Annotated in this window: 50 protein-coding genes and 1 rRNA gene (1 of these 51 running past the window's edge); 20 read left to right on the top strand and 31 right to left on the bottom strand. The window is 70.2% G+C overall.

Annotation, left to right across the window (positions count from 1 at the left end; translation table 11 throughout):
* The 4 genes in view from BGO45_RS00255 to BGO45_RS00240 are tightly spaced (at most 46 nt apart) and all read left to right on the top strand, a layout consistent with a single transcriptional unit that may run on beyond the window.
* Nucleotides 1-490, top strand: partial view of an iron-siderophore ABC transporter substrate-binding protein gene (locus BGO45_RS00255; protein WP_292689823.1) — the final stretch only. Its footprint begins 545 nt before the window's first position; the window shows 490 of its 1035 coding nt (coding positions 546-1035); the start codon falls outside the window, past its left edge; the stop codon is at nucleotides 488-490.
* A 25-nt stretch (nucleotides 491-515) separates the two neighbouring features.
* Entirely contained in the window at nucleotides 516-1562 is a 1047-nt protein-coding gene (locus tag BGO45_RS00250; protein ID WP_292689821.1) for an iron ABC transporter permease, read from the top strand.
* Nucleotides 1559-2617, top strand: a complete 1059-nt coding sequence (locus tag BGO45_RS00245; RefSeq protein WP_292689818.1) for an iron chelate uptake ABC transporter family permease subunit — start codon at nucleotides 1559-1561, stop codon at nucleotides 2615-2617. Before BGO45_RS00250 ends, BGO45_RS00245 begins: the two co-directional genes overlap by 4 nt.
* A 46-nt stretch (nucleotides 2618-2663) precedes the next feature.
* The gene (locus BGO45_RS00240) at nucleotides 2664-3488 is read left to right on the top strand and encodes an ABC transporter ATP-binding protein (protein ID WP_292689816.1); all 825 of its coding nucleotides are present in this window, start codon (nucleotides 2664-2666) and stop codon (nucleotides 3486-3488) included.
* A gap of 41 nt (nucleotides 3489-3529) precedes the next feature.
* Here the strand turns inward: BGO45_RS00240 and BGO45_RS00235 are convergent, their stop codons facing one another.
* The 8 genes from BGO45_RS00235 to sufB form a co-directional block, all read right to left on the bottom strand.
* Nucleotides 3530-4459 (bottom strand): siderophore-interacting protein, encoded by a 930-nt coding sequence (locus BGO45_RS00235; protein ID WP_292689814.1) that lies wholly within the window; start codon nucleotides 4457-4459, stop codon nucleotides 3530-3532.
* Between the two features lie 100 nt (nucleotides 4460-4559).
* Nucleotides 4560-5717 carry an aminotransferase class I/II-fold pyridoxal phosphate-dependent enzyme gene (locus BGO45_RS00230; RefSeq protein WP_292689812.1) on the bottom strand — a complete coding sequence of 386 codons (1158 nt, stop codon included), beginning with the start codon at nucleotides 5715-5717 and terminating at the stop codon, nucleotides 4560-4562.
* A 65-nt stretch (nucleotides 5718-5782) separates the two neighbouring features.
* A complete protein-coding gene (locus tag BGO45_RS00225; RefSeq protein WP_292689809.1) occupies nucleotides 5783-7381 on the bottom strand; it encodes a serine hydrolase in 1599 nt (532 codons plus the stop codon).
* Between the two features lie 82 nt (nucleotides 7382-7463).
* Entirely contained in the window at nucleotides 7464-7793 is a 330-nt protein-coding gene (locus tag BGO45_RS00220; RefSeq protein ID WP_013586729.1) for a metal-sulfur cluster assembly factor, read from the bottom strand.
* A gap of 9 nt (nucleotides 7794-7802) precedes the next feature.
* Nucleotides 7803-8573: a Fe-S cluster assembly ATPase SufC gene (gene sufC / locus BGO45_RS00215; RefSeq protein WP_063257896.1), complete on the bottom strand. Its 771-nt coding sequence runs from the start codon at nucleotides 8571-8573 to the stop codon at nucleotides 7803-7805.
* Between the two features lie 45 nt (nucleotides 8574-8618).
* Nucleotides 8619-8948, bottom strand: a complete 330-nt coding sequence (locus tag BGO45_RS00210) for a non-heme iron oxygenase ferredoxin subunit (RefSeq protein ID WP_076490599.1) — start codon at nucleotides 8946-8948, stop codon at nucleotides 8619-8621.
* The gene (gene sufD, locus BGO45_RS00205; RefSeq protein WP_292689796.1) at nucleotides 8945-10138 is read right to left on the bottom strand and encodes a Fe-S cluster assembly protein SufD; all 1194 of its coding nucleotides are present in this window, start codon (nucleotides 10136-10138) and stop codon (nucleotides 8945-8947) included. Before sufD ends, BGO45_RS00210 begins: the two co-directional genes overlap by 4 nt.
* Nucleotides 10139-11557 (bottom strand): Fe-S cluster assembly protein SufB, encoded by a 1419-nt coding sequence (gene sufB / locus BGO45_RS00200; RefSeq protein WP_292689794.1) that lies wholly within the window; start codon nucleotides 11555-11557, stop codon nucleotides 10139-10141.
* 257 nt (nucleotides 11558-11814) lie between these two features.
* Here sufB and BGO45_RS00195 point away from each other — a divergent pair, with 257 nt between their 5' ends.
* Together BGO45_RS00195 and BGO45_RS00190 are read left to right on the top strand one after the other, a co-directional pair.
* On the top strand, nucleotides 11815-12783 hold the full coding sequence (locus BGO45_RS00195; protein WP_292689792.1) for a COX15/CtaA family protein: 969 nt from the start codon (nucleotides 11815-11817) through the stop codon (nucleotides 12781-12783).
* A gap of 111 nt (nucleotides 12784-12894) precedes the next feature.
* The gene (locus BGO45_RS00190; RefSeq protein ID WP_292689790.1) at nucleotides 12895-13386 is read left to right on the top strand and encodes a dinucleotide-utilizing enzyme; all 492 of its coding nucleotides are present in this window, start codon (nucleotides 12895-12897) and stop codon (nucleotides 13384-13386) included.
* Nucleotides 13387-13453: 67 nt separating this feature from the next.
* On the opposite strand, the gene BGO45_RS00185 is transcribed toward BGO45_RS00190, so the two are convergent.
* Nucleotides 13454-14380, bottom strand: a complete 927-nt coding sequence (locus tag BGO45_RS00185) for a heme o synthase (RefSeq protein ID WP_292689788.1) — start codon at nucleotides 14378-14380, stop codon at nucleotides 13454-13456.
* 229 nt (nucleotides 14381-14609) lie between these two features.
* Between BGO45_RS00185 and tkt the strand changes: the two genes are divergently transcribed.
* From tkt to BGO45_RS00150, 7 genes are all read left to right on the top strand, one after another.
* A complete protein-coding gene (gene tkt / locus BGO45_RS00180; RefSeq protein WP_292692792.1) occupies nucleotides 14610-16709 on the top strand; it encodes a transketolase in 2100 nt (699 codons plus the stop codon).
* Between the two features lie 18 nt (nucleotides 16710-16727).
* Nucleotides 16728-17849, top strand: a complete 1122-nt coding sequence (gene tal / locus BGO45_RS00175; protein WP_292689786.1) for a transaldolase — start codon at nucleotides 16728-16730, stop codon at nucleotides 17847-17849.
* The gene (locus BGO45_RS00170; protein WP_292689784.1) at nucleotides 17846-19471 is read left to right on the top strand and encodes a glucose-6-phosphate isomerase; all 1626 of its coding nucleotides are present in this window, start codon (nucleotides 17846-17848) and stop codon (nucleotides 19469-19471) included. Before tal ends, BGO45_RS00170 begins: the two co-directional genes overlap by 4 nt.
* Nucleotides 19472-19475: 4 nt before the next feature.
* A complete protein-coding gene (zwf, locus tag BGO45_RS00165) occupies nucleotides 19476-21026 on the top strand; it encodes a glucose-6-phosphate dehydrogenase (protein ID WP_076490607.1) in 1551 nt (516 codons plus the stop codon).
* Complete coding sequence (locus BGO45_RS00160) at nucleotides 21023-21970, top strand: glucose-6-phosphate dehydrogenase assembly protein OpcA (RefSeq protein ID WP_076490608.1); 948 nt, start codon at nucleotides 21023-21025, stop codon at nucleotides 21968-21970. Before zwf ends, BGO45_RS00160 begins: the two co-directional genes overlap by 4 nt.
* Nucleotides 21967-22758 carry a 6-phosphogluconolactonase gene (gene pgl, locus BGO45_RS00155; protein ID WP_076490609.1) on the top strand — a complete coding sequence of 264 codons (792 nt, stop codon included), beginning with the start codon at nucleotides 21967-21969 and terminating at the stop codon, nucleotides 22756-22758. The genes BGO45_RS00160 and pgl overlap by 4 nt, the downstream gene beginning before the upstream one ends.
* A 187-nt stretch (nucleotides 22759-22945) precedes the next feature.
* Nucleotides 22946-25474: an AAA family ATPase gene (locus BGO45_RS00150; protein ID WP_292689776.1), complete on the top strand. Its 2529-nt coding sequence runs from the start codon at nucleotides 22946-22948 to the stop codon at nucleotides 25472-25474.
* Here BGO45_RS00150 and BGO45_RS00145 read toward each other — a convergent pair.
* Complete coding sequence (locus tag BGO45_RS00145; protein WP_292689774.1) at nucleotides 25427-26794, bottom strand: glycosyltransferase family 2 protein; 1368 nt, start codon at nucleotides 26792-26794, stop codon at nucleotides 25427-25429. The two genes, BGO45_RS00150 and BGO45_RS00145, sit on opposite strands and share 48 nt — an antisense overlap.
* A 288-nt stretch (nucleotides 26795-27082) precedes the next feature.
* Between BGO45_RS00145 and BGO45_RS00140 the strand changes: the two genes are divergently transcribed.
* Genes BGO45_RS00140 through BGO45_RS00120 form a run of 5 tightly spaced genes read left to right on the top strand, consistent with a single transcriptional unit; the run spans nucleotide 27083 to nucleotide 33510 of the window.
* Nucleotides 27083-28414 (top strand): nucleotide sugar dehydrogenase, encoded by a 1332-nt coding sequence (locus tag BGO45_RS00140; protein ID WP_292689773.1) that lies wholly within the window; start codon nucleotides 27083-27085, stop codon nucleotides 28412-28414.
* Nucleotides 28411-29475 carry an NAD(P)-dependent oxidoreductase gene (locus BGO45_RS00135; RefSeq protein ID WP_292689771.1) on the top strand — a complete coding sequence of 355 codons (1065 nt, stop codon included), beginning with the start codon at nucleotides 28411-28413 and terminating at the stop codon, nucleotides 29473-29475. Before BGO45_RS00140 ends, BGO45_RS00135 begins: the two co-directional genes overlap by 4 nt.
* Entirely contained in the window at nucleotides 29475-31277 is a 1803-nt protein-coding gene (glmS, locus tag BGO45_RS00130) for a glutamine--fructose-6-phosphate transaminase (isomerizing) (protein WP_292689770.1), read from the top strand. The genes BGO45_RS00135 and glmS overlap by 1 nt, the downstream gene beginning before the upstream one ends.
* 44 nt (nucleotides 31278-31321) lie before the next feature.
* Nucleotides 31322-32770, top strand: coding sequence for a polysaccharide deacetylase family protein (locus BGO45_RS00125; protein WP_292689769.1), 1449 nt, complete (start codon nucleotides 31322-31324; stop codon nucleotides 32768-32770).
* A complete protein-coding gene (locus tag BGO45_RS00120; RefSeq protein WP_292689768.1) occupies nucleotides 32767-33510 on the top strand; it encodes a hypothetical protein in 744 nt (247 codons plus the stop codon). The genes BGO45_RS00125 and BGO45_RS00120 overlap by 4 nt, the downstream gene beginning before the upstream one ends.
* Before the next feature lie 52 nt (nucleotides 33511-33562).
* Here BGO45_RS00120 and BGO45_RS00115 read toward each other — a convergent pair whose 3' ends face one another.
* The 11 genes from BGO45_RS00115 to BGO45_RS00065 all read right to left on the bottom strand — a co-directional run bounded on the left by BGO45_RS00115 (nucleotide 33563) and on the right by BGO45_RS00065 (nucleotide 45626).
* Nucleotides 33563-33916, bottom strand: coding sequence for an RNA polymerase-binding protein RbpA (locus tag BGO45_RS00115; protein ID WP_076490615.1), 354 nt, complete (start codon nucleotides 33914-33916; stop codon nucleotides 33563-33565).
* 1 nt (nucleotide 33917) lies between these two features.
* On the bottom strand, nucleotides 33918-34166 hold the full coding sequence (gene secG / locus BGO45_RS00110) for a preprotein translocase subunit SecG (RefSeq protein WP_063257885.1): 249 nt from the start codon (nucleotides 34164-34166) through the stop codon (nucleotides 33918-33920).
* Nucleotides 34167-34279: 113 nt separating this feature from the next.
* Nucleotides 34280-35068 carry a triose-phosphate isomerase gene (gene tpiA / locus BGO45_RS00105; RefSeq protein WP_292689762.1) on the bottom strand — a complete coding sequence of 263 codons (789 nt, stop codon included), beginning with the start codon at nucleotides 35066-35068 and terminating at the stop codon, nucleotides 34280-34282.
* Nucleotides 35059-36273 carry a phosphoglycerate kinase gene (pgk, locus tag BGO45_RS00100; protein ID WP_292689760.1) on the bottom strand — a complete coding sequence of 405 codons (1215 nt, stop codon included), beginning with the start codon at nucleotides 36271-36273 and terminating at the stop codon, nucleotides 35059-35061. The genes tpiA and pgk overlap by 10 nt, the downstream gene beginning before the upstream one ends.
* Before the next feature lie 6 nt (nucleotides 36274-36279).
* Nucleotides 36280-37290, bottom strand: coding sequence for a type I glyceraldehyde-3-phosphate dehydrogenase (gap, locus tag BGO45_RS00095; protein WP_292689758.1), 1011 nt, complete (start codon nucleotides 37288-37290; stop codon nucleotides 36280-36282).
* Nucleotides 37291-37394: 104 nt separating this feature from the next.
* Nucleotides 37395-38021, bottom strand: a complete 627-nt coding sequence (locus BGO45_RS00090) for a superoxide dismutase (protein ID WP_076490619.1) — start codon at nucleotides 38019-38021, stop codon at nucleotides 37395-37397.
* Between the two features lie 172 nt (nucleotides 38022-38193).
* A complete protein-coding gene (gene whiA, locus BGO45_RS00085; RefSeq protein WP_076490620.1) occupies nucleotides 38194-39171 on the bottom strand; it encodes a DNA-binding protein WhiA in 978 nt (325 codons plus the stop codon).
* An 83-nt stretch (nucleotides 39172-39254) separates the two neighbouring features.
* Nucleotides 39255-40133 (bottom strand): RNase adapter RapZ, encoded by an 879-nt coding sequence (gene rapZ, locus BGO45_RS00080; RefSeq protein WP_292689752.1) that lies wholly within the window; start codon nucleotides 40131-40133, stop codon nucleotides 39255-39257.
* A 28-nt stretch (nucleotides 40134-40161) separates the two neighbouring features.
* On the bottom strand, nucleotides 40162-42105 hold the full coding sequence (uvrC, locus tag BGO45_RS00075) for an excinuclease ABC subunit UvrC (RefSeq protein ID WP_292689750.1): 1944 nt from the start codon (nucleotides 42103-42105) through the stop codon (nucleotides 40162-40164).
* A gap of 3 nt (nucleotides 42106-42108) precedes the next feature.
* The gene (gene uvrA, locus BGO45_RS00070) at nucleotides 42109-45048 is read right to left on the bottom strand and encodes an excinuclease ABC subunit UvrA (RefSeq protein WP_292689748.1); all 2940 of its coding nucleotides are present in this window, start codon (nucleotides 45046-45048) and stop codon (nucleotides 42109-42111) included.
* A 143-nt stretch (nucleotides 45049-45191) separates the two neighbouring features.
* A complete protein-coding gene (locus tag BGO45_RS00065; protein WP_292689746.1) occupies nucleotides 45192-45626 on the bottom strand; it encodes a MarR family transcriptional regulator in 435 nt (144 codons plus the stop codon).
* Nucleotides 45627-45660: 34 nt separating this feature from the next.
* On the opposite strand from BGO45_RS00065, the gene BGO45_RS00060 reads away from it, so the two are divergent.
* Nucleotides 45661-45897, top strand: a complete 237-nt coding sequence (locus BGO45_RS00060) for a hypothetical protein (protein ID WP_076490624.1) — start codon at nucleotides 45661-45663, stop codon at nucleotides 45895-45897.
* 46 nt (nucleotides 45898-45943) lie between these two features.
* Here BGO45_RS00060 and BGO45_RS00055 read toward each other — a convergent pair whose 3' ends face one another.
* From BGO45_RS00055 to coaE, 3 genes are all read right to left on the bottom strand, one after another.
* The gene (locus BGO45_RS00055; RefSeq protein ID WP_292689741.1) at nucleotides 45944-46366 is read right to left on the bottom strand and encodes a VOC family protein; all 423 of its coding nucleotides are present in this window, start codon (nucleotides 46364-46366) and stop codon (nucleotides 45944-45946) included.
* Nucleotides 46367-46379: 13 nt separating this feature from the next.
* Nucleotides 46380-48449, bottom strand: a complete 2070-nt coding sequence (uvrB, locus tag BGO45_RS00050; protein WP_292689739.1) for an excinuclease ABC subunit UvrB — start codon at nucleotides 48447-48449, stop codon at nucleotides 46380-46382.
* A gap of 73 nt (nucleotides 48450-48522) precedes the next feature.
* Complete coding sequence (gene coaE / locus BGO45_RS00045; protein ID WP_292689737.1) at nucleotides 48523-49122, bottom strand: dephospho-CoA kinase; 600 nt, start codon at nucleotides 49120-49122, stop codon at nucleotides 48523-48525.
* Nucleotides 49123-49231: 109 nt separating this feature from the next.
* Between coaE and BGO45_RS00040 the strand changes: the two genes are divergently transcribed.
* Nucleotides 49232-49609 (top strand): response regulator, encoded by a 378-nt coding sequence (locus BGO45_RS00040; RefSeq protein ID WP_292689736.1) that lies wholly within the window; start codon nucleotides 49232-49234, stop codon nucleotides 49607-49609.
* 11 nt (nucleotides 49610-49620) lie between these two features.
* On the opposite strand, the gene BGO45_RS00035 is transcribed toward BGO45_RS00040, so the two are convergent.
* The 7 genes from BGO45_RS00035 to rrf form a co-directional block, all read right to left on the bottom strand.
* Complete coding sequence (locus BGO45_RS00035) at nucleotides 49621-50784, bottom strand: hypothetical protein (protein WP_292689734.1); 1164 nt, start codon at nucleotides 50782-50784, stop codon at nucleotides 49621-49623.
* Nucleotides 50766-52397 carry a cell wall metabolism sensor histidine kinase WalK gene (locus BGO45_RS00030; protein WP_292689732.1) on the bottom strand — a complete coding sequence of 544 codons (1632 nt, stop codon included), beginning with the start codon at nucleotides 52395-52397 and terminating at the stop codon, nucleotides 50766-50768. Before BGO45_RS00030 ends, BGO45_RS00035 begins: the two co-directional genes overlap by 19 nt.
* A gap of 110 nt (nucleotides 52398-52507) precedes the next feature.
* The gene (locus tag BGO45_RS00025; RefSeq protein ID WP_292689730.1) at nucleotides 52508-53188 is read right to left on the bottom strand and encodes a hypothetical protein; all 681 of its coding nucleotides are present in this window, start codon (nucleotides 53186-53188) and stop codon (nucleotides 52508-52510) included.
* A gap of 69 nt (nucleotides 53189-53257) precedes the next feature.
* Nucleotides 53258-53812: a GIY-YIG nuclease family protein gene (locus BGO45_RS00020; RefSeq protein ID WP_292689729.1), complete on the bottom strand. Its 555-nt coding sequence runs from the start codon at nucleotides 53810-53812 to the stop codon at nucleotides 53258-53260.
* A gap of 39 nt (nucleotides 53813-53851) precedes the next feature.
* Entirely contained in the window at nucleotides 53852-56158 is a 2307-nt protein-coding gene (gene treS, locus BGO45_RS00015) for a maltose alpha-D-glucosyltransferase (RefSeq protein WP_292689727.1), read from the bottom strand.
* Nucleotides 56159-56232: 74 nt separating this feature from the next.
* A complete protein-coding gene (locus BGO45_RS00010) occupies nucleotides 56233-57441 on the bottom strand; it encodes an MFS transporter (RefSeq protein ID WP_292689725.1) in 1209 nt (402 codons plus the stop codon).
* A gap of 155 nt (nucleotides 57442-57596) precedes the next feature.
* A 5S ribosomal RNA gene (gene rrf, locus BGO45_RS00005) occupies nucleotides 57597-57671 on the bottom strand; the annotation flags it as partial.

Below are 57671 nucleotides of genomic sequence, written 5' to 3'. Positions count from 1 at the left end.
GGCGCAGGACCTCATCGCCGACCTCGAGAAGCACGTCGCCGACGAGACCGCGAAGTACCCGGCGCTGGCGGGTATGAAGCAGATGTTCACGTACATCGACCCCACCGACCTCAGCACCGTCGGCTACTACTCGCTGAAGGACCCGCGGGCGATGTACCTGAGCGAGTTCGGAATGACGCCCTCGTCGGCGGTCGAGACCTCCAGCGCCGACGGCGAGACCTTCTGGTTCACCCAGAGCGCCGAGCAGATCGAGAACTTCTCCGACGTGAACACCCTCGTCGGCTACGGAACCGACGCCACGCTCGCCCAGCTCCAGGCGGACCCGCTGTGGTCGCGGATCCCCGCCATCGCTTCCGGCGCGGTCGTGATGCTGCCCGACGACACCTCGCTCGCGGCGGTCGCGAACCCCAGCCCGCTCTCGATCGGCACGCCGCTGGGCGACGAGTACATCGGCCTCGTCGGCGCCGCGGCCCAGAAGGCCGCGTCCTGATGCGAATCCCCCACCCGTCGACGCGATGACCGTCCTCGCTCCGACCCCGACCGCCCCCGGCGACGCCCGTCCGCGTCGCTGGGGGCGGCGCCGGGTCGTGGGCCTCGCGGCCCTGATCGTGGTGCTCGTGGTCGCCGCCGTGCTGTCGGTGACCTTCGGCGCACGCGATGTCGCGCCGGCGGACGTCTGGGCGGGACTCACCGGTTCCACCGACACCGCGTCGGCCGCGGCCGTCGCCAAACGGGTCCCCCGTACGCTGCTCGCCATCCTCGTGGGCGGCGCGCTCGCCGTCTCCGGGGCGGTCCTGCAGGGGGCCACGCGCAACCCGCTCGCCGACCCGCAGATCCTCGGCATCAACGGCGGGGCCGCTCTCGCGATCGTGACCGGAATCGCGTTCTTCGGTCTCGGTTCGGCCACCTCCTACGTATGGGTGGGGATGGCGGGGGCCGGAGCCGCCGCCGTCCTCGTCTACGCCATCGGCTCCCTCGGCCGCGGCGGCGCGACGCCCCTGCGGCTGGCACTCGCCGGTGCTGTGACCGCGGTCGCCTTCAGTTCGTTGACCAGTGCCATCCTGCTGCCGAACACCGCCGTGATGAACGTCTTCCGGTTCTGGCAGGTCGGCGGTGTGGGGGGCGCGACCCCCGAGACGATCCTGCAAGTCCTCCCGTTCCTGCTGGTGGGACTGCTCATCTGCCTCGCGAGCGCCTCCGCACTGAACACGCTGGCGCTCGGCGACGAGCTCGCCGCCGGGCTCGGCGCCCGCGTGCGCACCGCCCGCCTGGTCTCCTCCGCCGGCGCGGTGATCCTGTGCGGCGCGGCCACCGCCGTCGCCGGTCCGATCGGCTTCGTCGGCCTCGTCGTGCCGCACATGATCCGACTCGTCGTCGGCGTGGATCACCGCTGGCTCCTCCCGGTCTCCGCGCTCGGCGGTGCGGTCCTCCTCACCCTCGCCGACGTCGTCGGTCGCGTCGTCGCCCGTCCGGAGGAGATCGAGGTCGGCATCGTCACCGCGCTCCTGGGTGCGCCGTTCTTCATCGCCCTGGTGCGTCGGCAGAGGATGCGAGCCCTGTGAGCGCGATCCTGACCCCCGCCGCCCCCGCGGCCCTGGCATCCGTCTCGTCCGGTCGGCGCCGCCGCCGCCGGCGCTGGGCGCTGGTCACCGGCATCCTGGCGCTGCTCGTCGTCGCCGCGTTCGCGCTGTCGCTGATGCTCGGCCAGACCTTCTACTCCCCCGCCGAGGTGTGGGGCGTCCTCACCGGTCAGCGCGTCCCCGGCGCGTCCTTCACAGTGGGCGAGCTGCGGCTCCCCCGCGCCGCGACCGCACTGTTCACGGGACTCTGCTTCGGGATGGGGGGCGTCGTGTTCCAGACGATGCTGCGCAACGCCCTCGCGAGCCCGGACGTCATCGGGATCAACACCGGCGCGAGCGCCGCCGCCGTCATCGGCATTGTGGTGCTCGGTCTCGGCGAGACCACGGTGTCATTCCTGGCGATGGCCGCGGCTCTCGCCGCCGCCCTCGCGATCTACCTGCTCGCCTACCGGAACGGCGGGTCCGGGGCCCGGCTCATCCTCGTCGGCATCGGCGTCGCCGCGATGTGCCAGGCGGTGGTGTCGTACGTGATCGCCCGCGCCGCCGAGTACGACCTCCCCGCCGCGATGCGCTGGATCACCGGCAACCTCAACGACGCCACCTGGGCCCGTGCGCTCCCCGTCGTCGGCGCGGTGCTCGTGCTGGGGCCCGTGCTGCTGGTCCTGGCCCGGCGACTCGAGATCCTGCGCATGGGCGACGACACCGCCGCCGCCCTCGGCCTTCCCGTCGAACGCAGCAGGCTGCTGCTCATCGTCGCCGCGGTGGGTCTGCTGGCGTTCGGAACCGCGGCGGCGGGCCCGATCGCGTTCGTGTCGTTCCTGGCCGGACCGATCGCCGTCCGGATCCTCGGTCCCGTGGGCTCGCCCGTCCTCCCCGCCGGCCTCGTCGGCGCCCTCCTCGTCCTGGTGGCCGACTACTGCGCGCAGTATGCGTTCGGCACGCGACTCCCGGTCGGCGTCATCACCGGCGTGCTCGGTGCGCCCTACCTCATCTACCTGCTCGTGCGCAGCAGCCGAACCGGGGGGACCGCGCTATGACGACGCCCCCTCCCCTCACCCGCCCCGACGGAGAAGGACCCCGACGATGACCACCGAACGCACTCTCCACGCCGAGGGCGTCACCCTCGGCTACGGCGACCGCACCATCGTCGACACGCTCGACCTCCGCCTCCCCCCGGGGCGGGTGACCGCGATCGTCGGCGCGAACGCCTGCGGCAAGTCGACGCTGCTGAAGGCGATGGCGCGACTGCTCGCCCCGACGAGCGGTCACGTGCTCCTGGACGGCAAGGCCATCCACCGGATGCCGACGAAACAGGTCGCGCGCGTGCTGGGGCTCCTCCCCCAGTCACCGGTCGCGCCGGACGGCATCGCGGTGTCCGACCTCGTCAGCCGGGGACGGCACCCGCACCAGGGCGCCCTCGCCCGCTGGACGCGCGCCGACGACGCGGCCGTCGCGCGGGCGCTGGAGGCCACCGACACCGCGCACCTGGCCGACCGGCACGTCGACGAGCTCAGCGGCGGACAGCGCCAGCGCGTGTGGATCGCGATGGCACTCGCCCAGGAGACCGACGTCCTCCTGCTGGACGAGCCCACGACGTTCCTCGACATCAGCCACCAGATCGACGTGCTCGACCTGCTGACCGACCTGAACCGCGAACGCGGGACCACGGTCGCGATGGTGCTGCACGATCTCAACCTCGCCGCACGGTACGCCGACCATCTCGTCGCGATGGCCGGGGGACGGGTGATCGCCGCCGGAGACCCCGGCGAGGTCATCACGGAGCAGACGGTGCGGGACGTGTTCGGCCTGGACAGCCGCGTGGTCCCCGACCCGCTCACCGGCCGCCCCATGGTGATCCCGATCGGTCGCCACCACACGGTCGTCGAGCCGGAGCAGGCCCGCGCCTGAGAGCAGCCCCGGCGACGCCCGGGACGGGCGTCGGGCCGGCCTCACTCGGTGCGTTCGACCTGTCCGGCGCGCCAGTAGCCCATGAACGCGACGCGCTTGCGGTCCACACCGGAGCCCTGGACGAGGAGCCGTCGCAGCACTTTCACGGTCTGCGACTCCCCCGCGATCCACGCGTAGAACTCGCCCTCGGCGTCGGCGGGGCTGTCCCACAGCAGCTCCACATCGACGTCGATGTCGTCGAGCTCCTGGGGGCGCGGCGCCGCGGCCCGCGCGAGCACGTCGCGGGAGGCCGTGGTCCAGGCTTCGACCGCCTCGATGAGGGCCTCGCCGTGTGGGCGGGCATCCCGCGCGAGCCACTGCACGCGCGCACTGTCGGCGGCCAGGGGAAGCGCGTCGTCTTCGCCGGGGACTTCGATGAACGCGTCCGCGACGATCCCGGGGGCCAGGCCCTCGAGGATCGCGCAGATCGCCGGAGCGGCGGTCTCGTCACCGGCGAGGAGCAGGCGCTGAGCGGTGCCGGGGTGGAAGTCGATGCCCTGCGCGGACTCGGCGCTTCGGGCGTCGGGCCCGACGACGAGGATCCGGTCTCCGATCGTCGCGGCTTCGGCCCAGGCTCCGGCGGGACCGGCGTCGTGGTGGAGGACGAAGTCGATGTCGAGCTCGAGCGCCTCGGGGTCGATCCGTCGCACGGTGTAGGTGCGGAACGGCATCCGCTCCTCGTCGGGGAGGTCGCGCCAACGCGCGTACCACTCGCCGTTGTCGATGGCGGCGGGATCGGTCTGCCCGATGTCGCACAGGGTGCCGTCGGGACCGGGGAGCACGATCTTCACGCGCTGGTCACGGCGGTCGGTGCCGAAGACGTCGAAGTCGGGTGACGTGAAGGTGATGCGCGCGAAGTGCGGAGACAGTCGACGGGCCCCCTTCACCACGGCGACGTACGGGCGGTAGGCGGGACGCGTGGCTGTCTTCACCGGATAAGGATATCCTTACCTATCCTTGGATGCCACGTGGCCCGTCACGGAACCTTCGCCGCCGAGCCGTTCACGGCCGCCGCAGCCGTCCCCCTCGAGCTCAGCGGACCAGCCGGCCGATCCGCTCGATCGCCTCGCGCAGAACCTCCGGGGCACAGCCCACGTTGATGCGCACGTGACCCACACCCTCCGCACCGAACAGCGGGCCGTGATGCAGCGCGACCTTCGCCTCGCGCCGTACGAACGGCGCCGGGTTGTCGCCCCAGCCGTAGGCGGAGACATCGACCCACGCGAGGAACCCCGCCTCGGGCACACGGTACCGCGCGAGCGGAAGGTGCTCGGCGAGCAGGTCGGCGAGCAGCCGACGGTTGTCGTCCAGCGCCACGAGGAGCTGTGCGAGCCACGCATCGCTCTCCGGGGCGAACGCGGCGCGGTTGGCGATGACCCCGAACAGCCCCGCCCGCCACTCGACCTCCCACGGCAGCGCCCGCACGACGGCAGCGGTCTCATCCGACCCCGTCACGATGACCGCGCACTTGAGACCGGCGAGGTTGTAGGTCTTGCTCGCGCTCGTCACGGTGTACCCGACGGCTGCCGCTTCGGGGGCGGCGTCCAGGAAGGGGGTGAACACCGCCGGCGCGTGGGTCAGCGGCGCGTGGATCTCGTCGCTGACGACCGTGGCGCCGTAGCGGTGCGCGAGTCGCGCGAGCCCGGCGAGCGACTCGCGGGTGTGGACGGTGCCGGTCGGGTTGTGCGGGTTGCACAGCAGCACGGCGCGGGCTCCGGATGCCAGCGCCTCGGCGATCCCGTCGAGATCGAGCTCCCACCGCTCCCCCGTGCCGCGTAGCGGGACGCGCTCGACGACCGCACCCGCCTCTTCCACCGTGTCGTAGAACGGCGGGTACACCGGCGGCGTCACCACCACCCGGTCCCCCGGCGAGCTCACGGCGCGGAGGACCTCGACGACGCCCATCATGACGTCGCCGGTCCAGCGGATGCGCGCGGGGTCGGGTCGCCACCCCCACCGGCGCTCGGCGAAATCCGCGAAGTCGAGGTCGATGCCCGGCCGCGGCGGCGTGTATCCCGTGTCGCCGATCTCGACCGCGCGCGCGAGAGCGGCGGTGATCGCCGGGGCGAGCGCGAAGTCCGTCTCGGCGACGAACATCGGGATCACGTCGTCCCCGTACGATCTCCACTTCGTGCTCGAACGCTGACGCAGCAGTTCGAGCGGCAGGGCCTGCAGGGGGGCGACGCTCATGACCTCGACGCTACCCAATCGGTCGCGCGCGTTCACGGGCGCCGACACGGCGCGTCACGCGCGCGTCACCGACGGAACGTCCCCATCCCGTGGGCGTCGAAGTACTCCAGCACGAGGCTGCCGTCGGCGCCGAACGTCGCCTGCGACACCGTTCCCTCGGTCGCGTTCTCCCCGGTGGGCGTGAAGGTGAAGACGTCACCGTTCCACGGCGAGAGGTCCCAGTTCCCGGTCGGCCCGAGCGCGAGGTGCAGGCGGTCTCCCCGCACCGTGACGGTCGCGTCGCCGAAGTAGTCGTTGCGGTACACGCCCGCGTAGCTCCCGAGCGACGCCGGGGGCGTGGCATCCGCCGGCCGGCTCTTTCCCGCCAGGTCGCCCATCGGCTGCGACATCCGCGCGAACACGCCCGTGTAGAGCGCGAGCCAGTCGCGTCGCTGCGCACCGTACTGCGCGATGTCGGCGAACCGGCCGGCGATCCCCTCGGCGACGCCGTTCGCCTCACCGTTCGACAACACCACGATGCCGAGATCGGCTTCGGGAAGCATCTTGACGGTCGTACCCGTCCCCAGCCGGAAAGCGCCCGAGTGGTTGACGTCGACGAGCCCGCCCGCGGTCGTCGTGACGTTGAATCCGTAGCCGTAGAACCCCGCCCGCTCGCCCATCGTGGACTCCGCCGGGTCGCGCCCCGTCATGATCTGCGGCGTGACCGCCGGCAGGAGCGCGGCGCGGCTGACGAACGGATCATCGCCCTCCCCCGCCGCCAGCACCATCGCGACCCACTTCGCCATGTCGGTCGCGCTCGAGCTGACGCCCCCGGCCGGCGACTGGGCGTCAGGCTGGCGCTGATCGGGCGTCACGACCCACTGTCCGTTCTGGCGGAAGTGGCCCACCGCGCGGTCGTCCCGAGCCGCAAAGTCGGCGTAGCGCGACGAGGTGGATGTCATCCCCAAGGGCTCGTACAGCAGGCGTTCCGAGAGACTCGCCCAGTCCTGCCCCGCGGCGGCCGCCACCGATTCGGCGCCCGCCGTGATGTCGAAGTTGCCGTACGCGTACTGCGTCCGGAAGCCGTCGATCGGCACGAGACGGAGACGGTCCAGCACCTGCGTCCGGTCGTAGCCGATCTCCTCCAGCTCGTCACCGGCGTGCTCGTACAGGCCGGACCGGTGGGCGTACAGGTCGGCGATCGTGAGGTTCTGCGTCACCCACGGGTCCGACAACGCGAACGAGGGCAGGTTCTTCTGCACCGGCGTGTCCCAGGTGACCAGACCCTCGTCGATGGCGCGGGCCACCACCGTCGCACCGATCGACTTGGAAACGGATGCCATCGCGAACACGGTGTCCTCATCCACCGGCTCACCGGTGTCGAGATCGCGCACCCCGTAGCCGCGCGCGAAGACCGTCTTCCCCCCATGGACCACGGCCACGGCCACACCGGGTGTACCGGTGGCATCCATCGCCGCCGCCACCGAGGCGTCGATGTCGGACACCGCCGCGTCGATCGTGGCCGGGGTCACCTGCGCCAGGGCATCCACACGCGGGTCGTCGGCGATCGGTCCCGCGGTCGCCGCCGCGGGCGGCACGGGATCGGGAGTACAACCGGATGCCACCGGGATCATCGCCAGGACAAGAGTCAGACCCGCGGCCGTTCGGGCACCACGCGCGCGCATGCGCCCAGATTCCCAGGACGACCACGGCCCCGGCAATCGCCGGGGCCGTGGTGTTGTCGGATCGATACCGACGGAATCGTCGTCAGATCGCGAAACCGAGGGCGCGCATCATGTCGCGGCCGTCGTCGGTGATCCGTTCCGGACCCCACGGCGGCATCCAGACCCAGTTGATGCGGAAGCGGTCCACGACGTTGTCGAGGGCCTGGGCCGTCTGCTCCTCGAGGACGTCGGTGAGGGGGCAACCCGCCGACGTCAGGGTCATGTGGATGACGAGCGCGTCGTTCTCGTCGTCCCACGCGAGGTCGTAGATGAGGCCAAGGTCGACGACGTTGATCCCCAGCTCGGGGTCCATGACGTCTTTGAGGGCCTCGGTGACCTCGTCGTACTTCTCGGGAGCGAGCGTTGCGGTCATGTAACGATCTTACGCGTCGACCGGCGCACCGGCCTCGAGGAAACGGTCGTAACCCTCTTCCTCGAGGCGGTCGGCGAGCTCGGGGCCGCCCTCTTCGACGATCCGGCCCTTGACGACGACGTGGACGAAGTCGGGACGGATGTAGCGGAGGATGCGGGTGTAGTGGGTGATGAGGAGCACACCGAGATCGGTGTTCTCCTTGGCCCGGTTCACGCCCTCCGACACGATCTTGAGCGCGTCGACGTCGAGGCCCGAGTCGGTCTCGTCGAGCACCGCGATCTTGGGCTTGAGCAGCTCGAGCTGGAGGATCTCGTGACGCTTCTTCTCGCCGCCGGAGAAACCCTCGTTGACGTTGCGCTGGGCGAACTTGGCATCCATCCGCAGGTTTTCCATGGCGCCCTTGACGTCCTTGGTCCACGTGCGGATCGCCGGCGCCTCGCCGTCGATCGCGGTCTTGGCGGTGCGCAGGAAGTTCGTCACGGTGACGCCGGGGATCTCCACCGGGTACTGCATCGCGAGGAAGAGACCGGCACGCGCCCGCTCGTCGACGCTCATCTCGAGGACGTCCTCACCGTCGAGGGTGATGGAGCCGCTCGTGACGGTGTACTTCGGGTGACCGGCGATCGTGTACGCCAGGGTCGACTTGCCGGAGCCGTTGGGGCCCATGATGGCGTGGGTCTCGCCGGTGCGCAGCGTCAGCGTCACACCGTTGAGGATCGGGGTCGTGCCGGCATCCGTCTCGACCGTCACGTGGAGGTCGCGGATCTCGAGGACAGACATGGTGTTCCTTACTCGGTAGTTCGGGGAGTCGTGGGGGCGTGACCGTCAGGCCGACGCCTTGGTCACGGCGGGGTCGATGAGCACGTCGTCGCCGTCGATCACGACCTCGTACACGGGAACCGGCTCGAAGGCCGGAAGGTTCAGGGGGTGGCCGGTCCGCAGCGAGAACGCGGATCCATGCGCCCAGCACTCGAGCGTCTCGCCCTCGACGAAACCGTCGGAGAGCGAGATGTCGCCGTGCGTGCAGACGTCGCCGATGGCGTGGACCTCGCCGTTGCCGTCGAGCACGACCGCCATCGCGACGCCGTCCACCTCGACCCGGCGGGCCTCGTCCTGCACGAGCTCGCTGAGCCCGCAGACCCGGGAGGCGCTCACGCCGCGGCTCCCTCGGCCAGCTCGCGCTCGATCGCCTCGATCAGCTCGGTCTCCAGCTCCGGGATGCCGATGCGCTGGACGATCTCGCTGAGGAACCCGAGGACCACGAGGCGCCGCGCCTCGTCCTCGGCGATACCGCGGGCCTGCAGGTAGAAGAGCTGCTCGTCGTCGAAACGACCGGTCGCGCTGGCGTGTCCGGCGCCCTGGATGTCGCCGGTCTCGATCTCGAGGTTCGGGATCGAGTCGGCGCGGGCGCCGTCGGTGAGCACGAGGTTGCGGTTCGCCTCATAGGAGTCGGTGCCGGTGGCATCCGGTCCGATGAGGACGTCGCCGATCCAGACGCTGCGCGCGCTCTCGCCCTGCAGCGCACCCTTGTAGAGCACGTCGCCGACGGTGTGCGGGCCCTTGTGGTGCAGGTAGACCTGCGACTCGAGGTGCTGACCGGCGTCGGCGAACGACAGGCCGTACAGGCGCCCCTCGGCGCCGGGACCGGCCAGCTCCACCGACGGGTTGACGCGCACGACCCCGCCGCCGAAGCTCACCACGACGTGGGTCAGCTTCGCGTCGCGGTCCACGCGCGCCTGGTGCGACGAGGCGTGCACCGCGTCGTCGTCCCAGCGCTGCACCGAGACGACCGTGAGGTCGGCGCCGTCGCGGACGAGGATCTCGACGTTCTGCGCGTGCTGGACGCTGCCCTCGTGACGGAGCACGACCGTGCCGCGCGAGTTCGGCTGCGCCTCGATCACGACGTGGGCGTGCGCGAGGCCGCCGGTACCGGTGAGGCGGACGACGATGGGCTCGTCGAGCTCGACGTTCGCGGGGATCCGCAGCAGGGGCGCCTCGGGCTCGTGCGTCCACGCCAGTGCGGCCGGCAGATCCTCGGGGCGGAAGTGCTCGCCACGGGGAGCCTGGCCGGCCGCCAGGCGCAGCTGCTCGACCTCGGCGGGCGCGCTCACGTCGACGCGCATGATGCCCTCGGGGCCCGCCTGGTCCACGAACAGCGGGGCGAGGCGGCTGATCGGGCTCAGCTTCCAGTTGACCTCACGGCCGGTGGGCGTACCGAAGTCGGCGGGATCGAACGAGGTCGGGCGCTCCGACCGCGTCTGGACGGGAACGACGGATGCCACGAGGGCGGCAGGGTCGGTATGACCCTCCGCCGCAGCGGCGGGGGTCTGGGTCGCAGTCGACATTTAGCCTACGGATCCTTCCATGCCCATCTCGATGAGCTTGTTGAGTTCGAGGGCGTACTCCATGGGGAGCTCGCGGGCGATCGGCTCGATGAAGCCGCGCACGATCATCGCCATGGCTTCGTCTTCCGGGAGCCCACGGGACTGCAGGTAGAACAGCTGCTCCTCGCTGACCTTCGAGACGGTGGCCTCGTGGCCGAGCTGGACGTCGTCCACGCGGATGTCGATCGCGGGGTACGTGTCGGAGCGAGAGATCGTGTCGACCAGCAGCGCATCGCACCGCACGGTGTTCGCCGAGTGGTGGGCGTTGGCGTCCACCCGGACCTCGCCGCGATATCCGGCGCGACCGCCACCGCGGGCGATGGACTTCGACACGATCGAGGACTGCGTGTACGGCGCCATGTGGATCATCTTCGCGCCGGCGTCCTGGTGCTGTCCGGGACCCGCGAAGGCGACCGAGAGCGTTTCGCCCTTGGCGTGCTCGCCCATCAGGTAGATCGACGGGTACTTCATCGTCACCTTGGAGCCGATGTTGCCGTCGACCCACTCCATCGTCGCGCCCTCGTGCGCGACCGCGCGCTTGGTGACGAGGTTGTAGACGTTGTTCGACCAGTTCTGGATCGTCGTGTAGCGCACGCGGGCGTTCTTCTTCACGATGATCTCGACCACGGCCGAGTGGAGCGAATCGCTCTTGTAGATCGGGGCGGTGCAGCCCTCGATGTAGTGCACGTAGCTGTCTTCGTCCGCGATGATCAGGGTCCGCTCGAACTGACCCATGTTCTCGGTGTTGATGCGGAAGTACGCCTGGAGCGGGATCTCGACGTGCACGCCCTTGGGGACGTAGACGAAGGAGCCGCCCGACCACACGGCCGTGTTGAGCGCGGCGAACTTGTTGTCGCCGGCCGGGATGACCGTGCCGAAGTACTCCTCGAAGAACTCGGGGTGCTCCTTGAGCGCGGTGTCCGTGTCCATGAAGATGACACCCTGCTGCTCGAGGTCCTCCCGGATCTGGTGGTAGACGACCTCGGACTCGTACTGCGCGGCCACACCGGCGACGAGACGCTGACGCTCCGCCTCGGGGATGCCGAGCTTCTCGTACGTGTTCCGGATCTCCTCGGGGAGGTCCTCCCACGACTGCGCCTGCTTCTCGGTCGAGCGCACGAAGTACTTGATGTTGTCGAAGTCGATCTCCGACAGGTCGGCACCCCACGTGGGCATGGGCTTGCGGCCGAAGAGCTGATAGCCCTTGAGGCGCGTCTTCAGCATCCAATCGGGCTCGGACTTCAGGGCGGAGATGCCCCGGACGACGTCTTCGTTGATCCCGCGCTGCGCGATCGCGCCCGCGGCATCCGTGTCGTGCCAGCCGAACTCGTATTGCCCCAGGCCCTCGAGCTCTGGTCGGTCGATGAGTACATCGGACATGGTGGTCACTCTCCTTCTCGGGCCGCAACGGTGTCATCCGCCCCGGCATTCCGCGACGGACTCCGGTCGGAGTCACAGGAACGTCGCTGGTGGGCCCGCTCGAAGGCGCTGGCTGCGCGCCTAGACTGTCAGAGGTGCGAGGCGCGCGAGCGCTGCACCGGAAGACCCTTCGATTCTACAGGCAACGCCCGCTCCCGGCACGGCACGCGCAACCCTCGCGGCCCGCCCGAGCGCCCCGCCGCCAGGAGGCTGCGCGCATGTCCACCGCTTCGTCCCCCCGCGTCCTCCGACGCGTCGTCGACTGGCTGCCCGCCACGATCGACCGTCGCGTCCGCGTCCTCGCGTGGCTGTCCTTCGTGGCGGAGGTGCTGATCATCGGCACGGGCGGCGCCGTCCGGCTGACCGGATCGGGCCTCGGCTGCCCCACGTGGCCGCGCTGCACCGCCGACTCGCTCGTGAACACCCCCGAGATGGGGATCCACGGGATCATCGAGTTCGGGAACCGGACGCTCACCGGCCTCGTCGGCATCCTGGCCCTCGCCGTCCTGGTCCTGATGTGGCGTATGCGCCACGAGCGGCGCGTGATGTTCGTCCTCGCCGCCGTCGTCCTCGGCGGGATCGTCGCTCAGGCCGTCGTCGGCGGCATCACGGTCCTCACGGGCCTGAACCCCTTCATCGTGGGCTTCCACTACATCGCCTCGGTCGCGCTCGTCACGGTGTGCGCGGCGTTCCTCACGCTCATGTACCTCCCGGCCGGGCCGCGCGAGCGCGTGGTCCCCGCCTGGTTCGCGGGACTGGTGCACGCCACCACCGGCGTGCTCGCCCTCACCGTCGTCTTCGGCGTCCTCACCACGGGCGCCGGTCCCCACTCGGGCGACGCGGCGGCGGTGCAGCGCAACGGCTTCGACGCCGAGGTCCTCGAGCACGTGCACTCCTGGCCCGGCTACGCCCTGTTCGCCCTGACCCTCGTGATCGTGGTGCTCGCGTGGCGTCTGCAGCTGCCCGTGCGGCGCTGGGCGACCGCCCTGCTGGCGGTGGAAGTGGTGCAGATCGCGGTGGGCCTCTACCAGGCGCGCAACGGCCTGCCCGAACTCGCCGTCGGCGTCCACATGGTGCTCGCCGCCCTCGCCGCCGCGGCCATGACGGTCGTCGTGCTCCGCCTGAAGGCTCCCGCGGCGGCGACCCGCACCGACGCGCGCGACACGGTGGCCGCAGCGCGGCGCTGACCCTAGCCCCTCATAGGGGATTCATCGAGGGCCCAGAGGCGACGCACCGATGAGTGCGAGACTGTGGACGCTCCGGTGCCGACCGCGCCCGGAGATCGAAGGAGTTCTTCCATGCAGACCCGCCCCCGCCTGGTGACCAGCATCCCGTTCTGGGTGCTCCTGGTGCTATCCCTGGCCTCCGTGATCGGCGGACTGGTCATCGTCTTCCAGCAGATCGACGCGATGCAAGCGGTGCTGAACGACCCGAATGCGACCGTCGTCACGGTCTACGTCGCCCAGTCGTGGGCGATCGTCGGCGCCGCCGTGATCGGCGCCGGCGCCATCGGACTCGTCGCGACGCTCGCCGTCGCCGCCGTGGTGTCCACGCGCCCGCGCGCCGACGTCGCGGTCGAGACGATCGACTGGACCAGCGACGACGAGAGCGCGCCGTTCGTCGCCGCTCCCACCGTGGCCGCCGCGGCGACGACCGCCCCGGCCGCCCCCCTCGTCCTCGAGGATGCCGACATCGAGACCCCGTCGAACGCTCCGGCTCCCGCCGAGGCCGCCGCGGCGAGCCACGACGCCCCGAAGCTCGACACGGGCGACGAGACCCCGCGCGCCTGATCGTCCCGCACGACGCGAAACGCCCGCTCCCTCACGGGGGCGGGCGTTTCGCGTGGATCGGGTGGACTCAGAACGGGAGGAGCGGGTCGACCGCGATCGCCACGAAGAGCAGCGTCAGGTAGGTGATCGACGCGTGGAACACCCGCATCGGGCGGGGCTCCCCGCCCTGCACGGCGCGCGAGTAGAGGCGGTGCGACTCGTAGACGAACCAGCCGCCGAAGACCAGCGCCGACACGCTGTAGATCAGACCCATGGATGCCACGGGGATCAGCAGCAGCGAACACGCCACGGTCGCCCAGGCGTACAGGATCACCTGCAGTCCGACCTGCGACCCGCTGCGGGTGGCACCGAGCATCGGCACGTCGACGTCGTCGTACTGGTCGGCGTACTTCATCGACAGCGGCCAGTAGTGCGGGGGCGTCCAGAGGAACACCAACGCGAAGAGGATGAAGGGCGCCCACGAGAGCGAGCCCGTCACGGCGGACCAGCCGATGAGCACCGGGAAGCAGCCCGCGATCCCGCCCCACACGATGTTCTGCTCGGTCCGGCGCTTGAGGATCATCGTGTAGATCACGACGTAGAAGAAGATCGCGGCGGCCGAGAGGGCGGACGCGAGGGGGTTGGTGAAGACCCACAGCCATACCGTCGAGACGACGGCCAGGGTCCACGCGAAGGTGAGGGCGCCCCGGGGCGACACCTCGCCGGTGACCAGCGGGCGGTTCTCGGTGCGCTGCATGTGCGCGTCGATGTCGCGGTCGAGGTACATGTTGAACGCCGCGGCGGAACCGGCGCTCAGCGATCCGCCGATGACGGTGGCGAAGATGAGCCACAGGTCGGGAAGACCGCGCGCGGCGAGGATCATGACCGGGACGGTCGTGACCAGCAGCAGCTCCAGCACACGAGGCTTCGTCAACGCGACGTAGGCGCGGACCGTGCGTCCGAGAGAGCGGCGATCGGTCGTCGCAGTGACGTGCGACGTCGTCGAGATGTCCATCGTCCCCCGGGGTAGAGCGTGCGAATCCCTCCGATTCTATGGCATCCCCACCACACCTCCGGCCGCCTGTCGACCCCCTCGGGAACAGTCTCGGGCGTTCGCACGTTCTCGGTATGCTGGCGATGAACGCGCGCCCCGCGCCGACCACCCCACCCCACTCCCGCTCCGACGGCGTCGAGTGCGGCGTCGGATCGTGACCCGGGCGCAAAGTGACGAGAAAGGCACCGTGTTGTCGGACTTCGAATGGGATGAGATCGATCGGCGCGCGGTGGACACCGCACGCGTTCTGGCGGCGGATGCCGTCGAGAAGGTGGGGAACGGACACCCCGGCACCGCGATGTCTCTCGCACCGGCCGCTTACCTGCTCTACCAGCGCGTCCTGCGCCACGACCCGGCCGACACGCACTGGCCCGGCCGCGACCGCTTCATCCTCTCGGCGGGGCACTCCTCGCTGACGCAGTACGTCCAGCTCTACCTCGGCGGGTTCGGCCTCGAGCTGAGCGACCTCGAGGCGCTGCGCACGTGGGGATCCCTCACTCCCGGCCACCCCGAGTACGGTCACACGGCGGGCGTCGAGATCACCACCGGCCCCCTCGGCCAGGGTCTCGCCTCCTCCGTCGGGTTCGCATACGCCGCCCGCTACGAGCGGGGTCTCTTCGACGCCGAGACCCCCGCCGGCGAGAGCCCCTTCGACCACTACGTCTATGTGATCGCCGGTGACGGCGACCTCCAGGAGGGCGTGACCAGCGAGGCATCCTCGCTCGCCGGCCACCAGGAGCTCGGCAACCTCATCGCGATCTACGACTCCAACCAGATCTCCATCGAGGACGACACCAACGTCGCCTTCACGGAGGACGTCGCGAAGCGCTACGAGTCCTACGGCTGGCACGTCCAGACCGTCGACTGGAAGAAGACCGGTCAGTACGTCGAAGACGTCGCCGAGCTCTACGCCGCGATCGAGGCCGCCAAGGGCGAGACCGACAAGCCGTCGCTCATCATCCTCAAGACGATCATCGGGTGGCCCTCCCCCGGCAAGCAGAACTCCGGCAAGATCCACGGCTCCGCGCTGGGCGCCGACGAGCTGCGTGCGACCAAGGAGGTGCTCGGCTTCGACCCCGAGCAGCACTTCGCCGTCGCCGACGACGTCATCGCCCACACCCGGCAGCTCGTCGAGCGCGGCGCGGCCGAGAAGGCCGCCTGGCAGGAGAAGTTCGACGCGTGGGCGGCCGCCCACCCCGAGCGCAAGCAGCTGTGGGACCGCCTGCAGGCGCGCGAGCTGCCCGCCGGCATCGCCGACGCCCTCCCCGCCTTCGCGGCCGGCAAGGACGTGTCGACTCGTGCCGCTTCGGGCACCGTGATCAACGCCCTGGCCGCCGAGCTTCCCGAGCTGTGGGGCGGCTCGGCCGACCTCGCCGAGTCCAACCTGACCACGATCAAGGATGCCAAGTCCTTCATCCCGACCTCGTGGTCGACGCACGAGTGGTCCGGCGACCCCTACGGCCGGGTGCTGCACTTCGGTATCCGCGAGCACGCGATGGGCGCGATCCTCAACGGCATCGTGCTCCACGGCCCGACGCGTCCGTTCGGCGGCACGTTCCTCATCTTCAGCGACTACATGCGCCCGCCGGTGCGTCTGGCCGCCCTGATGAACATCCCCACGATCTTCGTCTGGACGCACGACTCGGTCGCCCTCGGTGAGGACGGTCCGACGCACCAGCCGATCGAGCAGCTCGCGACGCTCCGAGCGATCCCGAACTTCACGATGGTGCGTCCGGCGGATGCCAACGAGACCGCGGTCGTGTGGCTCGAGATGCTGCGCCGCACCGCGGGCCCCTCCGGCATCGCGCTCACGCGTCAGAACATCCCCGTGTTCGAGCGCGGCGAGGGCGCGGCTTCGGGCGACGAGTTCGCCTCCGCCGAGAACGCGGTCAAGGGAGCGTACGTGCTGGCCGAGGCGGCCAACGGCGAGCCCGACGTCCTCCTCATCGCCACCGGCTCCGAGGTGCAGCTGGCCGTCCAGGCCCGCGAGACGCTCGCCGCCGAGGGCATCCACGCCCGCGTCGTGTCGGCGCCGTCGCTGGAATGGTTCGCCGAGCAGGACGAGGCGTACCGCGAGTCCGTGCTGCCCTCCTCCGTGAAGGCGCGCGTGTCGGTCGAGGCCGGCTCCGCGCTCAGCTGGCACGGCATCGTCGGCGACGCCGGACGCTCGGTCGCGATCGAACACTTCGGTGCGTCGGCCGACTACAAGACCCTTTTCCAGAAGTTCGGCATCACGGCTGAGGCAGTCGTCGAGGCTGCGCGCGAGTCGCTCGCCGCGGCCCAGAAGTAACCCGAGGAGAACAGACACATGAGCACTCCCACCGAAGACCTGTCCGCCGCGGGCGTCAGCATCTGGCTCGACGACCTCTCGCGTCAGCGCATCCAGTCCGGCAACCTCGCCGAACTCATCCAGTCCCGCAACGTCGTCGGCGTGACCACCAACCCGACGATCTTCGCCGGCGCTCTCTCGAAGGGCGAGGCGTACGAGGGTCAGGTCCGCGAGCTCGCCGCCCAGGGCGCCGGCGTCGACGAGGCGATCTTCTCGATCACGACCGACGACGTGCGCGACGCCTGCGACATCTTCCTCCCCGTGTTCGAGTCCACCGGCGGCGTCGACGGCCGCGTGTCGATCGAGGTCTCCCCCGACCTCGCCCACGACACCGAGGCGACCGTCGCGCAGGCGAAGGACCTGTCCGCGCGGGTCGACCGCCCGAACGTCCTCATCAAGATCCCCGCGACCAAGGCCGGCCTCCCCGCCATCACCGAGGTCATCGGCGCGGGCATCTCCGTCAACGTCACGCTGATCTTCAGCCTCGAGCGGTACGCCGAGGTCATCGACGCCTACCTCGCCGGAGTCGAGAAGGCCCGAGAGGCAGGGCACGACATCTCGACCCTCCAGTCGGTCGCGTCGTTCTTCGTCTCGCGCGTGGACACCGAGGTCGACAAGCGCCTCGCCGCGATCGGCACCGACGAGGCCGCCGCCCTGAAGGGCAAGGCGGGTCTCGCCAACGCGCGCCTGGCGTACGAGCTCTACGAGCAGAAGTTCGCCGAGGACCGCGCGAAGGAGCTCCTCGCCGCCGGTGCGACGGTCCAGCGTCCGCTGTGGGCCTCGACCGGCGTCAAGGACCCGGCGCTGCCCGACACCCTCTACGTGACCGAGCTCGTCGCGGCGGGCACGGTCAACACCATGCCCGAGAAGACGCTCGAGGCGACGTTCGACCACGGCGTCATCACCGGCGACACCATCACCGGCGCGTACGCCGAGGCCCACGAGGTCTTCGACCAGCTCGCCGCGGTCGGCGTCGACTTCGCCGACGCGACGCAGGCGCTCGAGGACGAGGGCGTCGAGAAGTTCATCGCCTCCTGGCACGAGCTGCAGCAGACCGTCGCCACCGCGCTCGAGGCCGGAAGCGCCCAGGCCGCGAAGTGACGTTCGCCGTCAAGGTCACCGGCCACGTCGAGTCGGTCGTCCACGCCGAACTCCCGGCGCTGGTCGATTCGCTCGTCGCGTCCGGCATCACGGCCGGGGACTCCAGCCTGTGGGGTCCCGCGGTTGAGGATGAGGCATCCCGTCGGCTCGGGTGGGTGCAGGCGGTCTCCGTCTCGCGTCCGCTCGTGCCCGAGATCACCGCCCTGCGCGACGAGTTCGTCGCGCAGGGCGTGACCCGCGTCGTGCTCGCCGGGATGGGCGGCTCGTCCCTCGCGCCCGAGGTGATCGCGCGTTCCGCCGGTGTACCGCTGGTGATCCTCGACTCGACCGCGCCCGGCCAGGTCCTCGCCGCCATCGACGGCGACGCCGAAGCCGGCGGGCTGCGCGAGACCGTGCTCGTCGTTTCGAGCAAGTCCGGGTCGACCATCGAGACGGATTCGGCCCGGCGCGCGTTCGAGGCCGCCTACCGCGACCTCGGCATCGACCCCGCGGAACGCATCGTCGTGGTGACCGACCCCGGCTCGCCGCTCGATCAGGCGGCGCGCGCCGACGGGTACCGCGTCTTCACCGCCGACCCCACCGTCGGCGGCCGTTACTCGGCGCTCACCGCCTTCGGGCTCGTGCCGGCGGGTCTCGCCGGCGTCGACATCGACGACCTGCTCGACGAAGCGGATGCCACCCTCCTCGAGGTCGCGATCGACTCGCCGGAGAACCCGGCGCTGGTCCTCGCGGCGGCGATCGCGGGCGGCGGCGCATCGCGCCGCGACAAGCTCGGGCTCGTCACCGACGGCAGCCACCTTCCGGGGCTCCCGGACTGGATCGAGCAGCTCGTGGCGGAGTCGACCGGGAAGGACGGGACGGGGATCCTCCCCGTCGTCCTGCTGCCCGTCTCCCCCGAACTCGAGTCGAAGCCCGCCGACCTGCAGGTCGTGCGCTTCGTCGATCACGCCGACGCGTTCCACCTCTTCGACCGTCACGAGGGCGAGATCCTCGTGAGCGGCTCGCTGGGCGCCCAGTTCGTCGTCTGGGAGTACGCGACGGCGATCGCCGGGCGCCTGCTCGGCATCGACCCGTTCGACCAGCCCGACGTGGAGGCGGCGAAGGTCGCCGCGCGCGGTCTGCTCGAGGAGCGTCCGGAGCCGGCGCCACCGGCGCTCGTGCTCGACGGCGTCGAGGTCCGCGTGTCGGACCCCGCACTGGCATCCGGGGGCACGCTCGCCAGCGTGCTCGATGCCCTGTGGGCGCTCGTCCCGGCCGACGGCTACGTCAGCGTCCAGGCGTACGTGAACCGTCTCGATGTCCCGCAGCTCGCGGGACTGCGCGAGCTCGTCGCGGCCGACTCCGGTCGCCCGACGACCTTCGGGTGGGGACCCCGGTTCCTCCACTCGACGGGCCAGTACCACAAGGGCGGACCCGCCACCGGCGTCTTCCTTCAGATCACCGAACGCACCGACGTCGACCTCGAGATCCCCGGTCGCCCGTTCACGTTCGGTCAGCTCATCAACGCACAGGCCGCGGGCGACGCGAGCGTGCTGGCGGAGGGCCACGGCCGTCCCGTCGTCACGCTCACGCTCACCGACCCGCAGGTCGAGGTGCTCTCACTCTTCGAGGCGGCGCAGTAGAAGCATGGTCGTAGAGATCTCACCCGGTCACAATCCCCTCCGCGATCCCGAGGATCGCCGACTCAATCGCATCGCGGGTCCGAGCGCCCTGGTGATCTTCGGCGTGACGGGAGACCTGTCGCGCAAGAAGCTCATGCCGGCGGTGTACGACCTCGCCAACCGCGGTCTGCTGCCGCCCGGATTCGCGCTCGTGGGTTTCGCCCGGCGCGACTGGGAGGATCAGGACTTCGCGAAGGTCGTGCACGAGTCGGTCAAGCAGTACGCCCGGACCGAGTTCCGCGAGGAGACCTGGCAGGAGCTGCTCGAAGGCATCCGCTTCGTCCAGGGCGAGTTCGATGATCCCGAGGCGTTCCGACGTCTTCGCGAGACCGTCGACAAGCTCGACGTCGAGCGGGGCACGATGGGTAACCACGCGTACTACCTCTCGATCCCGCCGAAGGCGTTCCCCCTGGTCACCACGCAGCTCAAGGCCTCCGGCCTCGTCGGCGAAGGAGACCAGAAGACCACGGGGTGGCGTCGTGTCGTCATCGAGAAGCCGTTCGGCCACGACCTCGCCTCTGCGCGGGAGCTGAACGAGGTGGTGGAGAGCGCGTTCCCCGCCGACTCGATCTTCCGTATCGACCACTACCTCGGCAAAGAGACCGTGCAGAACATCCTCGCGCTGCGTTTCGCGAACGAGCTGTACGAACCCATCTGGAACCGCAACTACGTCGACCACGTGCAGATCACGATGGCGGAGGACATCGGCGTGGGGGGTCGTGCCGGGTACTACGACGGCATCGGCGCCGCCCGCGACGTCATCCAGAACCACCTCCTGCAGCTCCTCGCCCTCACGGCGATGGAGGAGCCCATCAGCTTCAACGCCGCAGATCTCCGCGCCGAGAAGGAGAAAGTGCTCGCCGCGGTCCGCCTGCCCGAGAACCTCGCCGAGGCGACGGCGCGCGGGCAGTACGCCGGCGGGTGGCAGGGCGGCGAGAAGGTGCTCGGCTTCCTCGAGGAAGACGGCATGAACCCGGAGTCGGTCACCGAGACCTACGCCGCCATCAAGCTCGAGATCAACACGCGCCGGTGGTCGGGTGTGCCGTTCTACGTGCGCAGCGGCAAGCGCCTCGGCCGTCGCGTCACCGAAGTGGCCGTGGTGTTCAAACGTGCGCCGCAGCAGCTGTTCTCGCGCAGCCAGACGCAGGAGCTGGGGCAGAACGCCCTGGTCATCCGCGTCCAGCCCGACGAGGGCGTCACGATCCGCTTCGGCTCGAAGGTCCCCGGCGACGGCACGCAGGTGCGCGACGTCACGATGGACTTCGGCTACGGCCACGCCTTCACCGAGGCCAGCCCCGAGGCGTACGAACGCCTCATCCTCGACGTGCTGCTCGGCGATCCGCCGCTGTTCCCGCGGCACGAGGAGGTCGAGCTCAGCTGGAAGATCCTCGACCCCATCGAGGAGTTCTGGGCCGCCGAGGGGGGACCGCTCGAACAGTACTCTCCCGGGTCGTGGGGGCCGGCTTCCGCCGACGAACTCCTCGCCCGCGATGGCCGCACCTGGAGGCGTCCGTGATCATCGACCTGCCCGACACCACCGTCAGCGCGATCTCGAAGAAGCTCGTCAGCGTCCGCGAAGAGGGCGGCGCGGTCGCCCTCGGGCGCGTGCTGACCCTCATCATCGTGACGCATCACGGCGCCGAGGAAGAGGTCATCGAGGCCGCGAACGACGCTTCGCGGGAGCACCCGATGCGCGTCATCGCCGTGCTGTTCGGCGATGAGGACGAAGAGCCGCGCCTCGATGCGGAGATCCGCGTGGGCGGCGACGCCGGTGCGAGCGAAGTCGTCGTGCTGCGCGCTCACGGGGCTGCCGCGTCGAACGCCGAGAGCCTCGTCACCGGCCTTCTGCTCCCCGACGCCCCCGTGGTGGCCTGGTGGCCCGCCGAGGCGCCGACCGACCCGTCCCTCTCGGAGATCGGCCGGATCGCCCAGCGGCGCATCACCGACGCCTCGTCGCAGCCCGACCCCACCGCGTGGGTCGCGCATCTCGGCGAGCACTACGCGCCCGGTGACACCGACTTCGCATGGACCCGCGTCACGCGCTGGCGCGAGCAGCTCGCGGCCGTCCTCGACCAGCCGCCCTACGAGCCGGTGACCTCGATCGAGGTCGCGGGCTCGGGCGACTCCCCCTCCACCGCGCTGCTCGCGGCCTGGCTGGGACTCAAGCTCGAGGCACCGGTGGCGTACACCTACCTGCCCGCAGACGAATGGTCCGGGGGCATCAAGTCGGTGCGGCTGACCCGTGCGAGTGGCGAGACGCTGCTGGAGCGTCCCGTTCCGGGTGTGGCCGTGCTCACGCAGCCCGGGCAACCGACGCACGAACTGGACTTCCCGCGCAGGACTCTCCGCGAGTGCCTCGCGGAGGAGCTGCGTCGCCTCGACCCCGATGTCCTCTACGGCCGGGTGCTGACCCAGTGCACCGAACTCCTCGGCACCCTCGACGAGCGGAGCACGCGATGACGGAGAACGGTTCGGCCAAGCGCGTCATCATCAAGAAGGATGCCGAGACCCTCGCGGACTACGTCGCGACGCGTTTCGTCAACCGGATCGTGAAGCGCGTCGCCGAAGGCAAGCGCATGCACATCTGCCTCACCGGGGGGACGATGGGCGGCGCGGTCCTGCGCTCCGCGGCCCGGGATCCCCGCGTGGCAGAGATCGACTGGTCGCTGGTGCACTTCTGGTTCGGCGACGAACGGTTCGTGAGCCGCGAGTCGGACGACCGCAACGACCGACAGGCGCGCGCCGCGCTCCTGGACGCCCTGGACGTCCCCGCCGAGAACATCCACGCGGTGGCCTCCACCGACGACGGTCTCGATCTGGATGCCGCGGCGATCGCCTACGCCGATGAACTGGCGCAGTTCGCCCCCGCCGACCGCAGCGAGACGGGCCCGTGGCCGTCTTTCGACATCTGCTTCCTGGGCGTGGGTCCGGACGCGCACATCGCGTCGCTGTTCCCCGATCGCGCCGAGATCTCGGTGACCGACCGGGCGACCGTGCCGGTGCGCGACTCCCCGAAGCCGCCGCCCGAGCGGGTGTCGCTCACCCGTCCGGTGATCAACTCGTCCAAGCGTGTCTGGATGGTCATCGCCGGCGCCGACAAGGCCGCCGCTCTCGGTCTCGCGCTCGCGGGCGCGAGCTACCAGAGCGTGCCCGCCGCCGGCGCGAAGGGACGCCGTCGCACGGCCTTCTTCGTGGACGAGGCCGCCGCGGATCAGGTTCCCCCGCAGCTCATCGACCGGGAGTACTGACGCAGGATTTCTGTCGGGAATCCGAGGGGGTCACGTGCGGCGCACGTGGCCCCCTCGGTGTCAACGGGGAAATCTTCCTCTTGTCATCGGCCGGGAGCGCTGCATACAGTGTCGGTCTGGGGGCATCCAGGACGAAAGCGGTGAATCGCCGACCGCCTCGTCCACCGACGCGGTTGGGAGCGTTCGGATGCTATTCGTTGGGCGTGAACGGGAGATCGAGGTCGCCGAGGCGATCATCGGCATGCGCGAAGGGGCCGCCTGCCTGTTCGTCGGCGACAGCGGAGTCGGTAAGACCGCGCTCGTCAGGGAGATCGCCCTCCGCTACGACACCGCGGTCGTCGCGGTGAGCCCCAGCGAACGCATGTGGCCGCTGTCCGGCGTCTCCGCCTTCGCCGCGGGCCTGGCGGGCTCCCGGAACGGAGCCCTCGACGGGGTGCTGGCCCGGGGGCGGGATTGGCCGGAGCACCTGCTCGCCGAGGAGATCAGCCGCACGCTCCACCTCGTCCAGGACGAGCCCCGTGTGGTCGTCATCGACGACCTGGACGAGATGGACGGGGCGAGTCTCAGCATCCTCGCGTTCGTCTGCGCCCGCCTGCGCGGAACGGGGGTGAGCGTGATCGCGACCGCGCGCACACCGGAGGGACGACACGATCTCGCGGGCATGACCCACGCCCACGTCGAGCGTCTGTCGTTCGACGAGTCGGTCGAGCTGGCCCGCGCGACGATCGGTGGTGCCGCGAGCCCGGCTGTGACGCATATCGTCGCCGCCTGGACGGGCGGGGACCCGGGACTGATCGCGCGTGTTCAGCTGACCCCCGGCGAGGCGGCCGGCGAAGACCCGCTCCCGGTGCCCCTGCGCGTGGTCCGCCCCGCGGCGCGACGTCAGCGCACCCCTCCGCAAGGCTCGGAGGATCCGCGGGTGTCGGCGGTGCTCGATCTCCTCTCCACGGGGCCCTTGTACGCATACGACGGCCTCCGGACCGCGGCGGCCGAGATCGACATCGAGTTGGACGAGCTCATCGACCGGGGGCTCGTGAGCGTGCACGGCGACCTCGCCCGCGTCTCCGATCCCGCTCTGCGCCTGCGTCATCACGCCGCGCTGTCCCCCGAGGATCGGCGCCGGCTCCACGTCCGCGCCGCGAGCGACCACCGTCGGCTGGATCCGCCGACGTTCCTCTGGCATGCGAGTTTCCTCGATCCCACGGGCGACCGGCTTCCGCTCCTCGCGGCGGCGGTGGACCTCGCCCGTGCGGGTGACACGTTCGCCGCGATCGAGTTCGCCGAGCGGGCGCTGGCCGGAGACCTGGACCAGATCCAGCGGGATCGCGGGCTGGTCGAGCTCGGCGATGCGCTGGTCCTGAACGGACACGATCTGCTGGGTCAGCACTTCCTCGGCCGTGCCGTGGACACGGCCGCGGCGGATGTGCGCGTGCAGGCGGCGATCGCGGCGCTCCGAGCGGGGGCGCGCCTCGACCACGTCGTCATCGACGCCCTCCCCCTCACCGTCGAGTGGGAGGACGACGCGGTCTCGACGGAACGCCTCCTGTGCGAGAGCGCACGTCTCCACATGTCGCGCGGCGAGCTGGACCAGGCGGTCGAGTGTCTCGCTTCCGTCGTCGAGCGGGGAGCGGTGTCCGACGAGACCCGGCTGCTCGCGCGCGTCCTGCGGGCGATGGGGATGGAGGTGCCCGCCGGCCTCGCGGACACCGCCGATCTCACCGCCGGCCAGGGCCCGGACGCCCCGATCGAGGTCGCGAGCCTCGCGGTGTCGGCGCTCCTCCTCGAGGAACGTTACGCCGAGGTCCGCCGCGTCGTCGAGACGCTGCTCACCGGCACGCCGCGCCCCGCACCGATGTGGCGCGAGCGCCTTCTCCGCATCGTCGTCGCCGCCGAGGTGCGCAGCGGCGATCCCGTCGCGGCGCGACAGGCGGTGGCGACGTGGCGACGCGAGTGGCTTCCCGGACGCGGACCGGATGCCGCCCGCACCCTGCTGCTGGCGCAGGCGGCGGCGATCGACCCGGCGGACTTGACGGCGCGCGACCTCGTGCGGCAGGGCCGGGAACTCAGTCGCCGGGAGGGGACACCCGCGCTCCTCCCCTTCTTCGCGGCGATCGAAGGGGGCCTCGCCCTGGCGGAGGGCCGGTACGACGACGCGATCAGCAGCCTACGGGCCGCGCACTCGGCCGGACCGGGGGACGACCCCGCGCTTCTGCGCACCGCGGCGGATCTGATCGAGGCGCTGTGGTTGAGCGATCGCGTCGTCGAGGCGCGTTCCGAGTTGACGCGGTTGGAGCTCGCCCTCGCGTCGCATCCCCGGCGGTGGACGACGCTGGCGGTGGCGCGGTCCCGCGCGGTGTGCCGGTCGAGCCGGGAGGGTCGTGTCGCGTTCGACGTGGCGGAGGCGACCCACCGCACGGACGATTCGCCCCACGAGTACGCGCGCCTGCGTGCGGCGCGCGATCGGTGCGTCCCCGCGGAGGAGTATCGCGTCCTGCGCACGCTCCGGCCCGATGCGCGCGCCGACGCGGTCCTCACGCCCGACGAGCAGGAAGTGGTCACGCTCGTCCAACGGGGTCTGCGCAATCGGGAGATCGCTTCGACGCTGTTCATCTCCCTGCGCTCCGTGGAGCTGCGCCTGACACGCGTGTACCGCAAGCTGGGTGTCGATTCACGCGCGCAGCTCGTCGCGCACCTGCACGGCGAGGCCTCGGCCTGACGCCGCGGGCGCGGGCGCGGGCAGGGATGCCAGGGGTTCCGCCGTGAGAACGGCGCCGCCGCCGGCGGCGGGTCGGCGGTCCGGGCTCTTCCACCGTCCGTCGGACGGGCGCCCGAGGGCCGCGGCCAGCGCGCGCAGACACAGGAGGGCGTCCCACACGCGCAGCAGGGGGAAGAGCAGCATGGCCGGCCGCGGCATCCGTCGGGTCACCGCGCACAGGAAGGCGGTCATCGCGGTGTCCACCGTCAGGAAGCCCAGCAGCAGCGGTCCCGTGGGGATGGCCGTCGCCACGGCGTCGGCGACACTCGCCGCCGTTCCGCTCAGCACCTGAGCGGCCAGGGCGGCGAGCGCCCCCAGCAGGAGCGCGGGGATGACGGCGGCGATCACCAGGCTGGCGACGACGGTCTCCGCCGCGAAGACCCCCACCGACGTCCAGAACAGCCCGGGGCGGATGCCGTGCCGCCGGACCGTCTGCCAGAACCCGAGGCTCCAGCGGCGCATCTGCGCCGAGTAGTCGCGGAGCACGGCAGGATCCTGGGTCTCGGCGATCGCGCACTCGGGGTGGAACGCGATCCGGCCGAGACGTTTGGCGTGCACCTCGAAGGTCATGTTGAAGTCCTCGATCGACAGGCCCGGGGCGTCGATGTCGATCCGGTCCAGCACGTCGGTGCGATACAGGCTCGCGAAGCCCGGGACGATGGCGACCGCGTCGGCGGCGCGCGCGGCCTGGCCGAACTTGTGGAGGTACTGGGTGCACACGTAGGTGCGTTCCCGGTACGAGGTCAGCAGGCGGCCCGCGCGCGTCGCCGGGGCGTCGGCGGCGGTCGTCGCGCGTCCGGCGACCGCGACCACCTGCGGGTCGGTGAACAGGGGCAGCCCCGTGCGCAGGTAGTCCGGACGGGGGCGGGAGTCGGCATCCAGGAGGAGCAGGAGGGGGAACCGCTCGGGGATGCGGAAGCGGTCGAGGCCCGCACGGATCGCGCCGGCCTTGCCGCGATTGGGGAAGAGGTCCCACGCGACGGCCCCGGCGTCGCGGGCCCGCTCCACCGTCGCATCGCGCGACCCGTCGGACACCACGAACACGTTCCGCGCGGGCACGAGGGCGCGGGCGGCGCGCACGGCGTCGGCGATGACGAGCTCCTCGTTGTGCGCCGCGATGAGGACCGCCACCTCCGTGGGCCGGAAGTACATCGACGGGGTGAGGAGCGCCGAGCGCGGACGGCGCTCATGAGCGAGGCGGCCCACGGCGACGGTGCCCCACACCAGGGTGGAGATCCCGATCGTGCAGACGGCGACGAGCAGGGCGAGCGCGAGGGTCATGGCATCCCTTCGTCCGGAGTCGGGTCGAGCACGACCGTACGCGCCCTCGGCTCCCCCCGGATCCGCACGGTCCGCATGCGGCCTTGCGGTTTCCCGCACACCGGCGTGCGGGACGCGGCATCCCGCAGGATCGGGCTCGATCGCTTGACCGCTCCTCCGGGGGCGGCGGAGGGTGGGCCGCGGATCAGCACCGACGCTCGTTCGGATGCACCGACCCGGAACAGCCGAACGTCCCTCGCACGCCGCGCGTCGCCGCCTGCCGTGGGACCACCCCCTTGGAGGATGACGATGTCCACACTCGATGTTCGCGCCACCGCCCCACTGCCGCCGACCGCGACGGCGCCGGCCGCTCCCCCGCCGTTCGACTTCGACGTCGCGATCGTGGGATTGGGGTACGTGGGGCTTCCCACCGCCCTCGCCTACCGGGCGAGCGGGTCCCGGGTCCTCGCGGTCGATGCCTCGCCCCGCCGGCTCCGCACCATCGCCGCCCGCGGCGCCGACCTGATCGATTCGGACCGCGAGCGTCTCGAGGCGGCCCTGCGCACCCCGCGGGAGTTCCGTCTCACCAGCGACGCGTCGGAGCTGACCCGTGCCGCCGCGATCGTCGTGTGCGTCCCCACACCCGTCGACCACCAGCAGGTCCCCGATCTCGCCCCCCTGCGGGCCGCGTGCGCCACCGTCGTCGCCGCGGCCCGCCCCGGACAACTGATCATGCTCACCTCCACGACGTACGTCGGCTGCACGCACGACCTCGTCGAGCAACCGCTCCGCGAGCGGGGACTGGAGGTCGGGCATGACGTCTTCGTCACCTTCAGCGCCGAGCGGATCGACCCCGGCAACGTCGGATTCGCGCAGGAGGCGGTGCCCCGCGTGGTCGGCGGCGCCACGGCCCGGTGTCAGGAAGAGGGCGTGCGCCTGCTGTCGCAGTACGCGGCGCGCGTGCACCCCGTCTCGAGCCTGGCGACGGCCGAGATGACGAAGCTGCTCGAGAACACCTTCCGCGCGGTGAACATCGCCCTCGCCAACGAGTTCGCCGACATCTGCGGCGCGCTCGACGTCCCGGTGACCGAGGTGATCGAAGCCGCCAGCACCAAGCCCTACGGATTCATGGCCTTCTACCCCGGGCCGGGTGTGGGCGGACACTGCATCCCCTGCGACCCCCACTACCTGCTGTGGCAGCTGAAGGCCCTGCACGTGGATGCCGGGGTGATCACGGAGGCGATGACACGCATCGCGGCGCGGCCACGGCGCGTGGTCGACCGCGTCCGCGACGTCCTCGGACGTGCCGGGAAGGGCACGCTCGGCGCCCGGGTCCTGATCGTCGGCGTGACGTACAAGCCCGACGTCGCCGACCTCCGCGAGTCCCCCGCCCTCGAGATCATCGACGGACTCATCGACGCCGGCGCGGAGGTGCAGTACGTGGACACGCACGCCCCGCACATCCATCTCGACTCCGGGCGCGAGCGGGACTCGCTCGCCGACCCCGCGGGCTTCCACCCCGACGTGGTCCTGGTCCACACCCGCCACCACGACTGCGACCTGGACTGGCTCGACGGCGAGGCCGTCGTGCTGGACGGGACCTACCGCAGCTCGGACATCGCCGGGCGGGTGCTGCTGTGAGCGGCGTCCCGATCTACCCGTCCGCCGACCACACGGCCCACCGCACGCTGGTGACCGGTGGAGCCGGTTTCGTCGGCAGCCACCTCGTCGAGCACCTGCTGGCGCAGGGCGACGAGGTCGTCGTCCTCGACGACCTCTCGACCGGGTCGGCGCGGAACCTGGCCGGCGCGGCCGACAACCCGCGTCTGCAGATGATCCACGGCTCCATCCTCAACACCAAGACGGTGGGCCAGGCCATGGAGTCCTGCGACCGCGTGTTCCACCTCGCTGCCGCGGTCGGCGTGAAGCTCATCGTCGAGCAACCGCTGCGCGGCCTGCGGATCAACATCCACGGAACCGAGAACGTCCTCACCGCGGCGATCGAACGGCAGGCGTCGGTGCTCCTGGTGTCCACGAGCGAGGTCTACGGCAAGAACACCGCCGATCGCCTGCGCGAGGACTCCGACCGCATCCTCGGCGACCCTCTTCTCTCCCGGTGGACGTACGCCGGCGCGAAGGGCATCGACGAGGCGTTCGCGAAGGCCTACTGCGATCAGGAGGGGCTCGACGTCGCGATCGTGCGACTGTTCAACACCGTCGGTCCGCGGCAGACCGGTCGCTACGGGATGGTGTTCCCCAACCTGGTGGGCCAGGCCCTCCGGGGGCACCCGCTGACCGTGTTCGGCGACGGGCACCAGACACGCTGCTTCTCGGCGGTGGAGGACGTCGTCCCCGCGATGGTGCGCATCGAACGCGACCCGCGGGCCCGCGGGCAGGCGTACAACCTCGGCGGTGCCCGCGAGATCTCGATCCTCGACCTCGCCCACGAGATCATCCGCACCCTCGACAGCCGGAGCGAGATCGAGCTCATCCCCTACGAACAGGCCTACGCGCCCGGTTTCGAGGACATGCGGCGGCGGGTGCCCGACAACACCAAGGCCAACGATCTCGTCGGGTACGAACCCCAGACGTCGCTCACCACGACCATCCTGCGGGTCGCCGCCGACCTGCTCGCCCGCGAGCGCCTCGCGTCCGACGCGATGCCTCTGGCCGGCAGCGGTTCGTTCCGCGGGGTGCTCTGATGTGCGGCATCACCGCGTTCCGAGGGCCGTCCGCGGCGACCCACGCCCAGGTCGCTCTCGCTCGGCTCGAGTACCGCGGATACGACTCCGCGGGCATCGCCGCCCGCCGACCCGACGGAACGGCGATGCACGTGCGGACGCTCGACGGCGTCGCCGCGCTCGCCGACGCCGTCGAACCGGACACGGATGCCACCACGGCGGCGATCGGCCACACCCGGTGGGCCACCCACGGCGGCGTGAGCGAGCGCAACGCGCACCCCCTGGAAGACTGCGGCGGCCGCCTCTACGTGGTCCACAACGGGATCGTCGAGAACGCCGGCGCCCTCCGGGAACGCCTGCGCTCGGCCGGCCACCGTCTCGCGACCGACGTCGACACCGAGGTCATCGTCCACCTGCTCGAGGAAGCCGTGAGCGTGGGCATGGACCTGGGTGCCGCGCTCGCCGACGCCGCCACCCACCTGGTGGGATCGTGGGCGGTCGTGGCCCTGGACACCCGCACCGGCGCGCTCGCCGGGACCGCTCACGGATCGCCGCTGATCCTCGCCGACGGCGGCGACGGGGTGTATCTCGCCAGCGACGTCGGCGCGGTGGCCCCGTTCGTCTCCGCCTTCCGCGTCCTGGAGGACGACGACGTCGTCGACATCGACGCGGGCGGCGCGCACTGGCACCGCTCGGGGGGAAGCGAGCGTCCGCGCGGGCTCTGGCCGGTGCCCGACATCGCGCTCCTCGCCAGCAGCGGACAGCACAACGATCACATGGGCAACGAGATCGACGAGCAACCCGTCGTCGCCCGTCGTGTGCTCGACGCGCTGGCCCCGAGTGTCCGCGACGGGGTCCTGTGGGACCGTCTGGGCCTTCCGTCGCTGGACGGCATCGACCGCGTGGCGGTCCTCGGTTGCGGCACGTCCCTGCACGCCGGTCGGGCGCTCGCCGGCGTGTTCGCGCGCGTGGGGCACATGCCCACGCGCGCGCTCACGGCGAGTGAGGCCGCGCACGAGGTGTGGGAACCGCGCACGCTCGTCGTCGCGATGAGTCAGTCCGGTGAGACCGCCGACGTCCTGCGCGCATTGGACGGCCTGCCCTCCGGTCACGGCACGGTGCTCGCACTCACGAACAACGCCGCGTCGTCGCTCGCCCGCCGGTCGGACGCCGTGATCGATTGCCTCGCGGGGCCCGAGATCGGTGTCGCGGCGACGAAGACGTTCGTCGCGCAGGTGCTGACCGGCGCCTGCGTGGCGCTGTCGGGACTGTCCGGGTCGGGGCGTGCGGATGCCGCCGCGCTCGACGCCGACCTCACCGCTTTGGCCGCGACGCCGGATGCCCTCTCGGGCGCCCTGCACGCCTGGCGGGATCGGGCCGCCGAGCTGGCGGGCGACCTGGTCACCGCATCCGGGTTCCTGTTCCTCGGGCGCGGTGCGGGACTCGTGTACGCCGCCGAGGGCGCGTTGAAGCTCAAGGAGCTCTCCTACCGGTGGGCGGAGCACCACGCCGCGGGCGAGTTGAAGCACGGGCCCCTGGCCCTGGTGGATGCCGGCACCCCGGTGTTCGTCGTCGACGACGGCGATCCGCGTCTGGACGTGGACATCGCCGAGGTGCAGGCGCGCGGTGGGCGCGTGATCCGCGTCGGCGAACGGGCGCTGCGGGTCGGTGGGCTTCCTCTGCACCTGCCGCGCACCGGTCCGTCGTGGGGTCCGTTGGAGACGGTCGTGCCGTTGCAGCTGTTCGCGCGCGAACTGGCGCTGCGTCTTCAGCGGAACGTCGACAAGCCCCGCAATCTCGCCAAGTCGGTGACCGTCGCATGACGACACCCCCGGCTCGACACGCCCCCTCGAGAAAGGCCGCCCGCATGCTCTCCGGACCCTCCCTGCCCACCCGGCGACGTCGCCGCCTGCGCCTGGCCGTCGCGGCTCTCGCACTCGCCGCCCTCCCGGTCGCCGGGCTCGTCGCCGTCGCGCCGTCGCCCGCGCAGGCGGCCACGCGCACGGTCGTGAGCTTGACGTTCGACGACGCCAACGCCGACCAGCTGAGCGCCCTGCCCGCGTTGAAGGCGAACGGGATGAAGGCGACGTTCTACGTCCCGTCCGGTTTCATCGGCGCCGCCGGCCACATGACCCGCGCCGATCTGACGAGCCTCGCGAGCGCCGGCCATGAGATCGGCGGGCACACCGTGAACCATCCCGATCTCGCGCAGGTGAGCGTCGACGAGGCGAAGCGTCAGATCTGCACCGATCGCAAGAACCTCACGTCGTGGGGATTCACGGTCCGCAGCTTCGCCTACCCGTTCGCCTCCAGCACGCTGGACGTCGAGAAGGCCGCGGCCGCGTGCGGATACAACAGCGCCCGACTGCTCGGAGACATCCGCAGCCGCTTCGGCTGCCCGGACTGCGCCTACGCCGAATCGACGAAACCCGCCGACCCGTTCGCGCTCAAGGCGCTCGACCAGGTCGACGCGACCTGGACGCTCGACGACCTCAAGGCGGGCGTCACCAACGCCGAGAAGAACGGCGGCGGCTGGGTGCAGTACACGTTCCACGACATCTGCGCCGACGCGTGCAGCGACCTCGCGATCACGCCGACGATGTTCTCCCAGTTCCTGTCGTGGCTCAAGACGCGACAAGCCGCCGGCACGGTCGTGAAGACGATCGGAAGCGTCATCGGCGGCACGACCAAACCCCTCGTGGACGGCCCGTCCGTTCCCGCTCCGACGGGTTCGACCAACGGCATCGTGAACCCCAGCATGGAGCAGGGCGCGCCGGACTGCTGGATGCGGGGCGGGTGGGGCACGAACAACCCGACGTTCGAGACCGGGTCGCCCGCCCACACCGGTGCGATCTCCAGCGGGATCACCATGACCGGCTACGGAGACGGCGACGCCAAGCTCCTTCCGCAGTTCGACCTGGGCCAGTGCGCGCCGACCGTGACCCCCGGTCGCACGTACACTCTGCGCGAGTGGTATCTCGCGAGCGGGGTGACACAGTTCGCGGTGTACCTGCGGTCGACCTCCGGTTCGTGGTCGTACTGGACCTCCAGCCCCTGGTACGCCTCGGCGGCCGACTGGACCGAGGCCGACTGGACGACGCCGGCGATCCCCGACGGGTACAACGGGATCAGTTTCGCGCTGACCATCTTCGGCAACGGCACCCTCCGCACCGACGACCTCGCACTCTACGACAGCGCGGGCGCCCCGGCTCTCGCCCCGGCGACCGGCGTCACCCGGCTCGCTCCCGCGACGACGACCCCGCCGCAGGGTCCCGTCGAGCTGTTCCAGCCGACCGAGAGCGACGTCACCGGATGATCCGACGCTCGGCGGCGGCGGGTGCCCTCGGGGTGCTCGTCGCCGCCGGCGTCGTGGCGTGCGCGCCGACGCCCGCCCCGCTCCCGGACACGGGCTACCCGTGGCACACCGACATCGTGGCCACGACCTTCTGGGTCGGCGAAGTGTTCGACCCGAGCGCGCCCGACGGCAGCCAGCGCCTGTCGACGTACGACTCGCGGTGGCTGGCGTCGTACGGGGGATGCGACGGCGTCTCCGAGGGCGCCCAGTGCCGCACCGAACCGCGCACCGCCGCGAACGGGTACTTCCCCACCCGCATGACGCCGCGGGAGAACCCGTTCTACCTCGATCTGCCGTTCGACGACGTCAACGACGAGGTGGGCTTCGCCGAGCGCGGCAGGGTGATCCCGTGGGCGTCGGAGAGCGCGTACGCCGCGCACGTCGACGACCCCGCGGTCAGCCTCATGAAGAACCGCTGGGTCGTGCTCCGCAAGGGCGATCGGCTCTGCTACGGCCAGATCCAGGATGCCGGACCCGGCGAGTACCGCGACGCCGCCTACGTCTTTGGTTCCGACGATCGACGTCCGGACAACGCGCGGTTCAACGGCGCCGGACTCGATGTGTCCCCGGCGCTCAACGGATGCCTGGGGTTCGCCGAGCTCGACGGCGAGGACGACCGGGTCGACTGGGCGTTCGTCGACGACCGCGACGTCCCCGACGGGCCGTGGACTCGGATCGTGACGAGCAGCCCCGTGCAGTGAGAACGGAAGAGACCGGATGCCGCGGGCATCCGGTCTCTTCCGTGGGGAGGTCTTACTGGCCCCGACGCTCGCGCAGCTGCTGCAGCGCATCGTCGAGGAGCGACTCCGCTTCCTCGTCGGTGCGGCGCTCCTTCACGTAGGCCAGGTGCGTCTTGTAGGGCTCGGTCTTGGCCAGAGCCGGGGGGTTGTTCTTGTCGCGGCCGGCGGGAAGGCCGGAGTGCGGCGAGTCGATCGTCTCGGGGATCTCGTCGTCGGGGATGCCCGCGGCGAAGTAGCGGACGGTCTCGTTGCCGAGTGCGTCCCAGTACGACACCGCCACGCGATCGGCGTGGAAACCGTGATCCTGTTCACCCATCGGGCCCGCGCCGACGCGCGTGCCGCGGATGGCGTTGCCGCCAGTGGCCATGTCAGAGCTCCGCGAACTTGGTCAGGAGACCGAGACCGACGATGGTGATGAACCACACCAGCGCCAGGACGATCGTGAATCGGTTGAGGTTGCGTTCGGCCAGGCCCGACGAACCGAGTGCCGAGCTCATGCCGCCGCCGAACATGTCGGACAGGCCGCCCCCACGTCCCTTGTGGAGCAGGATGAGCAGGGTCAGCAGGAGGCTGGTCACGCCCAGGAGAACCTGCAGGACGAACTCGAGAATCTGCACTGTCGAAAGCCTTTCGCGGCGGTCGGAGCCGACCGCACAAGCGTCAAGTATACGGGGAGGGCGCGTGAGCGCACGGATGCCCGCGGCGCACGGCCGCGGGCATCCGGAGTCGTTCAGACGCCGACGTGCTTCTGGTAGCGGATGATCGCCGCGAACTCGTCGACGACGAGGCTCGCGCCACCCACCAGGGCACCGTCCACATCCGGCTCGCGCAGGAAGCTCGCGACGTTCGCGGCCTTCACCGATCCGCCGTACAGCACGCGCGTGCGAGCCGCGGCATCGTCTCCGAGCTGGGCGGCGACGACGGCGCGCACGGCGGCGCACACCTCCTGCGCCTGCTCGGGCGAAGCGACCTGTCCGGTACCGATCGCCCAGACCGGCTCGTAGGCCACCACGATCTCGGCGTCGGAGGGCACGCCCTCGAGTGCCGTCTGGAGCTGAGCGACCGAGACCGCGGTCGGACCCGACTGCTCGCGCTGCTCCAGCGTCTCGCCGACGCAGATGACCGGCACCAGACCGTGCCGGAGCGCGGCCTTGACCTTCGCGGCGACGACCTCGTCGGTCTCGTGGTGGAACTGACGACGCTCCGAGTGACCGATGATGACGTACTTCGCGTCGAGCTTGGCCAGGAACTGACCCGAGATCTCGCCCGTGTAGGCACCGGAGTCGTGGGCCGAGAGGTCCTGACCGCCGAGGGCGAAGTCGATCTTGTCGGCATCCAGCAGCGTCTGCACGGTCCGCAGGTCGGTGAAGGGCGGGAAGACCGCCACCTCGACGCTGCCGTTCTCGTGCTTGGCTTCCTTCAGCGTCCAGTGCAGCTTCTGGACGAACGCGACCGCCTGCAGGTGGTCGAGGTTCATCTTCCAGTTGCCGGCGATGAGGGGAGTACGGTTCAGGACCATCCGAGGACCTCCAGTCCGGGGAGCTTCTTGCCTTCGAGGAACTCCAGGCTGGCGCCGCCGCCGGTGGAGATGTGACCGAACTGGTCGTCGGCGAAGCCGAGCTGGCGCACGGCCGCGGCCGAGTCGCCGCCGCCGACGACGCTGAGGCCGTCGACCTCGGTCAGAGCCTGCGCCACGGTCCGTGTGCCCGCGGTGAACGCGGCCATCTCGAACACGCCCATCGGGCCGTTCCAGAACACCGTGCGGGAGTCGCGGATCGCCTCGGCGAACAGGTCCGCCGTGCGGGGGCCGATGTCGAGACCGAGGCCTGCGGCACCGAACGGGGTGTCCTCCAGCGCAACGGCATCCGCGACCACGTGCTCGGCGTCCGCCGAGAACGACGCCGCGACGACGGCATCCACGGGAAGGACGATCTCGACGCCGCGCTCCTTCGCCGTGGCGAGGTAGCCCTTCACGGTGTCGATCTGGTCCTTCTCCAGCAGGCTGGCGCCGACCTTGCTGCCCTCGGCCGCGAGGAACGTGAACATCATTCCCCCGCCGACGAGCAGCTTGTCGACACGCGGCAGCAGGTGCTCGATCACGCCGAGCTTGTCGCTGACCTTCGACCCGCCGAGGACGACCGTGTACGGACGTTCGGGGGTCTCGGTCAGACGATCGAGGACCTCGAGCTCCTTCTGGATGAGCAGACCCGCCGCGGACGGCACGATCTGCGCGAGATCGTAGACGCTCGCCTGCTTGCGGTGCACGACGCCGAAACCGTCGGAGACGAGGGCGTCGCCGAGCTCGGCCAGCTGCCGGGCGAACGCCTGACGCTCGGTCTCGTCCTTCGAGGTCTCCCCCGCGTTGAAGCGGAGGTTCTCGATGACCGCGACGTCGCCGTCCTCGAGCGAGGCGACGGCCTCGCGGGCGGACTCGCCGACGGTGTCGCGCGCGAACGCGACCGGCTGTCCGAGCAGCTCGGACAGGCGCTGCGCGACCGGCTCGAGCGAGTACTTCGGGTCAGGAGACCCGTCGGGACGCCCCAGGTGCGAGCACACGACGACGCGGGCGCCGGCGTTGATGAGGGCGTTGAGAGTCGGCAGCGACGCGCGCACGCGGCCATCGTCCGTGATGACGCCGTCCTTGAGGGGGACGTTCAGGTCACAACGGACGATGACGCGCGTGCCGGCCAGCGACCCCAGCGATTCGAGGGTGCGCAGAGCCATGGAGTGTCAGAGACGCTCGGCGACGTACTCGGTCAGGTCGACGAGACGGTTGGAGTAGCCCCACTCGTTGTCATACCAGGACGAGACCTTGACGAGGTTGCCGGACACGTTGGTCAGCTCGGCGTCGAAGATCGACGAGTGCGGGTTGCCCTGGATGTCGCTCGAGACGATCGGGTCCTCGGTGTACTGCAGGATGCCGTTGAGGCGTCCCTCGGCCGCGGCCTTCTTGTAGACCTCGTTGATCTGGTCGACGGTCAGGCCCTCGGTGGGCGTGACGATCGTGAGGTCGACGATCGAGCCGGTGGGGACCGGCACGCGGTACGACGAGCCGCTGAGCTTGCCGTTCAGCTCGGGCAGGACCAGGCCGATGGCCTTGGCCGCACCGGTGGACGCGGGGACGATGTTGATCGCCGCACCGCGTGCACGGCGGAGGTCGCCGTGCGGGCCGTCCTGCAGGTTCTGGTCGGCGGTGTACGCGTGGGCGGTCATCATGAAGCCGCGCTCGATGCCGAAGGCGTCGTTGAACACCTTCGCCAGCGGGGCGAGGCAGTTCGTGGTGCACGAGGCGTTCGAGATGATGACGTCGGTCTCGGGGTTGTACGTCTCTTCGTTGACGCCCATGACGATCGTGGCGTCGTCACCCGTGGCGGGAGCGGAGATGAGCACCTTCTTGGCGCCGCCGGCGACGTGCTTCTTGGCGTCCTCGGCCTTGGTGAAGCGGCCGGTGGACTCGATGACGATGTCGACGCCGAGCTCGCCCCAGGGGAGGTTGGCGGGGTCGCGCTCTTCGAAGACCTTGATGGTCTTGTCACCGACGGTGATGGAGTCTTCGGTGTACGAGACCTCTTCGGCCAGGACGCCTCCGACGGAGTCGTACTTGAGGAGGTGGGCCAGGGTCTTGTTGTCGGTGAGGTCGTTCACCGCCACGATTTCGAGGTCGGCACCCTGCGCGAGAGCCGCGCGGAGGTAGTTGCGTCCGATACGGCCGAAGCCGTTGATTCCGATCTTGACGGTCACGGAATATCTCCTGAATCAGTTGTGCGCGAGAAGCGCGTGATTGCGGTGTTCGCTGGCGGACAACGGCGTCCCGACGGGGTGTCCCGTCGGGACGCCCACGCCGTTTACGACAGTACCAGCAGACCCGTGGTCTTCTCACGGGCGGCCGCGAAGCGCTCCTGCGCATCGGCCCAGTTGGCGATGTTCCAGAACGCCTTCACGTAGTCCGCACGCACGTTCTTGTAGTCGAGGTAGTACGCGTGCTCCCACACGTCCAGGAGCAGCAGCGGGACGGTGCCGGCGACGATCTGACCCTGCTGGTCGAAGAACTGCTGGATGAGCAGGTTCTGACCGATCGAGTCCCAGAACAGACCCGCCCAGCCCGAGCCCTGCACGCCGAGGGCCGCCGCGGTGAACTGACCGCGGAAGGCGTCGAACGAGCCGAACTGGTCGTCGATCGCCGCCTCGAGGTCGCCGGTGGGCTTGTCGCCACCGTTGGGCGAGAGGTTGGTCCAGAAGATCGAGTGGTTGGTGTGACCGCCGAGGTTGAACGCGAGGTCCTTCTGCAGACGGTTGATGTTCGCGAAATCGCCCTTCTCGCGCGCCTCGGCGAGGAGGTCGAGCGTGGTGTTCGCGCCGTTGACGTACGTCTGGTGGTGCTTGCTGTGGTGCAGCTCCATGATGGTCGCGCTGATGTGCGGCTCCAGCGCGGAGTAGTCGTAGGGCAGTTCGGGCAGCGTGTACTTCGCCATGTTCTCTACTTCCGAATCGGCGCTGCACCGAAGCCTCGGCGCAGCGAGGGTGACGTGTTCATCCTACTGAGCGGCAACGCACGGACCACGGGGTTGCTTCCCCGAATGACGAGGGATAACGAAAACGGATGCCATGGATCATGGCATCCGTTCGTCATCGGGCTCGTACGGGCTAGTCGTCGGCGCCGACCGGCACCGCGGACTCGGTGCCGGGGATCCCCTCGACCTCCGCCTTCTTGTCGGCCATCGCCAGCAGGCGCCGGATCCGACCGGCGACGGCGTCCTTCGTCAGCGGCGGGTCGGCGTGATGGCCGAGCTCGTCCAGGCTCGCGTCGCGGTGGGCCAGGCGCAGTTCGCCGGCCTGCTGCAGGTGTGCGGGGACCTCGTCGCCGAGGATCTCGAGCGCGCGCTCGACACGGGCGCACGCGGCCACGGCGGCCTGCGCGGAGCGACGGAGGTTGGCGTCGTCGAAGTTGACGAGGCGATTCACGCCCGCGCGCACCTCGCGGCGCTGACGCATCTGGTCCCACTCCCCCGCGGTGCGACGGGCACCCATCTCGTACAGGGCACCACGGATCGCCTCGCCGTCGCGCACGACGACGCGCGGCACGCCCCGCACCTCACGCGCCTTGGCGGGGATGCCGATGCGATGACCGGCTCCGACGAGCGCCATGGCCGCCTCGGAGGACGGGCACGAGATCTCGAGCGCCGCGGAGCGGCCCGGGTCGCTGAGCGAGCCGCTGGCGAGGAACGCGCCGCGCCAGATGGCACTGAGGTCGGGACGCGAACCGGTGGTGAGCTTGTTGGGGAGGCCCCGGACGGGGCGGCGACGCTGGTCGAGGAGCCCGGTCTGCCGGGCGAGCGTCTCACCGGCCTCGATGACCCGGACCGCGAAGTGACCGCCGGTGCGCCCTCCCGAACCCTGCACGTGGTGCAGTTCGGGGCGGACGCCGTACAGCTCCATGAGATCGCGGGCCACGCGACGGGCGAGGATGTCCGAGTCCAGTTCGGCTTCGACGGCCACGCGGTTCGCGATCGAGTGCAGGCCACCCGAGAAGCGCAGGATCGCCGTGAGCTCGGCGACGCGCGCCGTCGGACGCGGGTCGCGTACGGTGATCAGCTCGGCCTTCACGTCGGCGGTCAGCGGCACGGTTCTCCTCGGTTCAGGACGATGGGGCAGCGCTCGGGACAGCACGGGTGAGGCTGTCGAAGCGGCGGGGACGAGGGTACAGCCTACTCGCGGCCGAGGTCTCGGTGAGTCACACGGACCGCGACACCGGGCAGGTCGCCGAGGCGGGCGGCCAGCTCGCGGACCATGACGACCGATCGGTGCTTCCCGCCCGTGCAGCCGATCGCGATGACCGAGTGCCGCTTGTTCTCGCGCTCGTACCCCGCGAGGACGGGCCGCATCGCCGCGGCGTAGGCGTCGAGGAACTCGGTCGCGCCCTCCTGACCGAGCACGTACTCCCGCACCGCGGGATCCTCTCCCGTCAGCGTCCGCAGATCCTCGTTCCAGAACGGGTTCGGCAGGAATCGCATGTCGGCGACGAGATCGACGTCCGTGGGCAGGCCGTACTTGAACCCGAAGCTCATGAGGGTGACGGTGTGCCGGGCCGCGCCTTCTTCGCCGAACAGCTCGACCGTGCGGATCGACAGTTGGTGGACGTTGTACGACGAGGTGTCGATGACGACGTCGGCCGCTTCCCGCAGGGGGGTCAGCCGTTCGCGCTCGCGCCGGATGCCGTCGAGGATGGTGCCGTCGCCCTGGAGAGGATGAGGACGACGCACGGCCTCGAACCGCCGCACGAGCACCGCGTCCGAGGCATCCAGGAAGACCACGCGCACCTGACCGTCGGCCTGCAGCGCGCGCATCGCCTCGGGAAGGTCGCCGAACAGCGAACGTCCGCGGACGTCCACCACGACGGCCACTTTCGGGACCGCGCCGGCGGCGCGCTCCGTCAGGTCGAGGAGCGGCCGCAGCATCCGCGGGGGAAGGTTGTCGACCACGTACCAGTCGAGATCCTCCAGGGCGTTGGCGACCGTGGAACGGCCCGCGCCCGACATCCCCGTGACGATCAGCACCTCGCCGGGCGCATCCCGTGCCGCCTGCATGATTCGCCCTTCCGTCGGGGGTTCCAGCCTAGCGAGCCAGGCGCGCGTGGATGGCCTCGGCCAGGGTCGGGCCGATGCCGGGCAGCGCCATGATCTCATCGGGAGAGGCGTTCTTCAGCGCCGTGACCGAACCGAAGTGCCGCAGGAGGGCCTTGATGCGGGCGTCTCCGAGGCCCGGGACCTCCGTCAGCACACTCGAGATGTCGCGCTTGCGCCGCTTGCGCTGATGCGTGATCGCGAACCGGTGCGCCTCGTCACGGAGTCTCTGCAGCAGATACAGCGCCTCCGACGTGCGCGGAAGGATGACCGGGTAGTCCTCCCCCGGCAGCCACACCTCTTCGAGCCGCTTGGCGATGCCGCACAGGGCGATCTCCTCGTGGCCCGCGTCGGCGAGGGCGCGCGCCGCCGCGGCGACCTGCGGCTGACCGCCGTCGACGACGAGCAGTTGCGGACGATACGCGAACCGCGGGCGCTTGCGCGTGGTCACCACCTCGCCGTCCGCCGTCGCCTCGGGGCTCTCGGCATCCGCGACGATCGCTCCCCCGAGCGTCTCGCGCTCGTCGTCGTCGGGCCTGTCGAGGTAGGCCAGCCGGCGCGTGAGCACCTGGTACATCGAGTCGGTGTCGTCGGTGGTCTCGGCGACGCCGAACGAGCGGTACTGGTCCTTGCGCGGCAACCCGTCCTCGAAGACGACCATGGATGCCACGACATTGGTGCCCGACAGATGAGAGACGTCGTAGCACTCGATGCGCAGCGGCGCCTCGGCGAGCCCCAGGGCCTCCTGCAGATCGGTGAGCGCCTGCGAGCGGGCGACGTAGTCGCTCGTGCGGCGCGTCTTGTGGAGCATGAGCGCCTGCTGCGCGTTGAGCGTCGCGGTCTTCAGCAGGTCGGCCTTCGGTCCGCGCTGGGCGACCTGCACCGACACGGGCCGACCGCGTCGGTCGCGCAGCCACGCCTCCAGCTGAGCGGCGTCGTCCGGCAGCTCCGGCACGAGCACCTGCCGGGGGATGTCGGCGGCCGCGGCGTCGCCGTACGTCCGCTGCACCACCTGATCGACGAGATCGGCGCCGGAGATGTCGATCTCCTTCTCGATCGTGGTCGCCCGCACCCCTCGGACACGACCGCCGCGCACCACGAAGTGCTGAACGGTCGCCGCCAGCTCGTCCTCGGCGATGCCGAAGAGATCGGCATCCGTATCGGCCGGGAGCACCAGGGCGCTCTTGCCGAGCACGGCGTCGATGGCCTGCAGCTTGTCGCGATACCGTGCGGCGGCCTCATAGTCCATGGCCGCCGAGGCCTCCATCATCCGAGCGGTGAGCGCCTTCGTGAAACGCTGGTCGCCGCCCGACATGAAGGCCACGAAGTCGTCGACGATCGCGCGGTGCTCCTCGATCGTCACCTTCATCGAGCACGGTCCGCCGCAGCGCCCGATCTGCCCCGGGAAGCAGGGCCGCCCCGATTGCATCGCCTTCTTGTACGACGAGTCGCTGCACGTGCGGATCGGGAACACCTTGATCATCAGGTCGATCGTGTCGTGCACCGCCCAGACCTTCGGGTACGGCCCGAAGTACTTTGCTCCGCGGATCTTCGGATTGCGCGTGACGATGACCCGAGGCGCCTCGTCGGCGAGGGTGATCGCCATGAACGGGTAGGACTTGTCGTCGCGATAGCGCACGTTGAACGGCGGATCGAACTCCTTGATCCACATGTATTCGAGCTGCAGCGAGTCGACGTCACTCGGCACCACGGTCCACTCGACCGAGGTCGCGGTCGTCACCATCCGGCGGGTGCGCTCGTGCAACGAGTACAGCGGTGCGAAGTAGTTCGACAGGCGCGCACGGAGGTTCTTCGCCTTGCCGACGTACAGCACGCGCCCCTCCGCATCCCGGAAGCGGTAGACCCCCGGGTTGGTCGGGATCTCCCCCGCCTTGGGGCGGTAGGGCAGCTGCGACAGCCGCTCTCGGGCCGCCACGGATCAGACTCCCGCGCGGGCCAGTTCCGGCTCGCGCTCGGCGGTGTTGCGCTGCGCGCCGGTGCGACCGGTCTCGAGGAGTTCCGCGAGGAACGCGCCCGTGTGGCTCTCGGTCACGGTCGCGACCTGCTCGGGTGTTCCGGTCGCGACGATCGTGCCGCCGCCGGCACCGCCCTCGGGACCGAGGTCGATGACCCAGTCCGAACTCTTGATCACGTCGAGATTGTGCTCGATGACGATCACGGTGTTGCCCTTGTCGACGAGTCCGTTGAGCACCTTGAGCAACAGCGAGACGTCTTCGAAGTGCAGACCCGTGGTCGGCTCGTCGAGCACGTAGATCGAGCGGCCGTTGCTGCGGCGCTGGAGTTCGGTCGCGAGCTTGACGCGCTGCGCCTCGCCGCCCGAGAGTGTCGTGGCCGACTGACCCAGCCGGACGTAGCCGAGGCCCACGTCGACGAGCGTCTTGAGGTACCGGTGGATCGCCTGGATGGGCTCGAAGAACTCCGCGGCCTCCGAGATCGGCATCTCGAGCACCTCGGCGATGTTCTTGCCCTTGTAGTGCACCGAGAGGGTGTCGCGGTTGTACCGCTTGCCGTGGCAGACCTCGCAGTCGACGTACACGTCGGGCAGGAAGTTCATCTCGATCTTCAGGGTGCCGTCGCCCGAACACGCCTCGCACCGGCCGCCCTTGACGTTGAAGCTGAAGCGTCCGGCCTGGTAGCCGCGCACCTTGGCCTCGGGTGTCTCGCTGAACAGGGTGCGGATGCGGTCGAACACACCGGTGTACGTCGCGGGGTTCGACCTCGGTGTGCGGCCGATCGGCGCCTGGTCGACGTGCACGACCTTGTCGAGGTTGTCGAGCCCGGTGACGCGCGTGTGCTTGCCCGGCACGCGACGTGCGCCGTTGAGTTTCGAGGCGAGCACTTCGTACAGGATGCCGTTGACGAGCGTCGACTTGCCGGAACCGCTCACGCCGGTCACCGACGTCAGCACCCCCAGCGGGAAGTCGACCGTGACGTTCTGCAGGTTGTTCTCGCGCGCACCGACGACCGTGACCTGTCGCTTCTTGTCGATCTTGCGGCGCTTCTTCGGGGCCTCGATCGAGCGACGGCCCGACAGGTATGCGCCGGTCAGCGATCGGTCGTCGCTGAGGAGCTGGGCCAGGGGCCCGGAGTGCACGACGTTGCCACCGTCCACCCCCGCCCGCGGTCCGATGTCGACGACCCAGTCGGCGGCGTGGATCGTCTCCTCGTCGTGCTCGACCACGATCAGCGTGTTGCCGAGGTCGCGCAGCGTCTCGAGCGTCTGGATGAGCCGACGGTTGTCGCGCTGGTGCAGACCGATAGACGGCTCGTCCAGCACATACAAGACGCCGGTCAGACCCGAGCCGATCTGCGTCGCGAGACGGATGCGCTGCGCCTCGCCGCCCGAGAGCGTGCCGGCGGCACGACCGAGGCTGAGGTAGTTCAGGCCGACCTGCAGCAGGAAGTCCAGGCGCGCCCGGATCTCGCGCAGGACGGCCGCGGCGATCGTCGCCTCACGGTCGGTGAGCGTGAGCTGCGAGAAGAACTCGCGCGCATCGGCGAGGCTCATGCGGGAAGCCGCCGCGATCGAGGTGCCGTCGACGAGCACGGCGAGCACCTCGGGCTTGAGACGGTCGCCGTCGCAGACCGCGCACGGCACCTCGCGCAGGTACTCCGACCACCGCTGACGCTGCGCGTCGGACTCGGCCTGCAGATACTGTCGCTCGATGTAGGGCACGACGCCCTCGAAGCCGGACGAGTACCGCATCTCACGCCCGTAGCGGTTCTTCCACTTGACGGTGACCTTGTAGTTCTCGCCGCGCAGAACAGCGTTCTGCACGTCCGTCGACAGGTCGCGCCACGGGGTGTCGAGCGAGAAGTCGAGATCGCGGGCGAGCCCCTCGAGCAGCCGCTCGTAGTACTGGAACAGGCCCTTGCCCTGCGTGGTCCACGGCAGGATCGCCCCGTCGCGGATCGAGAGTTCTTCGTCGCCGAGCATGAGGTCGACGTCGACCGACATGCGCGTGCCGAGGCCGGAGCACACCGGACAGGCGCCGAACGGGGCATTGAACGAGAATGTCCGCGGCTCGATCTCGGTCAGCTGCAGCGGATGCCCGTTGGGGCACGCGAGCTTCTCGGAGAAGGACTGCCAGGCGGCATCCCCCTCCTCATCGACGAAGTTCACCTGCATGATGCCGCCGGCGAGCCCGAGGGCCGTCTCGACCGAGTCGGTGACGCGGCTCAGGATGTCGCCGGAGGCCACGAGTCGGTCGACCACGACCGCGATGTCGTGCTTGTAGCTCTTCTTCAGCGTCGGCGGCTCGGCGAGCTGCACGAGTTCGCCGTCGACGACGGCGCGTGCGTATCCCTTCGCGCTGAGCTCCTTGAAGAGGTCGACGAATTCGCCCTTCTTCTGGGTCACCACCGGCGCGACGATCTGATAGCGGGTGCGCTCGGGGAGCTCCATGAGCTGGTCGGCGATCTGCTGCACCGTCTGCCGCTGGATCGGAGCACCGCAGTCGGGACAGTGCGGCACGCCGATGCGCGCCCAGAGCAGACGCATGTAGTCGTGGATCTCGGTGATCGTGCCCACGGTCGACCGGGGATTGCGGTTGGTCGACTTCTGGTCGATCGAGACCGCGGGGCTCAGACCCTCGATGAAGTCGACGTCCGGACGATCGACCTGGCCGAGGAACTGGCGGGCATACGCGCTCAGCGATTCGACGTAACGGCGCTGCCCCTCGGCGAAGATGGTGTCGAACGCCAGGCTCGACTTCCCCGACCCGGAGAGACCGGTGAAGACCACGAGCGAATCGCGCGGAATGTCGAGGTCGACGTTCTTCAGGTTGTGGACGCGGGCACCGCGAACACTGAGCTTTCCGCTGGTGTTTCCGGGAGACGAGACAGGAACGATGGGCACCCGTCAAGTCTAGGTTCCCCCTCCGACATCGGTCCCGGGTTCGCCTCCGGCGCACACGTGTGCGAAGGTGCGGCACCGCGTCGTGTGGGCCGCGAGGCCCTCGTGAAGGTGGGTCGGGCCGCGGTCGGGGCGGGGGAAACGCCTCAGTCGGCGGAGTCGAGACGCCCCGCGAACGGGGCGAGCCCGTCGCGCAACGCGACGAGCGCGCTCTCGTCGATGCCGACCCGCTCCATGATCCGCGCGGGCACCTCGAGGGCGCGTTCCCGCAACGCGCGGCCGTCATCGGTCAGCTCGATGTCCAGGACGCGCTCGTCGTCGACGCGACGCGTACGCCGCACCCTCCCCTGCGCTTCGAGCCGCTTGACCAGCGGAGAGAGCGTCGCGGGCTCCATCGCGAGCTCCCCGGCCAGTGCGCCGAGCGACCGGGGCGCCCGCTCCCAGAGCGCGAGCATCACGAGGTATTGGGGATGCGTGAGACCGAGCGGCTCGAGGACCGGGCGGTAGATCGACACCACGTTGCGCGCGGCGGTGACGAGCGCGAAGCACACCTGGTTCTCCAAACGCAGCGGATCGTCCACGCACCCTCCTCGAATACTTAGTACACTAATTATCATGGCACACAGGGATGCCGACCGACCCCCGCTGCGCGAACGCGTGCGGGCTGCCGGCGGGTGGTACCAGTACATCAACTCGCGTCTGATCCGCGTCGCCGGTCCCGCATCGGTCGGTCCGTACGAGACGACGCCCGAACCGGTGCGCACCGCGCGCCCCTGCCCCCTGTGCGGTCACCCGATGTCGGAGCACAGCGTCGACCGGTCGGGACCGAAACCCCTTCTGCACTGCCCGTGAGACCGGGCACAAGGCCGAGGCCCCGCGACCGGTCGGGCACCGCCCGTCAGGCGAGCTGCGGTCGCCCGTCGGCATCCAGGGGCCAGCCGGGGTTGACCGCGACCTCCCACGGATGACCGTCCGGATCGACGAACACCCCCGAGTATCCGCCCCACGGGGTCGGCGCGCCCGAGCGCCCGAGTGTCGCGCCGGCCGCCACCGCGTCGGCGAGGATGCCGTCGACCTCGCGCGGTGTGCGGACGTTGTGCGCGAGAGTGACGCCGCCCCACCCTCCACCGTCCGGGACGGCCGAATCGGAGGCGAGCTCCTCGCGGCCCCAGAGTGCGACGACCATTCCGCCGACGTCGAAGAACGCGACCTCACGGTCGACCGAGTCGGCGTGCCGACTCCAACCGAGACGCTCGTAGAACCCCAGCGACCGCTCCAGGTCCGCCACGCCGAGCGTGATCAGCGAGACTCTCTGCTCCACCGGACTCCCCGGCTCAGGCGTGGCCGGCGCGCTCCATGGCGCGCAGTTCCTTCTTGAGGTCCTGCACCTCGTCGCGCAGACGTCCCGCGAGCTCGAACTTCAACTCGCTCGCCGCCGCGAGCATCTGCTGCGTGAGGTCGGCGATCGTGGACTCGAGCTGATCGGCGCCCTCCGCGGCGATCCCCGTCCGCCGCAGCTGAGGTGTCGGCGACTTGCCCTTGCCCGCCTTGTCGTTGCGGGACAGCAGACTCCGAGTGTCCGATGCCTCGCGGGCCAGGACCTCGGTGATGTCGGCGATCTTCTTGCGCAACGGCTGCGGGTCGATGCCGTTCGCCTTGTTGTAGGCGATCTGCTTCTCTCGGCGCCGCTCCGTCTCCTCGATCGCGTTCTGCATCGAGTCGGTCATCTTGTCGGCGTACATGTGCACCTCGCCCGACACGTTGCGGGCCGCACGACCGATCGTCTGGATGAGGGACGTCCCGCTGCGGAGGAACCCCTCCTTGTCGGCATCCAGGATCGCGACGAGCGACACCTCGGGAAGGTCGAGGCCTTCGCGCAACAGGTTGATGCCGACGAGGACGTCGTACACACCCGCGCGCAGCTCGGTGAGCAGCTCGACGCGGCGGAGCGTGTCGACGTCGGAGTGCAGGTAGCGCACGCGCACCCCGTGCTCGCCGAGGAAGTCGGTGAGTTCCTCCGCCATCTTCTTGGTGAGGGTGGTGACCAGCACACGTTCGTCGCGCTCCACGCGCAGCCGGATCTGCTCGAGCAGGTCGTCGATCTGCCCCTTCGAGGGCTTCACGACGATCTCGGGGTCGACGAGACCCGTCGGGCGGATGATCTGCTCGACCACGCCGTCCGCGATCCCCATCTCGTAACGGCCGGGCGTGGCCGACAGGTAGACCGTCTGGCCGATCCGGTTCTTGAACTCGTCCCACCGCAGCGGACGGTTGTCCATCGCGCTCGGGAGCCGGAATCCGTGCTCGACGAGCGTCCGCTTGCGCGACGCGTCGCCCTCGTACATGGCGCCGATCTGCGGGACCGTCACATGCGACTCGTCGATGACGAGCAGGAAGTCGTCGGGGAAGAAGTCGAGCAGGGTGTGCGGCGGGTCGCCCGCATTGCGCCCGTCGAGGTGGCGGGAGTAGTTCTCGATGCCCGAGCAGAAGCCCAGCTGCTGCAGCATCTCGAGGTCGAACGTCGTACGCATCCGCAGACGCTGAGCCTCGAGCAGCTTGTTCTGCGACTCGAGCTCCTTCAGTCGCTCCGCGAGCTCGTGCTCGATCGTGCCGATCGCGCGCTGCACGGTATCGGTGCCGGCGACGTAGTGGGAGGCGGGGAAGATCGGCACGGAGTCCATCTTCTGCACCACGTCTCCGGTGAGCGGGTGCAGCATGTACAGCGCTTCGATCTCGTCGCCGAACATCTCGATGCGGATCGCGTACTCCTCATACACCGGGATGATCTCGATCGTGTCGCCGCGCACGCGGAAGTTGCCGCGCGAGAAATCGACGTCGTTGCGGTTGTACTGCATCGCGATGAACTTGCGGATGAGGGCGTCGCGGTCGTACCGCTCCCCCACCTGCAACGCGACCATGGCCCGCAGGTACTCCTCGGGCGCACCGAGGCCGTAGATGCACGACACCGTCGAGACCACGACGACGTCGCGACGCGACAGCAGGGAGTTCGTGGTGGAGTGGCGGAGTCGCTCGACCTCCGCATTGATCGAGGAATCCTTCTCGATGAACGTATCCGTCTGCGGGACGTACGCCTCGGGCTGGTAGTAGTCGTAGTACGACACGAAGTACTCGACCGCGTTGTGGGGCATCAACTCACGGAACTCGTTCGCCAGCTGCGCCGCGAGGGTCTTGTTGTGGGCGAGGACCAGCGTCGGCCGCTGCACCGCCTCGACCAGCCAGGCGGTCGTCGCGGACTTACCGGTACCGGTGGCACCGAGCAGCACGACGTCCGTCTCACCGGCGTTGATGCGCGCGGCCAAATCGGCGATCGCCTGCGGCTGATCGCCGGACGGGGAGTACTCGCTGACGACCTCGAAGGGGCGGACGGAACGTGTGGCCTGCATGATTCCAGCGTAGGCGGGGCCTCCGACATCGGGGCGGCGAGCTGTTCGCCGTGCGCGAGCGCGCCGCAGCGGATCAGCGCACCGCCACCCGTTCCCACAACTCGTCCACCTGGCGTCGCGTGGCATCCATGTCGCCGGCGGTGTCGATGACGACGTCCGCGAGTGCCCGCCGCTCGTCGTCACCGGCCTGGGCGGCGATCCGGGCGCGGGCGTCCGCTTCGGAGAGACCGCGCTGCTCGATCAGCCTCCGCACCCGCATCTCGGCCGGGGCGTCGGCGACGACGATGAGGTCCCATTCACCCGTACCGCGCGACTCGGCGAGGAGCGGGACGTCGTACACGACCACCGCGGCAGGGTCGGCGGACAGCGCCGACCGGAACCTCCGCTGCGACTCCTCCCGCACGGCCGGGTGGACCAGCGCGTTCAACGCGGCGAGCCTCTCGGGATCGCCGAAGACCCGTGCGCTCAGCGCCGGTCGGTCGAGGGAGCCGTCGGGCATCAGGACCTCGTCGCCGAACTCCGCGGCGATCGCGGCGAGCACGGGCGACCCGGGCGACTGGACCTCCCGCACGATCGCGTCCGCGTCCACGATCACCGCGCCTTTCTCAGCGAGCATGCGGGAGATCGTGGACTTTCCCGACGCGATTCCGCCGGTCAGCGCGAGAAGGGTCACCCGTCGAGGATGCCACAGCACGCGCGGGGGCGCCTTGGCAGCCGGGGTGGTCTACGATTTCCCTCAAGGCCGCGTCCGCGCCTTCCGACCGGTTGGCGAGAGTGTCATCATGCCGAATCCCAACGTCGTGGTCGTCATCGAGGATGACGTCGACATCCGATCGCTCCTCACCGCGACCCTCGAACCGGTGGGTTTCGTCGTACACACGGCCGTCGACGGGCTGACCGGCATCGACACGGTGCGTCGCACGGACCCCGCGGTGACGACCCTCGACGTGAGCATGCCCGGCCTCGACGGCTTCGAGACCGCACGGCGCATCCGCGAGTTCAGCCGGACGCGCATCCTGATGGTGAGTGCCCGCGTGGATGCCACCGAGGAACGGCTGGCCCGCGAGGCCGGCGCCGACGACTACCTCACGAAACCGTTCCGTCCGCGAGAGCTCCGTGCGCGCGTGCACGCCCTCGTGGCCGCCCGGGACGAGGACTGATCGCGAGGGCTTCAGCCCGAGGTGAGACCGAAGGGCTGTTCGCCCGTCGCTGCCGCGCGACTCGCGTTGGCATCGGCCCGGTCGACGAGGGTCGGACCGTCCGCCCCGTCGACCGAGGCGAGCGCCACACCGATCCCCACCACCGGCACGACGGAGGTCCCGAGGTCGGTGAGGTCCGCGACGACCCGCTCGTGCAGCACGCGCACGAGCCGACGCTGATCCACGGCGATCGACGTCGAGAACGCGACGGACAGGCCCGTGGCATCCGTCTCCCCCACGAGTGCCATCGTCGGGGCGTGCCGACGCACGGACGCTCGGAACGCCCGCGCCATCTCCTCCGCCTCCTCCGGACCGAACGCGGTCGCCACGCGGCGCAGATCATCGACCCGGATGCCGATGACGCACATGTCCTCGCCGGCCGCGCGGGCGCGGGCGACCAGGATCGTGACGACCGCGCCGAACGACTCGCGCAGCAGGACGCCGTTGCGGTCGACGACGAGCTGACGGGTCTCGGGGTTGCCGCGCAGCGCGGATTCGCTGGTCCGGAGAACGGAGGTGACCACGACGGCGGCGACGACCAGCGACATCGTCAGGAAGGCCGAGACGCTCGTGCCGAAATACGTCAGGAACACCGGGCTGTCCGGTCCCTGCGCGACGAAGACGATCGTGCGGACGAAGAACCAGATCGCTTCGATCGCCAGGACCGTCGTCAACGCCGCCGCGCTCCATCGTCGCCCGATGGCGCCGCGCCGCGTTTCGATCGCCCCGAGCACCGCGAACAGCGCATTGGCGAGGAACAGCGGCACCGCTCCCGCCCAGTCCCCCGCCGCGGGACCGTCGACGAGTGCGAGCACCACGACCGCCACCAGAGCCACCGCGGTGATGATGATCGGGATCCTCAGCGGCCGGCCGTTGAAGGCCACGCTGCCCAGCCAGATGAACGAGGTCGCCGCGACGAAGGCGCCGTTGCCCAGCGCGAGGGCGATGAACGCTCCGGGAACGGAGATCCAGACCAGGTAGCAGACCGAGGACAGCACCCCGGCCAGGAACGCCGTCGCCCACAGCCGACCCGGGAGCGCGTCGCGCAGCATGAGCGTGTCCAGCAGGTACATCACCGCCGACACCAGGATCACCAGGGACGACGCGGTCTGCAGGCTCAGGACGTCGAAGACCATGGCACGGCTCCTTCCTTCTGGGGCAGACGCACGGTGAAGACGGACCCGGCCCCCGGCTCGGTCATCATCGCGATGTCGCCGCCGTGGGCGCGCGCGATGTCGCGGCTGATCGCCAGGCCCAGTCCGCTGCCGTGAACGCTCGAGTTCCGCACGGCATCCGCGCGGAAGAAGCGCTCGAAGATGCGGCCCTGCTCGCTGGGAGAGATCCCGGGCCCGTCGTCGGCGACGGTGACGAGCACGGTGTCGGCCTCGCGCTCGACGGACACCACCACGACACCGCCGCGGGTGTTGTACTTCACCGCGTTGGACAGCAGGTTGTCGACGACCTGGCGCAGACGGTGGGCATCGACGAAAGCGGGGCACGAACGCACGCCGGACGCGTCGATCCGGATGCCGTGCGCCACCGCGCGCGGCGCCACCGAGGTCACGGCGCTCTCGACGATGTCGGCGACGTCCGTCTCGGCCTTCTCGAGCGCGAATCCGATGCCGTGCCGCGAGGCCGCGGACATCGCAAGGATGTCGGCGACGAGCTCGCGCAGGCGGCTCGCATTGCGCTCCGCGATCTCGAGCTGTTCCCGGGTCGTGTCCGCAAGATCGTCGTCGTCGAGAGCGAGCTCGAGGTAGCCGATGATCGAGGTCAGCGGCGTCCGCAGCTCGTGCGAGACGCTGGCCACCAGGTCTTCGCGGGCGCGGAGCGCCAGTTCCTCGGTCGTGACGTCGCGGGAGACGACGACGCTCCCCGGGCCGACACCGTCGCGGGCCGGGAGATGACGTGCCGTCACGCTCAGGGCGCGGCGATCGTCGCCGGGGGTCCCGAACCAGACGAGCTCGCCCTCGAACGACTCGCCGGCGCGGGCGCGGGCGAACGGCGTCTCGTCCGCGCCGAGCGGCGTGATGCCGTCAGCCGCGTACGCCGAGGTCGCGGATCCGAGGCTCCCTGCACCGGCCTGCAGCCGCGCGTGCGCCTCGTTGCTCACCGAGTACTCGCCGTCGGCCGTGATACGGATGACGCCGAAGTCCACCGCGTCCAGAACCTCGGTGACCAGGTCCTCCTGCCGACGCGAGCGCTCGAGGGAACGCCGCAGCTCGGCCGACTGCTTCTCGAGCAACGATCGCTGCGCACGGGTGCGCGTGGCCGCGAAATGCGACATCGTCGCCAGCGCCGCGAGCGTGAACGGCAGTACGAAGGTCGACGCGGCGACGCGCTGCATCTCGTCGAACGCCTGGTAGGTGATGATCGCCGACACGGCGGCCGTCACACCGACGACCCCCCGGACGCCGAACGCCGATCCGATCCAGATCGCGGGAAACGCCCAGAGCAGACCGACGCCCGCGACCGGAGCGCTCTCGCGCATCAGCCCGATCGCCGCCACGTCCACGACGGGAGCGATGAGAACCAGCCACGGCGGCAGATCATCGCGCGGCGAGAGGACGACGATCGCCGCGCAGACGAAGATCATTCCGGCGCCCGCGACGAACAGGCTGACATCCTGAATCTGCCCGAGCACGAGAGTGACGGCGACGGCGAGCACCGTGGCAGCGGCCTGCAGCAGCTGGCTGGTCAGCAGGCTGCGGTGAAGACCGAGCCGCTCGCTCGGCGACGAGCCGGACATGGCCTCGACCCTAGCGCGCGAGGCCCCCGCACGCATGGTGCCCACGCGGCGCATGCCGCGACGCGGCTTCCGTCGTCCGACCGGGCGGCGGGTCGCCCGCGCCGCGGAGGTCAGAAGCCGAAGTCGCCTCCGAAATCGCCCCCGAAGTCTCCCCCGAAGTCTCCGAACCCGGCGGCGTCGGACACCCCCGGATCGTCGAACGATGCCGCGTCGCCACCGTCCGCCGCCATGCCGTCCTCGAAGCCCGCGGCATAGCCGGGGTCGAAGAGCGATCCGACGAGCGCGGACCCGATCACGTATCCTCCGATCGTGCCGAGCATGGAGGCGCCGAGCATCGACCCGAATCCCGGCCCGCCCACGCCGCCGCCGCCGAACGAGCGGCCCCCGAACGTGCGTTCCATGAAGCCCGGCCGGGTGTACTCGGCCCGCGTCGCCGCGCGGGCGAGCGACGCCGGGTCGTCGCCGACCGGACGCTCCGATGCGGGCAGCCCGGACGAGAGCTCCTGGAGGACCTGCTGCCGCTGACTCGGCGTCAACTGCGCGAACGCCTCCGCGTGGACCTGCTCGACGGTCTCGGGCGGCGCCGTCCGAAGGAGATACCGATACCGTTCGAGCGCCCGCGCGTCGTCACCCGCCGGCACGGATCCCGAGCCCGCGGTCCCGGGCGGGGGCGGCGGGGAATAGCGACCGTCCACGTCGCGGAAACCGCTCGCCGACGACGGCGGCTGCGACGGAACAGACGGACGGCGCTGGTCCTCGCGGCCGCCGAAGAGTCGATCGAGGAAACCCATGAGTGCCTCCGGTGTCCGGGGACATCACGCTAAGTCCGCCGGCTTTGAGTCTCCTGTGTCGCGGGAGGCTCAGCCGCGCCGAGCGAACGCCTCGCTCGTCCACCGCGCGAACAGGTTCCAGGGGTCGTCCACGCCTGCGGAGAGCGAGTCGATGTGCGTGCCGAGGGCCTCGCTCAGGGCGAACCACTCCGACCCGCCCAGCCGCTCGGCGGCGAACTGCGCGTGTCGGCGCCTCTCGACCGACCGGTCGCCCCGTTCGAACGCGAGAAGCTCCTCGTGGCGGATCGCCCGAAGTCGCTGCCGGGGCTGAGCGCTCGTGCCGATCTTCACGCGATCTCGGAACCGCAGGTAGTAGACCACGTCGACACGGGGTGGGGGCAGCTCACCGTCCACGGGCTCGCCGTGGCGCCATTCGCACACGCCGCAGAGCCATCCGCTCGGCCAGCGGACACCCCACCGTGAACCGCACAACAGGCACGGCGTCGGCAGGACGTCGGCGACTCCGTCGCGGCGCCCCACCCATTCCGCGGCGACCATCAGGTGTTCCTCGCACATACGCAATGGAGCATCCGGCGCCGCGACGGCACCGCACGCGGGCACGAGGCAGGGGGCCCGTTCGCTCATGCCCGAAGCGTAGGCGAGACCCCCGACACGCGCCCCCGGTCAGCCCTCCGTCGGCTCCGGCGCCTGGAGCCGCAGGAAGAGGCCGGCGTAGGGTCCCAGTTCGAGCGCGAAGCTCTGCAGCTCGTCGACGCGCCCCACGACGTCTCCCGTCGCGGCATCCACCGCGGTGCTCTGCGGAACCAGCCACTCCGAACGCACCGTCCCCTCGATGCTCTCGCCCGAGAAGTTGAGCACGGTGATCTGCAGGGGCGCATCCTCCCGGCGGCGATCGCCGCCGTCGAGGCGATGCACCATGACGAGCATGCTGGGATGCCCCACCTGCGGGATGTCGACCTGGGAGGCCACGGCGATCTCGTTCTCGCTCCTGATCCGGAGGATGTCGCGGAGCCCGGCGAGGAAGGACTCCGGGTCAGCCTGCTGACGGGCGAGGGATCCGTACAGCGAGCGGGCGCGCGGCATCCCCGAGGCGGAGGTCGACGCCTCCGGAGCCACGTCGAGCAGGTCGTGAGCTCCCCGTTCGATCCAGCGAGTGTCACCGGAGGAGATGAGGTGATGGACATCCGCCGCCGGAACGGTGAGCGACCCCGTGAGGTCCCAACCGGAGAGGGCGAAGACACCGGGCTGCCAGGAGTTGTACTTCGCCAGCAGCAGATGCGCGTCGCGGATCGCGGGGACGTCGGATTCGGTGATGTCGTCGAGCGTCGCCTTGCCCTGCGTCGCGGCGATGAGGGACGCCGTCGTGCAGGCGATGCCGTTCTGCGTGAAGACGAGGTTGTAGTCCGCGTCGACGGTGAGGGACTGCGTGAGCTCGCCGCGCACGGTCTCGGCGATCTCCGCGCCCGTCGACTCGCCGTGACGGAACGGGTAGACGGTGTCGCGGTGAGTCGTGGCCCAGTGGACCAGCTCGTACGTCAGCTCGTCGTGGTTCTGCATCCCGTGGACCAACTGCGCGGGTTCGACACCGGTCTCCAACGCTGTGGTGAGCGCGAGCCGCAGGAACTCGGTGTTGGCGGTCGCGAGGGCGTGCTGATAGCCGGGACGCGTGACGAAGTCGTAGGACAGATCCGCGCCCACAGCCCCGGTGTCGCGGATGTCCTCCATCGTGAGGTTCAACTCCTGGAAGGTGAAGCCGCCCACCTTGCGCACCATCCCCGCGATGATGTGGTTCGCGGCGTGCGAGAGCGGATGGCCCTCCGACCACGCCGGCAGTCCCTCCGCGCTCTTCTCGACTCCGAGGAACCCGTTCGCATCCAGCCGCAACGCACTCGTGCCGAGGTCACCGAGGGAGTGGAGCGCGTCGCCGATCACCAGACGCATGCCCGCGAAGGTGGGGTCCAGCCAGTTGATGGACGGCTGGCCCTCCTTGAAGTAGTGCAGGTACACCCAGCGACGTTCGAGTCCGTCCGTGCCGACCACCGGCGCCGTGGCACTCCAGTTGGTCTCCTTCACCCCGGGCGTGTAGAAGATGACGCGCTGCAGCTCACCGATGATGTAGCCGCGGGCGCTCAGTTCGCGCTCCGTGTCGGCATCGAGGTTCACCGAGTCCCGACCGGCCGGGACCTCCGGGAGAAGGCCCCAATCCTCGCGGGGGATCTCGACCATGTGGTAGATCCCCGGGTAGTCCTTGTAGGCCATCTCCGCGAGACGGAAGTCCGCGCCCTTGCCGGTGTGGCCGGGCACGATGTCGTCGATCACGCTGCCGCCGTGCGCCTCGGCCACGTCGGCCATGCGACGGAAGGCGTTCTCATCGCCGAACTCGGGATCGATCTGGGTACTGATGCGGTCGAAGTGCCCGTCGACGCTGGGGGTCTCCTGCCATCCGCTGATTCCCCCCGCTCGCTTGACGGGTCCGGTGTGGATGCCGTTGATCCCGACCCACTCGAAGGCCTCCCACAGCGCCTCGTCGCCGAGCGCGTCCAGGAAGGACTCCCCCGGTCGCGCCATGAGCGAGATCGGGTAGGCGGTGAACCAGACGTCCGTGGACTCGATCGCCCGCCGCGCATCCGGACGCGCGTAAGGATTGCGCCACATCGACGGCTGTCCCGACAGCTGCCGGCTGAGCACGTCGGCATCCTTGAGCATCGACTGCCGGACGAGCCACTCGACGTACGACGGATTGCCGCCATTCGCGTTGCGCGGATCCGTGAGGAACCGACGCAGCGTGCCGCCACGGAACTGATCGCGCGGACGCAGACGGCGAGGGCGCGCAGGGTACCGCTGTTCGTCGTAGCTGATCTCGGCCACCGGCTCCCCGGCCTCGTCGCCCGTGATGCTGCTGTCGATACCGTCCTCCGGCGTCCGTGCTGTCGTCAGCTCGTCGGCGTCGTCCACTCGCGACCTCCTCATGTCGTCGTACCGACGCTAGTCGGGTTGCACGACATCGTGGTGAGGGATTGACCCGGATCCGCGCGAACCTCGCCTCAGGACACACGGGGCGGGCGCAGTGCCGCCCACGCGAGCATCGCTGCGATCGCGCACATCGCGATCACGGAGCCCACGAACCACGTCCACCCGATCGTCGTGAAGACCACTCCGAGCAACCAGCCGAAGAGGCTGGACCCGCCGTAGTAGCCGAGGTAGTACAGCGAGGATGCCTGTGCACGCGCATCGGGCTCCGCCGCGACCGGCGTCCACCCGGATGCCACCGAGTGCGCGGCGAAGAAGCCGGCAGTGAACACGACGAGACCCACGACGACCACGATCGTCGACGGCACCGCCATGAGCGCCGCGCCGACCGCGGTGATCGCGACCGAGGCGAGGAGCACGGGGAAGCGTCCGCGCCGGACGGCGACGGCGCCCGCGCGAGGCGAGGATACGGTCCCGGCCAGGTAGGCCAGGAAGAGGAGCGTCACGACCGCGGGCGAGAGCGCGAACGGAGGTTCGGTGAGGTGGAAGCCGAGGTAGTTGTACACCGCCACGAAGGCCCCCATCAGCAGAAAGCCTTGCGCGTAGAGCGCCAACTGGGTCGGCGACCGGAGGTTGACGCGCAGACGCGACATCACCGACGGTCCCGGACGTGAACGCATCCGGCCCGGAACGAACCCGCGCGCGGCGGGGACCAGGAGCAGGAACATCGCTGCCGCGACCGCGCACAGAAGAATCACGGATGCCACGCCCCACCGCCATCCCGCGACCTCACCGATCGGGCCCGAGACGAGCCGCCCGCTGAGGCCTCCCACGGTCGTACCCGCGATGTAGGCGCCCGCCGCCGCAGCGACATGCCGTGGGGCCACCTCTTCACTCAGGTAGGCGAGTGCGACCGCGGGCACGGCCCCCAAGGAGGCTCCCTCGAGCAGACGCAGCGCGAGGAGGACGGTGATGTCCTGAGAGAACGCCGCCGCCGCACCCAACAGGGTCGCGGCGATCACTCCCCCCGCCATGGCGGGGACACGGCCCAGCCGATCCGCGACGAGCGACCACGGCAGGACCGCCACCGCCAGCCCGAGAGTGGAAGCGGAAACGGTCAGCGCCGCCGTCGCGGGGTCGCTCCCGGTGTCCGCGGCGATCTGCGGGAGCAGGGCCTGCGTCGCGTACAGCTGCGCGAACGTCGCCACGCCCCCGAAGAACAGCCCCACGAGAAGCCGGCGGTAGTCACGGCTTCCAGGTACATGTCCTTGAAACCCGCTCACGCACCGACCCTATCCGTTGCTCGAACGGCGCCCACCAACGCAAAAGGCGCCGATCTCGCCTCGCAAGAGGTTCGATCGACGCCTGGAGCGACGAATTGTGTCCGTATATGCGAAATAGCCACCCAGCGTTGGGTGGCCATTTCGTCTTAGAAGAAGTCCGGCGGTGTCCTACTCTCCCACAGGGTCCCCCCTGCAGTACCATCGGCGCTGAGAGGCTTAGCTTCCGGGTT

This window comes from Microbacterium sp. 71-36 (genome assembly GCF_001898305.1).
Taxonomy (GTDB): domain Bacteria; phylum Actinomycetota; class Actinomycetes; order Actinomycetales; family Microbacteriaceae; genus Microbacterium.
This window is presented reverse-complemented; position numbering and strand designations above follow the sequence as displayed.

Bases quoted from the DNA above. Each gene is read 5' to 3' on its own strand.
- BGO45_RS00035 (WP_292689734.1), bottom strand. From the start codon at position 50,784: ATGGTCTTCGACGTCCTGAGCCTGCAGACCGCGTCGTCCCTGGTGATC.
- BGO45_RS00120 (WP_292689768.1), top strand. From the start codon at position 32,767: ATGATCCGACGCTCGGCGGCGGCGGGTGCCCTCGGGGTGCTCGTCGCC.
- sufC (WP_063257896.1), bottom strand. From the start codon at position 8,573: ATGTCTGTCCTCGAGATCCGCGACCTCCACGTGACGGTCGAGACGGAT.
- BGO45_RS00190 (WP_292689790.1), top strand. From the start codon at position 12,895: ATGCAGACCCGCCCCCGCCTGGTGACCAGCATCCCGTTCTGGGTGCTC.
- BGO45_RS00030 (WP_292689732.1), bottom strand. From the start codon at position 52,397: ATGTCCGGCTCGTCGCCGAGCGAGCGGCTCGGTCTTCACCGCAGCCTG.
- BGO45_RS00060 (WP_076490624.1), top strand. From the start codon at position 45,661: ATGGCACACAGGGATGCCGACCGACCCCCGCTGCGCGAACGCGTGCGG.
- uvrB (WP_292689739.1), bottom strand. From the start codon at position 48,449: ATGCAGGCCACACGTTCCGTCCGCCCCTTCGAGGTCGTCAGCGAGTAC.
- BGO45_RS00025 (WP_292689730.1), bottom strand. From the start codon at position 53,188: ATGGGTTTCCTCGATCGACTCTTCGGCGGCCGCGAGGACCAGCGCCGT.
- BGO45_RS00140 (WP_292689773.1), top strand. From the start codon at position 27,083: ATGTCCACACTCGATGTTCGCGCCACCGCCCCACTGCCGCCGACCGCG.
- BGO45_RS00020 (WP_292689729.1), bottom strand. From the start codon at position 53,812: ATGAGCGAACGGGCCCCCTGCCTCGTGCCCGCGTGCGGTGCCGTCGCG.
- BGO45_RS00040 (WP_292689736.1), top strand. From the start codon at position 49,232: ATGCCGAATCCCAACGTCGTGGTCGTCATCGAGGATGACGTCGACATC.
- pgk (WP_292689760.1), bottom strand. From the start codon at position 36,273: ATGGCTCTGCGCACCCTCGAATCGCTGGGGTCGCTGGCCGGCACGCGC.
- BGO45_RS00185 (WP_292689788.1), bottom strand. From the start codon at position 14,380: ATGGACATCTCGACGACGTCGCACGTCACTGCGACGACCGATCGCCGC.
- sufD (WP_292689796.1), bottom strand. From the start codon at position 10,138: ATGTCGACTGCGACCCAGACCCCCGCCGCTGCGGCGGAGGGTCATACC.
- glmS (WP_292689770.1), top strand. From the start codon at position 29,475: ATGTGCGGCATCACCGCGTTCCGAGGGCCGTCCGCGGCGACCCACGCC.
- BGO45_RS00145 (WP_292689774.1), bottom strand. From the start codon at position 26,794: ATGACCCTCGCGCTCGCCCTGCTCGTCGCCGTCTGCACGATCGGGATC.
- tpiA (WP_292689762.1), bottom strand. From the start codon at position 35,068: ATGGTCCTGAACCGTACTCCCCTCATCGCCGGCAACTGGAAGATGAAC.
- tal (WP_292689786.1), top strand. From the start codon at position 16,728: ATGAGCACTCCCACCGAAGACCTGTCCGCCGCGGGCGTCAGCATCTGG.
- sufB (WP_292689794.1), bottom strand. From the start codon at position 11,557: ATGTCCGATGTACTCATCGACCGACCAGAGCTCGAGGGCCTGGGGCAA.
- BGO45_RS00195 (WP_292689792.1), top strand. From the start codon at position 11,815: ATGTCCACCGCTTCGTCCCCCCGCGTCCTCCGACGCGTCGTCGACTGG.
- BGO45_RS00225 (WP_292689809.1), bottom strand. From the start codon at position 7,381: ATGCGCGCGCGTGGTGCCCGAACGGCCGCGGGTCTGACTCTTGTCCTG.
- BGO45_RS00240 (WP_292689816.1), top strand. From the start codon at position 2,664: ATGACCACCGAACGCACTCTCCACGCCGAGGGCGTCACCCTCGGCTAC.
- BGO45_RS00150 (WP_292689776.1), top strand. From the start codon at position 22,946: ATGCTATTCGTTGGGCGTGAACGGGAGATCGAGGTCGCCGAGGCGATC.
- zwf (WP_076490607.1), top strand. From the start codon at position 19,476: ATGGTCGTAGAGATCTCACCCGGTCACAATCCCCTCCGCGATCCCGAG.
- BGO45_RS00090 (WP_076490619.1), bottom strand. From the start codon at position 38,021: ATGGCGAAGTACACGCTGCCCGAACTGCCCTACGACTACTCCGCGCTG.
- BGO45_RS00220 (WP_013586729.1), bottom strand. From the start codon at position 7,793: ATGACCGCAACGCTCGCTCCCGAGAAGTACGACGAGGTCACCGAGGCC.
- treS (WP_292689727.1), bottom strand. From the start codon at position 56,158: ATGAGGAGGTCGCGAGTGGACGACGCCGACGAGCTGACGACAGCACGG.
- pgl (WP_076490609.1), top strand. From the start codon at position 21,967: ATGACGGAGAACGGTTCGGCCAAGCGCGTCATCATCAAGAAGGATGCC.
- BGO45_RS00230 (WP_292689812.1), bottom strand. From the start codon at position 5,717: ATGAGCGTCGCCCCCCTGCAGGCCCTGCCGCTCGAACTGCTGCGTCAG.
- BGO45_RS00250 (WP_292689821.1), top strand. From the start codon at position 516: ATGACCGTCCTCGCTCCGACCCCGACCGCCCCCGGCGACGCCCGTCCG.
- rapZ (WP_292689752.1), bottom strand. From the start codon at position 40,133: ATGCAGGCGGCACGGGATGCGCCCGGCGAGGTGCTGATCGTCACGGGG.
- BGO45_RS00115 (WP_076490615.1), bottom strand. From the start codon at position 33,916: ATGGCCACTGGCGGCAACGCCATCCGCGGCACGCGCGTCGGCGCGGGC.
- BGO45_RS00125 (WP_292689769.1), top strand. From the start codon at position 31,322: ATGCTCTCCGGACCCTCCCTGCCCACCCGGCGACGTCGCCGCCTGCGC.